At 67.2% G+C, this 57,671-nt stretch carries 45 protein-coding genes, 7 tRNA genes and 2 pseudogenes (1 of these 54 running past the window's edge); 36 read left to right on the top strand and 18 right to left on the bottom strand.

Annotated features, from left to right (window positions below):
• The 11 genes from ABD05_RS00280 to ABD05_RS00225 form a co-directional block, all read left to right on the top strand.
• On the top strand, positions 1–481 hold the final stretch of the coding sequence (locus ABD05_RS00280) for a complex I subunit 4 family protein (RefSeq protein ID WP_047898453.1). Its footprint begins 1,049 nt before the window's first position; only the last 481 of its 1,530 coding nucleotides appear in the window; the start codon falls outside the window, past its left edge; its stop codon occupies positions 479–481.
• A gap of 268 nt (positions 482–749) precedes the next feature.
• Positions 750–1,637 (top strand): ubiquinol oxidase subunit II, encoded by an 888-nt coding sequence (cyoA, locus tag ABD05_RS00270; RefSeq protein ID WP_047898451.1) that lies wholly within the window; start codon positions 750–752, stop codon positions 1,635–1,637.
• A gap of 3 nt (positions 1,638–1,640) precedes the next feature.
• Positions 1,641–3,647 (top strand): cytochrome o ubiquinol oxidase subunit I, encoded by a 2,007-nt coding sequence (gene cyoB, locus ABD05_RS00265; RefSeq protein WP_047898450.1) that lies wholly within the window; start codon positions 1,641–1,643, stop codon positions 3,645–3,647.
• Positions 3,647–4,255 (top strand): cytochrome o ubiquinol oxidase subunit III, encoded by a 609-nt coding sequence (gene cyoC / locus ABD05_RS00260; protein ID WP_047898449.1) that lies wholly within the window; start codon positions 3,647–3,649, stop codon positions 4,253–4,255. The genes cyoB and cyoC overlap by 1 nt, the downstream gene beginning before the upstream one ends.
• Complete coding sequence (cyoD, locus tag ABD05_RS00255) at positions 4,256–4,588, top strand: cytochrome o ubiquinol oxidase subunit IV (RefSeq protein ID WP_011352504.1); 333 nt, start codon at positions 4,256–4,258, stop codon at positions 4,586–4,588.
• A gap of 323 nt (positions 4,589–4,911) precedes the next feature.
• Positions 4,912–5,277, top strand: a complete 366-nt coding sequence (locus ABD05_RS00250; protein ID WP_047898448.1) for a hypothetical protein — start codon at positions 4,912–4,914, stop codon at positions 5,275–5,277.
• Positions 5,278–5,413: 136 nt separating this feature from the next.
• Positions 5,414–7,297: an extracellular solute-binding protein gene (locus ABD05_RS00245; RefSeq protein ID WP_047898447.1), complete on the top strand. Its 1,884-nt coding sequence runs from the start codon at positions 5,414–5,416 to the stop codon at positions 7,295–7,297.
• A gap of 52 nt (positions 7,298–7,349) precedes the next feature.
• Positions 7,350–8,393, top strand: coding sequence for a microcin C ABC transporter permease YejB (locus ABD05_RS00240; RefSeq protein ID WP_047898446.1), 1,044 nt, complete (start codon positions 7,350–7,352; stop codon positions 8,391–8,393).
• Between the two features lie 48 nt (positions 8,394–8,441).
• Positions 8,442–9,539, top strand: coding sequence for an ABC transporter permease (locus ABD05_RS00235; protein WP_047898445.1), 1,098 nt, complete (start codon positions 8,442–8,444; stop codon positions 9,537–9,539).
• Positions 9,536–11,158: an ABC transporter ATP-binding protein gene (locus ABD05_RS00230; protein ID WP_047898444.1), complete on the top strand. Its 1,623-nt coding sequence runs from the start codon at positions 9,536–9,538 to the stop codon at positions 11,156–11,158. The genes ABD05_RS00235 and ABD05_RS00230 overlap by 4 nt, the downstream gene beginning before the upstream one ends.
• A 128-nt stretch (positions 11,159–11,286) precedes the next feature.
• The gene (locus ABD05_RS00225) at positions 11,287–11,961 is read left to right on the top strand and encodes a C40 family peptidase (protein WP_047898443.1); all 675 of its coding nucleotides are present in this window, start codon (positions 11,287–11,289) and stop codon (positions 11,959–11,961) included.
• Between the two features lie 156 nt (positions 11,962–12,117).
• On the opposite strand, the gene ABD05_RS00220 is transcribed toward ABD05_RS00225, so the two are convergent.
• Positions 12,118–13,044 (bottom strand): patatin-like phospholipase family protein, encoded by a 927-nt coding sequence (locus tag ABD05_RS00220; RefSeq protein WP_047898442.1) that lies wholly within the window; start codon positions 13,042–13,044, stop codon positions 12,118–12,120.
• A gap of 280 nt (positions 13,045–13,324) precedes the next feature.
• Between ABD05_RS00220 and gltX the strand changes: the two genes are divergently transcribed.
• The 9 genes from gltX (at position 13,325) to ABD05_RS00175 (ending at position 16,673) form a co-directional block, all read left to right on the top strand.
• Entirely contained in the window at positions 13,325–14,734 is a 1,410-nt protein-coding gene (gene gltX, locus ABD05_RS00215; protein WP_047898441.1) for a glutamate--tRNA ligase, read from the top strand.
• Between the two features lie 127 nt (positions 14,735–14,861).
• Positions 14,862–14,937, top strand: a tRNA-Ala gene (locus tag ABD05_RS00210).
• A gap of 140 nt (positions 14,938–15,077) precedes the next feature.
• Positions 15,078–15,153 (top strand) — tRNA-Glu (locus tag ABD05_RS00205).
• 78 nt (positions 15,154–15,231) lie between these two features.
• Positions 15,232–15,308 (top strand) — tRNA-Asp (locus ABD05_RS00200).
• A 63-nt stretch (positions 15,309–15,371) separates the two neighbouring features.
• A tRNA-Glu gene (locus ABD05_RS00195) sits at positions 15,372–15,447 on the top strand.
• Between the two features lie 78 nt (positions 15,448–15,525).
• Positions 15,526–15,602 (top strand) — tRNA-Asp (locus ABD05_RS00190).
• 65 nt (positions 15,603–15,667) lie between these two features.
• Positions 15,668–15,743, top strand: a tRNA-Glu gene (locus ABD05_RS00185).
• 73 nt (positions 15,744–15,816) lie between these two features.
• Positions 15,817–15,893 (top strand) — tRNA-Asp (locus ABD05_RS00180).
• A gap of 315 nt (positions 15,894–16,208) precedes the next feature.
• Entirely contained in the window at positions 16,209–16,673 is a 465-nt protein-coding gene (locus ABD05_RS00175; protein ID WP_047898440.1) for a GNAT family N-acetyltransferase, read from the top strand.
• Positions 16,674–16,706: 33 nt separating this feature from the next.
• Here the strand turns inward: ABD05_RS00175 and ABD05_RS00170 are convergent, their stop codons facing one another.
• The gene (locus tag ABD05_RS00170; protein WP_047898439.1) at positions 16,707–17,585 is read right to left on the bottom strand and encodes an AraC family transcriptional regulator; all 879 of its coding nucleotides are present in this window, start codon (positions 17,583–17,585) and stop codon (positions 16,707–16,709) included.
• Positions 17,586–17,903: 318 nt separating this feature from the next.
• On the opposite strand from ABD05_RS00170, the gene ABD05_RS00165 reads away from it, so the two are divergent.
• Positions 17,904–18,317, top strand: coding sequence for a gamma-glutamylcyclotransferase family protein (locus ABD05_RS00165; RefSeq protein ID WP_047898438.1), 414 nt, complete (start codon positions 17,904–17,906; stop codon positions 18,315–18,317).
• A gap of 126 nt (positions 18,318–18,443) precedes the next feature.
• Here the strand turns inward: ABD05_RS00165 and aceB are convergent, their stop codons facing one another.
• The gene (gene aceB, locus ABD05_RS00160; protein ID WP_047901013.1) at positions 18,444–20,036 is read right to left on the bottom strand and encodes a malate synthase A; all 1,593 of its coding nucleotides are present in this window, start codon (positions 20,034–20,036) and stop codon (positions 18,444–18,446) included.
• A 67-nt stretch (positions 20,037–20,103) separates the two neighbouring features.
• On the bottom strand, positions 20,104–20,865 hold the full coding sequence (locus tag ABD05_RS00155; RefSeq protein WP_047898437.1) for a haloacid dehalogenase type II: 762 nt from the start codon (positions 20,863–20,865) through the stop codon (positions 20,104–20,106).
• A gap of 154 nt (positions 20,866–21,019) precedes the next feature.
• On the opposite strand from ABD05_RS00155, the gene ABD05_RS00150 reads away from it, so the two are divergent.
• Positions 21,020–21,925 (top strand): LysR family transcriptional regulator, encoded by a 906-nt coding sequence (locus tag ABD05_RS00150; protein ID WP_047898436.1) that lies wholly within the window; start codon positions 21,020–21,022, stop codon positions 21,923–21,925.
• Positions 21,926–22,093: 168 nt separating this feature from the next.
• Positions 22,094–22,528, top strand: coding sequence for a universal stress protein (locus ABD05_RS00145; RefSeq protein WP_047901012.1), 435 nt, complete (start codon positions 22,094–22,096; stop codon positions 22,526–22,528).
• Between the two features lie 224 nt (positions 22,529–22,752).
• Here the strand turns inward: ABD05_RS00145 and aceA are convergent, their stop codons facing one another.
• The 3 genes from aceA to ABD05_RS00130 all read right to left on the bottom strand — a co-directional run bounded on the left by aceA (position 22,753) and on the right by ABD05_RS00130 (position 26,629).
• On the bottom strand, positions 22,753–24,060 hold the full coding sequence (gene aceA / locus ABD05_RS00140) for an isocitrate lyase (RefSeq protein ID WP_047901011.1): 1,308 nt from the start codon (positions 24,058–24,060) through the stop codon (positions 22,753–22,755).
• A gap of 397 nt (positions 24,061–24,457) precedes the next feature.
• On the bottom strand, positions 24,458–25,999 hold the full coding sequence (locus tag ABD05_RS00135; RefSeq protein ID WP_047898435.1) for a DEAD/DEAH box helicase: 1,542 nt from the start codon (positions 25,997–25,999) through the stop codon (positions 24,458–24,460).
• Between the two features lie 360 nt (positions 26,000–26,359).
• Positions 26,360–26,629, bottom strand: a complete 270-nt coding sequence (locus ABD05_RS00130) for an acyl-CoA-binding protein (protein ID WP_011352486.1) — start codon at positions 26,627–26,629, stop codon at positions 26,360–26,362.
• Between the two features lie 147 nt (positions 26,630–26,776).
• Between ABD05_RS00130 and tsaB the strand changes: the two genes are divergently transcribed.
• From tsaB to ABD05_RS00110, 4 genes are read left to right on the top strand one after another with little or no spacing between them, the layout of a single operon-like run.
• Entirely contained in the window at positions 26,777–27,544 is a 768-nt protein-coding gene (gene tsaB, locus ABD05_RS00125) for a tRNA (adenosine(37)-N6)-threonylcarbamoyltransferase complex dimerization subunit type 1 TsaB (protein ID WP_047898434.1), read from the top strand.
• On the top strand, positions 27,541–28,041 hold the full coding sequence (gene rimI, locus ABD05_RS00120) for a ribosomal protein S18-alanine N-acetyltransferase (protein WP_047898433.1): 501 nt from the start codon (positions 27,541–27,543) through the stop codon (positions 28,039–28,041). Before tsaB ends, rimI begins: the two co-directional genes overlap by 4 nt.
• On the top strand, positions 28,028–29,044 hold the full coding sequence (locus tag ABD05_RS00115) for a uracil-DNA glycosylase (protein ID WP_047898432.1): 1,017 nt from the start codon (positions 28,028–28,030) through the stop codon (positions 29,042–29,044). Before rimI ends, ABD05_RS00115 begins: the two co-directional genes overlap by 14 nt.
• A complete protein-coding gene (locus ABD05_RS00110; protein WP_047898431.1) occupies positions 29,041–30,006 on the top strand; it encodes a DUF1853 family protein in 966 nt (321 codons plus the stop codon). The genes ABD05_RS00115 and ABD05_RS00110 overlap by 4 nt, the downstream gene beginning before the upstream one ends.
• Before the next feature lie 18 nt (positions 30,007–30,024).
• Here the strand turns inward: ABD05_RS00110 and thiD are convergent, their stop codons facing one another.
• Positions 30,025–30,834 (bottom strand): bifunctional hydroxymethylpyrimidine kinase/phosphomethylpyrimidine kinase, encoded by an 810-nt coding sequence (thiD, locus tag ABD05_RS00105; protein WP_047898430.1) that lies wholly within the window; start codon positions 30,832–30,834, stop codon positions 30,025–30,027.
• Between the two features lie 58 nt (positions 30,835–30,892).
• Positions 30,893–32,200, bottom strand: coding sequence for a lysophospholipid transporter LplT (gene lplT / locus ABD05_RS00100; protein ID WP_047898429.1), 1,308 nt, complete (start codon positions 32,198–32,200; stop codon positions 30,893–30,895).
• 218 nt (positions 32,201–32,418) lie between these two features.
• Here lplT and alr point away from each other — a divergent pair, with 218 nt between their 5' ends.
• The 3 genes from alr (at position 32,419) to ABD05_RS00085 (ending at position 35,290) form a co-directional block, all read left to right on the top strand.
• Positions 32,419–33,489: an alanine racemase gene (gene alr / locus ABD05_RS00095; RefSeq protein ID WP_047898428.1), complete on the top strand. Its 1,071-nt coding sequence runs from the start codon at positions 32,419–32,421 to the stop codon at positions 33,487–33,489.
• Between the two features lie 11 nt (positions 33,490–33,500).
• Positions 33,501–34,877, top strand: a complete 1,377-nt coding sequence (radA, locus tag ABD05_RS00090) for a DNA repair protein RadA (protein WP_047898427.1) — start codon at positions 33,501–33,503, stop codon at positions 34,875–34,877.
• A 146-nt stretch (positions 34,878–35,023) separates the two neighbouring features.
• Positions 35,024–35,290 (top strand): DUF2866 domain-containing protein, encoded by a 267-nt coding sequence (locus ABD05_RS00085; RefSeq protein ID WP_047898426.1) that lies wholly within the window; start codon positions 35,024–35,026, stop codon positions 35,288–35,290.
• Positions 35,291–35,461: 171 nt separating this feature from the next.
• Here the strand turns inward: ABD05_RS00085 and ABD05_RS00080 are convergent, their stop codons facing one another.
• Positions 35,462–37,393 (bottom strand): ATP-binding cassette domain-containing protein, encoded by a 1,932-nt coding sequence (locus ABD05_RS00080; protein WP_047898425.1) that lies wholly within the window; start codon positions 37,391–37,393, stop codon positions 35,462–35,464.
• Positions 37,394–37,529: 136 nt separating this feature from the next.
• Between ABD05_RS00080 and ABD05_RS00075 the strand changes: the two genes are divergently transcribed.
• The gene (locus tag ABD05_RS00075) at positions 37,530–38,009 is read left to right on the top strand and encodes a glutathione peroxidase (RefSeq protein ID WP_047898424.1); all 480 of its coding nucleotides are present in this window, start codon (positions 37,530–37,532) and stop codon (positions 38,007–38,009) included.
• Between the two features lie 63 nt (positions 38,010–38,072).
• Here ABD05_RS00075 and cls read toward each other — a convergent pair whose 3' ends face one another.
• The 6 genes from cls to dapC all read right to left on the bottom strand — a co-directional run bounded on the left by cls (position 38,073) and on the right by dapC (position 44,236).
• Positions 38,073–39,521 carry a cardiolipin synthase gene (gene cls / locus ABD05_RS00070; protein WP_047898423.1) on the bottom strand — a complete coding sequence of 483 codons (1,449 nt, stop codon included), beginning with the start codon at positions 39,519–39,521 and terminating at the stop codon, positions 38,073–38,075.
• 107 nt (positions 39,522–39,628) lie between these two features.
• Entirely contained in the window at positions 39,629–40,537 is a 909-nt protein-coding gene (gene prmB, locus ABD05_RS00065; RefSeq protein ID WP_047898422.1) for a 50S ribosomal protein L3 N(5)-glutamine methyltransferase, read from the bottom strand.
• Positions 40,538–40,548: 11 nt separating this feature from the next.
• Positions 40,549–41,688 carry a succinyl-diaminopimelate desuccinylase gene (gene dapE / locus ABD05_RS00060; protein ID WP_047898421.1) on the bottom strand — a complete coding sequence of 380 codons (1,140 nt, stop codon included), beginning with the start codon at positions 41,686–41,688 and terminating at the stop codon, positions 40,549–40,551.
• Positions 41,689–41,763: 75 nt separating this feature from the next.
• Positions 41,764–42,132, bottom strand: coding sequence for an ArsC family reductase (locus ABD05_RS00055; RefSeq protein ID WP_047898420.1), 369 nt, complete (start codon positions 42,130–42,132; stop codon positions 41,764–41,766).
• Positions 42,132–42,959 carry a 2,3,4,5-tetrahydropyridine-2,6-dicarboxylate N-succinyltransferase gene (gene dapD / locus ABD05_RS00050; RefSeq protein WP_047898419.1) on the bottom strand — a complete coding sequence of 276 codons (828 nt, stop codon included), beginning with the start codon at positions 42,957–42,959 and terminating at the stop codon, positions 42,132–42,134. Before dapD ends, ABD05_RS00055 begins: the two co-directional genes overlap by 1 nt.
• Positions 42,960–43,003: 44 nt before the next feature.
• Positions 43,004–44,236, bottom strand: coding sequence for a succinyldiaminopimelate transaminase (dapC, locus tag ABD05_RS00045; protein ID WP_047898418.1), 1,233 nt, complete (start codon positions 44,234–44,236; stop codon positions 43,004–43,006).
• Positions 44,237–44,395: 159 nt separating this feature from the next.
• On the opposite strand from dapC, the gene ABD05_RS00040 reads away from it, so the two are divergent.
• From ABD05_RS00040 to def, 5 genes are all read left to right on the top strand, one after another.
• The gene (locus tag ABD05_RS00040; protein ID WP_047898417.1) at positions 44,396–45,337 is read left to right on the top strand and encodes a DMT family transporter; all 942 of its coding nucleotides are present in this window, start codon (positions 44,396–44,398) and stop codon (positions 45,335–45,337) included.
• A gap of 139 nt (positions 45,338–45,476) precedes the next feature.
• Complete coding sequence (gene smc / locus ABD05_RS00035) at positions 45,477–48,989, top strand: chromosome segregation protein SMC (protein ID WP_047898416.1); 3,513 nt, start codon at positions 45,477–45,479, stop codon at positions 48,987–48,989.
• An 85-nt stretch (positions 48,990–49,074) separates the two neighbouring features.
• Positions 49,075–50,340: a cell division protein ZipA C-terminal FtsZ-binding domain-containing protein gene (locus ABD05_RS00030; RefSeq protein WP_047898415.1), complete on the top strand. Its 1,266-nt coding sequence runs from the start codon at positions 49,075–49,077 to the stop codon at positions 50,338–50,340.
• Positions 50,341–50,506: 166 nt separating this feature from the next.
• Complete coding sequence (gene ligA / locus ABD05_RS00025; RefSeq protein ID WP_047898414.1) at positions 50,507–52,582, top strand: NAD-dependent DNA ligase LigA; 2,076 nt, start codon at positions 50,507–50,509, stop codon at positions 52,580–52,582.
• Positions 52,579–53,112, top strand: a complete 534-nt coding sequence (gene def, locus ABD05_RS00020; protein ID WP_047898413.1) for a peptide deformylase — start codon at positions 52,579–52,581, stop codon at positions 53,110–53,112. The genes ligA and def overlap by 4 nt, the downstream gene beginning before the upstream one ends.
• A gap of 106 nt (positions 53,113–53,218) precedes the next feature.
• On the opposite strand, the pseudogene ABD05_RS38795 reads toward def, so the two are convergent.
• Together ABD05_RS38795 and ABD05_RS00005 are read right to left on the bottom strand one after the other, a co-directional pair.
• A pseudogene (locus ABD05_RS38795) lies at positions 53,219–55,203 on the bottom strand (pseudouridine synthase).
• Positions 55,188–57,650 (bottom strand): annotated as a pseudogene (locus ABD05_RS00005) ([protein-PII] uridylyltransferase); the annotation flags it as partial. The pseudogenes ABD05_RS38795 and ABD05_RS00005, both read right to left, overlap by 16 nt.
• Positions 57,651–57,671 lie beyond the last annotated feature (21 nt).

Here is a 57,671-nt window from a genome sequence, read left to right as displayed (position 1 = left end):
TCGCACGAAGCAGCGCGAGATTGCCGCGTACGGCGGGGTGGCGGGCGTGATGCCGCGTTTCGCGACCTTCACGCTGCTGTTCGCGATGGCCAACGTCGGCCTGCCGGGCACGTCGGGGTTCGTCGGCGAGTTCATGGTCATCATGGGCGCGATTCGTTTCAACTTCTGGATCGGCGCAATCGCCGCGCTGACGCTGATCCTCAGCGCGTCGTACACGCTGTGGATGCTCAAGCGCGTCGTGTTCGGCAAGGTTGAGAGCCAGCGGATCGCGAAGCTCGCCGACCTGAACCGTCGCGAGATCGTGATGTTCGCGTCGCTCGCGCTGATCGTGCTGGCGATCGGCATCGATCCGAAACCGTTCACCGACGCGATCGATCCGACCGTCGGCAAGCTGATCGACGAAGCCAGCCATTCGAAGGTGCCGGCAGCGGACGGCCCCGTGCACGCGCAACCGTCGTACATGGCGTCGACGCACGGCTGATCGCGGCACGCCGCGAGGGCGGGGCGCATCGCACGGCGGCGATCGTTGCGCACACATCGATTGCGGTCCGGCGCGTGCGGCGCCGGGCCCGCTTCCGGCTGCGTGAAATTGCCCCGCGACAATGTGACTCACGGCAGATTCTGCAATGATGATTTGCCGCATCCACCGGTTTTTCATCGCATTCGCGCGACGTATGATTCGGCCACTTTCGTGGATCGAATGCGCATCGGGCATACGCAAACGGATTCAATGACCCTCGGGCTGTGTGATGAAAACAAGAGCTTCAAGAGGCTGGTCGGCGCTGATGTCAATCGGCGCGGCGCTGAGCCTGTCAGGCTGTAATTTAGATGTACTAAATCCGAAAGGAAGCGTGGGTGCCGCCGAAAAGGCGCTGATCGCGACATCCACCTGGGCGATGCTGGTCGTCGTCGTGCCGGTGATCCTGCTTACGCTGTGGTTCGCGTGGCGTTACCGCGCATCGAACCGCAACGCAACCTACGCGCCGAACTGGTCGCACTCGACCGCGATCGAAGTCGTGATCTGGACCGTGCCGACGCTGATCATCCTGTTCCTCGGCGTGCTCACGTGGAAGACCACGCACGAGCTCGACCCGTACAAGCCGCTCGAGTCGTCGGTGAAGCCGATCGACGTCGAAGTCGTCGCGCTCGACTGGAAGTGGCTGTTCATCTATCCGGAACTCGGCATCGCGTCGGTGAACCAGCTCGCGATTCCCGTCGGCACGCCGGTGAACTTCCGCATCACGTCGGATTCGGTGATGAACTCGTTCTTCATCCCGCAGCTCGGCGGCCAGGTCTACGCGATGGCCGGCATGCAGACGCGCCTGCACCTGATCGCCGACGAGCCCGGCAACTACGCGGGCACGTCCGCCAACTTCAGCGGCCGCGGTTTCTCCGACATGAAGTTCCGCACGCTCGCCGAGCCGCGCGAACAGTTCGACGCATGGGTGCAGAAGGTGAAGGCGTCGCCGGACCGGCTCGACGCGACCGTGTACGGCACCGTCGCGCAGCCGAGCGAGAAGGCGCCCGTGCGCTACTTCTCGTCGGTCGATCCGCGGCTCTTCCACAACATCATCGCGAAATACAACGATGGCCACGTCCTCGACCTGAAGGACGCCGCCTGCGGCACGAAGGGGTAACGCATGTTCGGCAAACTCACACTATCGGCGATCCCGTTCGATCAGCCCATCATCATGGTGGCCGGTGCCTTCATGGGGCTGGCCGTGCTGGGCATTCTCGCCGCGCTGACGATCACCGGCCGGTGGAAATGGCTGTGGACGGAATGGCTTACGACGGTCGACCACAAGAAACTCGGCGTGATGTACATCATCGTCGCGCTGATCATGCTGCTGCGCGGCTTCGCCGACGCGATCATGATGCGCATGCAGCTCGCGCTCGCGTACAACGCGCCCGGTTACCTGCCGCCGCACCACTATGACCAGATCTTCACGGCACACGGCGTGATCATGATCTTCTTCATGGCGATGGTGTTCATGGTCGGCCTGATGAACCTGATCGTGCCGCTGCAGATCGGCGCGCGCGACGTCGCATTCCCGTTCATCAACTCGCTGAGCTTCTGGATGACGGCGGTCAGCGCGATCCTGATCAACATCTCGCTCGTGATCGGCGAATTCGCGCAGACCGGCTGGCTCGCCTACCCGCCGCTGTCGGAGCTGCAGTACAGCCCGGGGGTAGGAGTCGACTACTACCTGTGGGCGCTGCAGATCTCGGGCGTCGGCACGCTGCTGACCGGCGTGAACTTCTTCGTGACGATCATCAAGATGCGCGCGCCGGGCATGACGCTGATGAAGATGCCGGTGTTCACGTGGACCGCGCTCTGCACGAACGTGCTGATCATGGCGTCGTTCCCGATCCTGACCGCGACGCTCGCGCTGCTCGGCCTCGACCGTTACCTCGGCATGCACTTCTTCACGAACGAAGCCGGCGGCAACGCGATGCTGTACCTGAACCTGATCTGGGCGTGGGGCCATCCGGAGGTGTACATCCTGATCCTGCCGGCGTTCGGCATCTTCTCGGAAGTCATCGCGACGTTCGCGAAAAAGCCGCTGTTCGGCTACAAGACGATGGTGTACGCGACCTGCGCGATCATGGTGCTGTCGTTCCTCGTGTGGCTGCATCATTTCTTCACGATGGGCTCGGGCGCGAACGTGAACGCGTTCTTCGGCATCATGACGATGATCATCGCGATCCCGACCGGCGTGAAGGTGTTCAACTGGCTGTTCACGATGTATCGCGGCCGGATCGAATTCACGACGCCCGTGCTGTGGACGATCGGCTTCATGGTCACGTTCACGCTCGGCGGCATGACCGGCGTGATGATGGCGATTCCCGGCGCGGACTTCGTGCTGCACAACAGCCTGTTCCTGATCGCGCACTTCCATAACGTGATCATCGGCGGCGTGCTGTTCGGCTATCTCGCGGGCTTCAACTACTGGTTCCCGAAGGCGTTCGGCTTCAAGCTGAACGAGAAGCTCGGCAAGGCCGCGTTCTGGTTCTGGCAGGTCGGCTTCTACGTCGCGTTCGTGCCGCTCTACGTGCTCGGCTTCATGGGCATGACGCGCCGGCTCAACCACTACGACAACCCGGCATGGCATCCGTGGCTGCTGGTTGCCGCGTTCGGCGCCGTGCTGATCGCGATCGGCATTGCGTGCCAGTTGCTGCAACTGGTGGTCAGCATCCGCAACCGCAACCTGCCCGAATACCGCGACACGACGGGCGACCCGTGGGGCGGCCGCACGCTGGAGTGGGCGACCTCGTCGCCGCCGGCCGACTACAACTTCGCGGTGATCCCGCAGGTGCGCACGCTCGACGCGTATGCGGACATGAAGGCGCGCGGCGAAGGCCGGCCGAACCCGGCGTCGATTCGCGATATCCACATGCCGTCGAATACCTGCGCGGGCCTCGTGGTCGCGATTTTCAGCCTGGTACTCGGCTTCGCGCTGGTGTGGCACATCTGGTGGCTCGCGATTGCCGGGCTCGTCGGGATCGTCGCGACGCTGGTGATCTACAGCTCGCGCGATAACGACGGCTACTACATCCCCGCGTCGACGGTGCGGAAGATCGAAGACAAGCAGCCGACCAAGCGCGTGGCCGCGCGTGTCGACGACGTGGAACTGGAGGCCAACTGATGTTGCAGAAAACCTTGAGCGCAACCCTGCTCGAACACGACGACCATCCGCCGTCGCATTCGGTGTTCGGTTTCTGGCTGTACCTGATGACCGACTGCGTGATCTTCGCGGCGCTGTTCGCGACGTTCGCGGTGCTCGGCCACCAGTATGCGGGCGGGCCGACCGCGAAAGACCTGTTCGACATTCCGGGCGTCGCGGTGGAAACCGCTGCGCTGCTGCTGTCGAGCATCACGTACGGTTTCGCGATGCTCGCTGCGTACAAGCAGCGGCGCGGCGCGCTGCTCGCGTGGCTCGCCGTGACGTTCGTGCTCGGCGCGGCGTTTCTCGCGATGGAACTGCGCGAGTTCTCGCACCTGATCGCGGAAGGCGCCGGCCCGCAGCGCAGCGCGTTCCTGTCAGCGTTCTTCACGCTGGTCGGCACGCACGGTCTGCACGTGACGGCCGGCCTGCTGTGGATGATCGTGCTCGCCGGGCAGATCGCGTTGCGCGGCGGCGACCTGACCGATCGCGACCTGCGGCGCCTGACGTGCCTGAGCCTCTTCTGGCACTTCCTCGACATCGTGTGGATCTGCGTGTTTTCCTTTGTCTATCTCGCGAGCGTGATCTAAATGGCCCATTCGCATTCGTCTCAACTCGAAGAAGGGCACGGCAGTGTCGGCGGCTACGTCGCCGGTTTCATCCTGTCGGTGCTGCTCACGGCCGCGTCGTTCGGCCTCGTGATGGGCGGCGTGCTGTCGCCGCATGCGTCGCTGATCGCGCTCGCCGTGCTCGCGTTCGTGCAGATCGTCGTGCACCTCGTGTACTTCCTGCACATGAACGGTTCGTCGGGCCAGCGCTGGAACGTGATGGCATTCAGCTACACGGTGCTGACCGCGGCGATCCTGATCGTCGGCACGCTGTGGGTGATGCACAACGTCAGCATGAACATGATGTCGCGCTGAGCGGCGTCGCGGCGCCGGGTTCGATATCTGCGCGCGTTGATGAACAAAAGGCGGCGCGCAAGTGCCGCCTTTTTGTTTTGTCGCAGTGCGCGCCGCGCAAGGCGGTCGACGGCGAGACGACGGTGAGCGCATCGGGGCGCACGAGCGCGAGCCGGACGGGTTTCGGCAGCCGGCGAGGGCAGGGCCGGCGCCGATTGTTACAAGACGTTAGCGCACCCTTCCCGTTGCGATGCCGCGCATCAGTTCTTACAAACGTGAAATATGCGGAGACCACGCTTGCCGCTATAGTCGAATCACACATGACACAACCAGAAGAGGAATCCATGAAGACCTTGCGTGTTGCCTCGCTCTTGACCGGTATGGCGGCCTTGCTCGTGTCGGGCGCAGCAATGGCGGGAGTCAATGTCGGGATCAACGTCGGCGTGCCGGCACCGGTTTACGTCGCGCCCGCGCCCGTGTATGTGCCGCCGCCTCCGCCGCCGGTTATCTATCAGCCGGCGCCCGTGTATGCACCTGCACCCGTCTATATGCCGGGGCCGGCGATCGTGATCGGCTGGCATGGCGACCGCTACTGGGACGGCCGTCGCTATTGGGGCCGCGACGAGTGGTATCGCCATCATGGCCGCGGCTGGGGCGGCGATCGCGATCGTGGTCACTGGGATAACGGCCGCCACAACGGCTGGCGCTGATCGACACGCGGCGCACGTGTGATACGTGCGTCCGCTCATGAAGAAACCGCCCGCGTGGCGGTTTTCTTTCGGCTCGAAGGATTGAATGGGTAGAATCGTCCCACGTTACACCCCTCATTCAACCGACAGGGCCTCTATGACGAAGGGTTCGCCCCGGGCCGCCGCCGCGCGCGTCCGCTTCGCCGCGCTGCGTGCCGTACGGGCCGCCGGCCGCGTTGCCGCGGTGTTTGCGATGCAGGCTGCGCTGGCCGTGCCAGCCGCGCATGCGGCCTACGCCATTGCGCAGTACGGCGAGCCGAAATATCCGCCGGGCTTCAAGCATTTCGACTACGTCAACCCCGACGCGCCGAAGGGCGGCACGCTCGTGCTCGCGAACCCGAACCGGCTGACGTCGTTCGACAAGTTCAATCCGTTCACGATGCGCGGCAACCCCGCGCCGGGCATCGACATGCTGTTCGAGAGCCTGGCGACCGGTAGTTCGGACGAACCGGCATCCGCGTACGGGCTGCTTGCCGACGATATCGACATCGCGCCCGACCGCCGTTCGGTCACGTTCCACCTGAATCCGCGCGCACGGTTCTCGAATGGCGATCGCGTCACGGCCGACGACGTCAAGTTTTCGTTCGACACGCTGAAGAGCAAGCTGGCCGCGCCGCAGTTCGGCGCGTATTTCGCGGAGATCGCGAAGGCCGTGGTCGTCGACCCGGCCACCGTGCGCTTCGAGTTCCGCAGCGCGAATCGCGAGCTGCCGCTGATCGCCGGCGGCGTACCCGTGTTCTCGCGCAAGTGGGGATTGCGCGCGGACGGTTCGCGCATCCCGTTCGACCAGCTCGCGTTCGAGCAGCCGATCGGCAGCGGCCCGTACCTGATCGAGCGTTACGACAACGGCCGCACGATCACCTACCGGCGCAACTCCGCGTACTGGGGCGCCGACCTGCCGGTGCGGATCGGCACCCACAACTTCGAGCGGATCGTCTACAAGCTGTACGGCGACGGCGTCGCGCGGCTCGAGGCGTTCAAGGCCGGCGAATACGATGTGCTCGTCGAATACATCGCGCGCAACTGGGCGCGACGCGACGTCGGCAAGCGTTTCGACAGCGGCGAGCTCGTCAAGCGCGAATTCCGCCAGCACAACGGCGCGGGCATGCAGGGCTTCTTCATGAACCTGCGCCGGCCGCTGTTCCGCGACGTGCGGGTGCGCCAGGCGCTCGATCTCGCCTTTGACTTCGAATGGCTGAACCGGCAACTGTTCTACAGCGCCTACACGCGTCTCGACAGCTATTTCGCCGACACCGACCTGCAGGCGACCGGCACGCCGGGCGCAGGCGAGCTGAAGCTGCTGGAGCCGCTGCGCGCGCAGCTCGACCCGGCCGTGTTCGGTCCGATGGTCACGCAGCCGGACACGAACCCGCCGGGCTCGCTGCGCGCGAACCTGCTGAAGGCGCGCGCGCTGCTTGCGCAGGCCGGCTGGACCTATCGCGATGGCGCACTGCGCAATGCGAACGGCGAGCCGTTCACGTTCGAGATCCTCGACGATGCGGGCGGCGCGATGGAAGGTGTCGTGACCGCGTACCAGCGCAATCTGGCGAAGCTCGGTATCGAAGCACGCTTTCGCACGGCCGATTTCGCGCTGTTGCAAAAGCGACTCGATGCGTTCGACTACGACATGACGACGGTCCGCTTGCCGGGCGTGCAGGTGCCGGGCGCCGAGCAGTTCTCGCGTTACGGCAGCAAGTTCGCCGACGAACCGGGCTCCGACAACATCGTCGGGCTGAAGTCGCCGGCCGTCGACGCGCTGCTGCACGCGCTCGGCACCGCGCAGACGCGCGACGAGCTGCTCGACGCGACGCACGCGCTCGACCGCGTGCTGATGCACGGCTACTACGCGGTCCCGCAGTGGTACAGCACGACGCACCGGATCGCGTACAAGCGCACGCTCGCCTATCCGCAGACGCTGCCGCTGTACTATTCGGCCGAGGGCTGGGTCGTGTCGACCTGGTGGGCGACGCCCGCTCACTGACCCGCGCCGGCCCTTCGTCCAACCCAGCCTACCGATCACGAGTCGACGCCCTATGTGGAGCTACATCCTCAAACGCCTGCTGCTGATGATCCCGACGCTCGTCGGCGTGCTGACCCTCACGTTCGCGGTGATCCAGTTCGTGCCGGGCGGCCCGGTCGAGCAGGCCGTGCAGGAATTGCGCAAGGGCGCGACGGAGCAGGGCGCGGTGCCGTTCGGGATGCGTGCGCACACCGGCGTCGACGCGCAGCAGCTCGCGCAACTCAAGGCGCTGTACGGTTTCGACAAGCCACCGCTCGAGCGCTACTGGCTGATGCTGAAGCGCTTTGCGCGCTTCGATCTCGGTGACAGCTACTTCCGCCACCAGAGCGTGTGGTCGCTGGTCGTGCAGAAGCTGCCCGTGTCGATCAGCATCGGGCTCTGGACGTTCTTTCTCACGTACCTCATATCGGTGCCGCTCGGCATCGCGAAGGCGGTGCGCAACGGCTCGCCGTTCGATGTCGCGACGAGCCTCGTCGTGCTCGTCGGTTATGCGATCCCGGGCTTCGTGCTCGGCGTGCTGCTGCTCGTGCTGTTCGGCGGCGGCTCGTTCTGGCAGCTCTTTCCGCTGCGTGGGCTCACGTCGGACAACTTCGCCGGGCTGTCGCTCGTCGGCAAGGTGCTCGACTATCTGTGGCACATCGCGCTGCCGATCACGGCGTCGGTCGTCGGCAGCTTCGCGGTCATCACGATGCTCACGAAGAATGCGTTCCTCGACCAGATCCGCCGGCAATACGTGCTGACCGCGCGTGCGAAGGGGCTCTCCGAGCGCAGCGTGCTGTGGAAGCACGTGTTCCGCAACGCGATGTTGCCGCTGATCGTCGGCTTCCCGGCCGCGTTCATCGGCGCGTTCTTCACCGGCAGCCTGCTGATCGAGACGCTGTTCTCGCTCGACGGCCTCGGGCTGCTGTCGTACGAGTCGGTCGTGCGGCGCGACTATCCGGTCGTGCTCGGTACGCTGTACCTGTTCACGCTGATCGGGCTCGCGACCAAGCTGATTTCCGACCTCTGCTATGTGTGGGTCGACCCGCGCATTCAATTCGACAACCTGGAGCGCTGACATGAAACAGTCCGTCCGCATGCCCGGCGTCATCGGGCGAGGGTCGCGATGAACCGGGCCGTCGTGTCGTCCCGCATCGACGCCGCGCGCGCGCGCGTGTCGCCGTCGCCCGCGCGCCGCGTGTGGCAGCGCTTCACGCGGCAGCGCCTCGGCTACTGGAGCTTCGTGATCTTCGTCGTCGCCTTTGCCGCGAGCCTCGCGGCGCCGCTGTGGTCGAACGACAAGCCGCTCGTCGTGCGCTACGACGGCCAAACCTATTTCCCGCTGTTCCAGACGTACCCGGAGACGACCTTCGGCGGCGATTTTCCGACGCCGGCCGACTATCTCGATCCGTATGTGCGCAAGCGGCTCGAGGCGCCCGGCAACTTCGTCGTCTATCCGCCGAACCGCTATTACTACGACACGCTGAACTATTTCTCGAACGTGCCGAACCCGGCGCCGCCGTCGCGCGCGAACTGGCTCGGCACCGACGCACATGGGCGCGACCTGCTCGCGCGGCTCGTGTACGGGTTCCGCATCTCGGTCGAGTTCGGGCTGATCCTGACCGTGATCGGCACGCTGCTCGGGATCGCCGCCGGCGCGGTGCAGGGTTTCTTCGGCGGACGCATCGACATCGTCGGGCAGCGGCTGATCGAGATCTGGAGCTCGCTGCCCGAGCTGTACCTGCTGATCATCTTCGCGTCGATCTTCGAGCCGAGCTTCCTGCTGCTGATCGTGCTGTTGTCGCTGTTCGGCTGGATCGGGCTGGCCGACTACGTGCGCGCGGAATTCCTGCGCAACCGCACGCAGGACTACGTACGCGCGGCACGCGCGATGGGGCTCACGAACTGGCAGATCATCTGGCGCCACGTGCTGCCGAACAGTCTCACGCCGGTAATCACGTTCCTGCCGTTCCGGATGAGCGGCGCGATTCTCGCGCTGACGAGCCTCGATTTCCTCGGGCTCGGCGTGCCGCCGCCGACGCCGAGCCTCGGCGAGCTGCTCGCGCAGGGCAAGGGCAACCTCGACGCGTGGTGGATCTCGCTGTCGACGTTCGGCGTGCTGGTCGCGACGCTGCTGCTGCTGACCTTCATGGGTGACGCGTTGCGCAACGCGCTCGACACGCGGATCGCCGATTCGGTGCGCGCGGCGGGAGGCCAGCGATGAGCGAAACGGTCGTATCGAAGCACGACGAGCCGCTGCTGTCGCTCGAACGTCTGCATGTGCGCTTCGGCGACACGGTCGCGGTGGAGGACGTGACGCTCGCGATCGGCCGCGGCGAGCGCGTTGCGCTGGTCGGCGAGTCGGGGTCGGGCAAGAGCGTGACCGCGCTGTCGATCCTGCGGCTGCTGCGCGATGCCGACGTGAGCGGCGCGATCCGCTTCGCGGGGCAGGACCTGTCGGCCAAGAGCGAACGCGAGATGCGCGGGCTGCGCGGCTCGGACATCGCGATGATCTTCCAGGAGCCGATGACGGCGCTCAACCCGCTGTATACGATCGGCGAGCAGATCGGCGAGACGATCGTGCTGCACGACGGTGTATCAGCGGTCGAGGCGCGCAAGCGCGCGATCGCGCTGCTCGCGCGCACGGGCATCGCGGAACCCGACAGGCGTGTCGACAGCTACCCGCACCAGTTGTCGGGCGGCCAGCGGCAGCGCGCGATGATCGCGATGGCGCTCGCGTGCCGGCCGCGCCTGTTGCTGGCCGACGAGCCGACCACCGCGCTCGACGTGACGATCCGAGCGCAGATCGTCGACCTGCTGCTGGAACTGCAGCGCGAGGAAGCCGAAAAGCGCGGGATGGCGATCCTGCTGATCACGCACGACCTGAATCTGGTGCGGCACTTCGCCGATCGCGTCGCGGTGATGGAGAACGGCCGGCTCGTCGAGAGCGGGCCGGTCGAGCGGATCTTCGCGGAACCCGAGCATCCGTATACGCAGCGGCTGCTGAACAGCCGGCCGCAACGCGCGGTCGCGCCGGTGATGCCGATCGCGCCCGTCGTGCTCGACGCGCGCCACGTGAGCGTGCAGTTCGCGCGCAAGCGGCCGGGTTTCGCGGGCTGGTTCGGCACGGTGCCCGTGACGGCCGTCGCGGACGTGTCGGTGTCGGTGCGGCAGGGCGAGACGCTCGGCATCGTCGGCGAATCGGGTTCCGGGAAGTCGACGCTCGCGATGGCGCTGCTCGGGCTGCAGAAGACGGTCGGCGGCGAGATCGAATTCCAGGGGCGCGCGCTGTCGACCTATCGCGGCCGCGAACAGACGGCGCTGCGTTCGAACATGCAGGTCGTCTTTCAGGATCCGTTCAGTTCGCTTTCGCCGCGTCACACGATCGAGCGGATCGTCGGCGAGGGGCTCGAACTGCATCGCCCGGAGATGACGCCCGACGCGCGCCGCACGAAATCGCTCGCGGTGCTGCGCGAAGTCGGCCTCGACCGCACGGTGCTGCACCGTTATCCGCACGAATTCTCGGGCGGGCAGCGTCAGCGGATCGCAATCGCGCGCGCGCTGGTGCTGGAGCCGCGCATCCTGATCCTCGACGAGCCGACTTCCGCGCTCGACGTGTCGATCCAGCAGCAGGTGCTGAAACTGCTCGCGAATTTGCAACAGAAATACAACCTCGGCTACGTGTTCATCAGCCACGACCTCGAGGTGATCGGCGCGATGGCGCACCGCGTCGCGGTGATGCAGGACGGCGCCGTCGTCGAGTCGGGAGACGTGACCGACATCTTCACCAGGCCGTCACATCCTTACACACAAAAGCTGTTGAAAGCGGTCTGGAAAGCGTGATAGACGTCCAATGGTCTGACCATCTCGATTGTATTTTTTAATTTGTTTTGACAAACGATTACGCGCTGGCTAGTATCGACCGAAATTTTCCGCCAATCAGCTGATTTTTAAGCACATTCCATCGACCAATGCAGCATCGATCCCTGACCCAGGCATGCGCGCGCACCATCGCCGGGCTGTTCATCGGCGCCCTGTTCGCAGCAGCTCCCGGCGCGTTCGCCGACGAAGTCAGCAGTTTTAACCAGAATGTCACGAATTCGACTCAAAACGGGTCGGGTTCTTCCCTCCAGCAGACCAGTGCCCAGCCGTCGAGCGGCGGCGCGAAGTCGTTCCTCGCCGGCATGGCGGGCAAGGCGGGCGACGTCGTCGTCGGCGCGCTGAACATGATCGGCGTGCGCTATCGCTGGGGCGGCAACTCGCCGGATTCGGGCCTCGACTGCAGCGGCTTCGTCCGCTATGTGTTCCAGGACACGCTCGGCATGTCGCTGCCGCGTCGCGCGGAAGAGATGAGCCGGGTCGGCGAGAAGGTGAGCATGAGTAACCTCAAGCCGGGCGATCTCGTGTTCTTCAACACGATGCGCCGCACGTTCTCGCACGTCGGCATCTATATCGGCGACAACAAGTTCGTGCACTCGCCGTCGACGGGCAGCACCGTTCGCGTCGACGATCTCGATAGCGGCTACTGGGAAAAGCGTTTCACCGGTGCGCGCCGGATCGAATCGCAGTTCCCGATGAAGCCCGAAGACTTGCGCCAGCGCGTGCGCGCGACGCTCGGCGACGATTCGGCGAACGGCAACAACTGACGTTCGCCGGTCCGTCAGGCCGGATCGAAAAAACCCTGTCACCGAAAGGCGGCAGGGTTTTTTGCTTTGGGGCCTGCGCAGGCGACGACGCGGAAGCCGTTCCGCCGGTCGCGGGGCGGCGGCGCGTGCCGTCCCGTCCCGCGAATGGCGTGCTTCTTATGCGGCAGCCGTGCCGCGCGCCGCCGCGAGCTTGCGCTGCAGTTCCGGCATGATGCGCGCGACCGCTTCCTCTCCCGCGAGGATCGCCGCGTTGCGCTGGTTGAAGTCGCTGCCGCCCATGGCCGCGAGGTTCGGGCGAATCACGACGTCCGCGTATTTGTCGAGTTCGTAGGTCTTGATCGTCTGGCCCATGATCGTGAAGGTCTGCAGCAGCATCTCGATCGGGTTGTTGGTCGCCGCGCCGTCCGGCCGGGCCGAGATGTCGACCGCGATCACGAAGCTCGCGCCCATCTTGCGCGCGTACGACGCGGGCACCGGGCTCACGAGGCCGCCGTCGACGTATTCGCGATTGCCGATCTTCACCGGTTCGAACACCGACGGCACGCTGCACGACGCGCGCACCGCGAGCCCCGTGTTGCCTTGCTGGAACAGGATCGGCTGGCCGCTCTGCAGATCCGTCGCGACGATGCCGAGCGGCTTCGCCATCTTCTCGATCGGCCGGTTGTTGAGCGTCTTGTTCAGGAAGTTCTGCAGCGCGACGCCCTGCAAGAGGCCGCGCGAGCGGAACGGCAGCGCCCAGTCGCTGATCGCCGCCTGGTCCATGTCGAGCGCGATCTTGTTGATCTGCAGCGCGCTCATGCCCGACGCATAGAGTGCGCCGACCACCGAGCCCGCGCTGGTGCCCGCGACGATCTCGATCGGGATGCCGCGCGCCTCGAGCGCCTTCAGCACGCCAATGTGCGAGAAGCCGCGCGCGGCGCCGCCGCCGAGCGCGATGCCGATCTTCACGGGCTTCTCGTTCGGCTGCGCGGGGTTGGATGCGTTGTCGGGACGGGACTTGCCGCCGAACGACGTACAGGCGGCGAGGCTGGCGGACGCGCACGCGATCGTGAAATGGCGGCGCGACAGGCGAGGGGACGACATCGAATGGTTCTCCGGCGGCTTGGCGGCGGGTTACACGGCCCGCGGCGGCGATAGGTTCCGAGCGGCCGCGCGGCGGGTTCCGGGCGGCCGGCGCCGCGCCGGCTGGCGGCCGCGGCGCGCACATCATAAAGCAAGCGGTGCGCTTGGCGCGATGTCCGGCGCGAGTATAATTCCGGCTTCTTTCCCGTTCCGGGCGTCGCCGGCCCCGTTGCTGTCCGGGCTGCCGCCGTCGATCCCGCGTCGAATCATTCATGCGCCCCAGGCGTTCGAGTTACCGTTTATGACCCGTCCTGTCCGTACCCGCTTCGCGCCGAGTCCCACCGGCTTCATCCACCTCGGCAACATCCGCTCCGCACTCTATCCGTGGGCGTTCGCCCGCAAGATGAAGGGCACGTTCGTGCTGCGCATCGAGGATACCGACGTCGAGCGCTCGTCGCAGGAAGCGGTCGATGCGATCCTCGAAGGGATGCAGTGGCTCGGCCTGGATTTCGATGAAGGCCCGATCTACCAGATGCAGCGGATGGACCGCTATCGCGAGGTGCTCGCGCAGATGCTCGAGAAGGGCCTCGCGTACCCGTGCTACATGTCGGCCGAGGAACTCGACGCGCTGCGCGAACGCCAGCGCGAGGCCGGCCTGAAGCCGCGCTACGACGGCACGTGGCGTCCGGAGCCCGGCAAGGTGCTGCCCGAGCCGCCGGCTGGCGTGAAGCCCGTGCTGCGCTTCCGCAATCCGCTGACCGGCACGGTCGTGTGGGACGACGCGGTGAAGGGGCGCGTCGAGATCTCGAACGAGGAACTCGACGACCTCGTGATCGCGCGCCCGGACGGTACGCCGATCTACAACTTCTGCGTGGTGGTGGACGACATGGACATGAGCATCACGCACGTGATCCGCGGCGACGACCACGTGAACAACACGCCGCGCCAGATCAACATCCTGAATGCGCTCGGCGGCGAAGCGCCCGTCTATGCGCACCTGCCGACCGTGCTGAACGAGCAGGGCGAGAAGATGAGCAAGCGGCATGGCGCGATGAGCGTGATGGCGTATCGCGACGCGGGCTTCCTGCCTGAAGCCGTCGTCAACTATCTCGCGCGCCTCGGCTGGTCGCACGGCGACGCGGAGATCTTCTCGCGCGAGCAGTTCGTCGAATGGTTCGATCTCGAGCATCTCGGCAAGTCGCCCGCGCAGTACGACCACAGCAAGCTGAGCTGGCTGAACGCGCATTACATCAAGGAAGCCGACAATGCGCGCCTCGCCGCGCTCGCGAAGCCGTTCCTCGACGCGCTCGGCATCGACGACGCGGCGATCGCGACGGGCCCGGCGCTCGACGCCGTGGTCGGCCTGATGAAGGATCGCGCGACGACGGTCAAGGAGATCGCGGAAGGCGCCGCGATGTTCTACCGCGTGCCGGCACCGGAAGCCGACGCGCTCGCGCAGCACGTGACCGAAGCGGTGCGGCCGGCGCTGGCCGATCTCGTCGTTGCGCTGAAGGCAGCCGACTGGACGAAGGAAGCGGTGTCCGCTGCGCTGAAGGCGACGCTCGGCACGCACAAGCTGAAGATGCCGCAACTCGCGATGCCGGTGCGCCTGCTGGTGGCGGGCACCACGCATACGCCGTCGATCGATGCGGTGCTCGTGCTGTTCGGTCGCGACGTCGTGGTGTCGCGCATCGAGGCCGCGCTGGCCTGAGTTCGTGCGTGAGCGAGGCTGTCTGCGCGTGAGATCGCGGCAGCTTCGCAAAAAATTTCGCTCGAATCGCAAAAAGGGTATTTACAAGTTCAAAGTCGGTCCATATAATCTCATTTCTGTTCTGCAAGGGGGTATAGCTCAGCTGGGAGAGCGCTTGCATGGCATGCAAGAGGTCAGCGGTTCGATCCCGCTTACCTCCACCAACAGAACAAATTGGATTGGTTTGCGAAGCAGCAGTGGTAGTAATAAATGCTTCACAGAATGATCTAAAGCAGTTAGAATTCCGGCCTTCGCTGTTGATGAGAAGTGAATAGCGAAAGTCAGACAGATCTGAAAAGATTTTGTCCCCTTCGTCTAGAGGCCTAGGACATCACCCTTTCACGGTGAGTACAGGGGTTCGAATCCCCTAGGGGACGCCAGATTCAGCGGCGTTTTATAGAAGTGTCGCGAGGCTTGCAGGAACGTAACCGACGTCCTGCGGGTTGGGTAAGAAAGCTGGAGCGGTAGTTCAGTCGGTTAGAATACCGGCCTGTCACGCCGGGGGTCGCGGGTTCGAGTCCCGTCCGCTCCGCCAGAACGAAGCCCGTTCAAGACGTTTTTGAGCGGGCTTTTGTATTAAGGATGTAAGCAGTACGTTGTCCCCTTCGTCTAGAGGCCTAGGACATCACCCTTTCACGGTGAGTACAGGGGTTCGAATCCCCTAGGGGACGCCAGATTCAGCGGCGTTTCGTAGAAGTGTCGCAACGCTTGCAGGGCGTGAACGATGTCCTGCAAGTGGGGTAAGGAAAGCTGGAGCGGTAGTTCAGTTGGTTAGAATACCGGCCTGTCACGCCGGGGGTCGCGGGTTCGAGCCCCGTCCGCTCCGCCAGAACGAAGCCCGTTCAAAGAACGTTTTTGAACGGGCTTTTGCATTAAGGATGTAAGCAGTACGTTGTCCCCTTCGTCTAGAGGCCTAGGACATCACCCTTTCACGGTGAGTACAGGGGTTCGAATCCCCTAGGGGACGCCAGATTTCGGCGTCGTTCGAACAAACGATGCGCCGGCAGGAAGCAACCGACGCCTGCCAGGCAAGCAGCAAGACTGGAGCGGTAGTTCAGTCGGTTAGAATACCGGCCTGTCACGCCGGGGGTCGCGGGTTCGAGTCCCGTCCGCTCCGCCAGAAAATGAAGAAGCCCGCCGTGTGCGGGCTTTTTCATTTGCGTTTCCGGTTGCGCCCGCTGGCGGGCGCGTGACTGCGGAGCGGAGGAAGCCGCCTGCGCGGCTTCCGGCGGGACTCGAAGGGCTGCGCTTGCAAGCGCAGCCGCGGCCTGCGGGATGTAGGCGAGTCCCGTCCGCTCCGCCAGAAAATGAAGAAGCCCGCCGTGTGCGGGCTTTTTCATTTCCGCATCCTGGGCCGCCCTGCTACGAGAAATTCGCGATTGCATCCGCACGCGACTGCGCTATCGTGGCGGGATGCGTTCTTGACCCCTGCGCGATGCTCGATCCGACCGACCTGCGACTCCTGTATCAGCTCCGGCCCGCGGAGCCCGGCGATTTCCCGTTTGCCGAAGCGCTGACGCACGGCAACATGGGCAGCTACTACAAGCGCCATGGGCTCGTATGGCGCAGTGACCTGTTCTATGCGAGCTGGCGCGAATCCGAAAACTTCATCCTCGAAGCCGACGGCGAGCGCATCGGCGTGCTGCGCGTGACCGAGGAGGGCGACTCGCTGCATATCCGCGACGTCCAGATCGCGGCCGGCCATCGCGGGCAGGGCGCCGGTACCTACATGCTCGACATGTCGCACCGCTGGGCGCGCGCGCGCGGGCTGCACGAACTGCAGTTGCGTGTGTTCGTCGACAATCCGGCCGCGCGTCTCTACCTGCGCATGGGCTACCGGATAGCCGGGTCGCGGCTCGCGCAACTCGGCTCGATCCGCCACATGGTGCGGCCGGTCTGAAGGGCCGACGATCCGGAGCGCAGTGCTTAGCGCTTAGCGGTTAGCGTCGATCGCGTCGTCGTCCGGCATTTCGTCGTCCACAATGCGACCTTCCGCGCCGCGATGCTCGTAGCCGCGCAGCATGAACGCGCGCGGGCTTTCGCCGAATGCGCGGCGGAACATCGCCGAGAACGCGCTCTGGCTCTGGTAGCCGAGTTCGCGCGCGATATGCGACAGCGGGCGCCCCTGGTTCAGCAGCGGGATGGCCCGCGCCAGCAGCGCCTGCTGGCGCCACTGCGAAAAGCTCACGCCCAGTTCCTGCTTGAAGAGCCGCGAAATCGTGCGCGTGCTCGCGCCGACCTCGCTCGCCCAGTGTTCGAGCGATTCCGCATGCGCCGGTTGCGCGAGTACCGATTCGCACAGCATGCGCAGCCGTTTCTCGTCGGGCATCGGCACCGCGAGCGGCAACGGCTCGGCGTGGCTCAGTTCGTCGAGCACGAGTCCGCACAGCAGGTGCTCGCGCACGGCGCTCAGGTCGCGCGCATCGAGTGCGACGATCAGCTCGCGCAGCAATCCCGTCACTTCGACCACGCGGCATGCGTCGAGCCCGTCCGGCACGATCGACTCGTCGATATACAGCGTGCGCAAATACGCTTCCTCGACGATCACGACCTCGTGGGTCACGCGCGGTGGCACCCAGATCGCGCGGGACGGCGGCACCATCCACGTCGTGCCGGTCGTCGCGACGCGCAGCACGCCGCGCGACGCGTACGCGAGCTGCGCCCACGCATGCGTGTGCAGCGGGATGCGGTGGCCGGCGTCGACCTGCCGCGCACGTACGCGCATCGGGTGGACGGCGGTCGGCGCGAATTCGGGCGGGATGTCGATGACGTCGTACGGGTTCGATGCGTCGGCTTGGACGGGCGGATTCATGGACGGTTCGGGCGGCGCGGCGGCGATGCCGTTATTTTAGAAGGCGCCGCGCAAGCGCATGCGGCGGTTTTTCGGGCGATCATGCCGTGGTCAAATGAACTTTGTATGGGGCCGGGCGAATTCGGCGCGACTGCCCGGGGCCGCGCGCTTGCCGGTCAGAACCATCGGGCCGCTCCCGTGGTCTATCTGTGCATGCGCAATTTCGCATGCATCGCATACGAGGTGCGTACGCATCGCGCGCACGCACTGGCGGCGTGCTCGTCAGCGCGGTCATGCTGACCTGACACGGCAACACACGAATCAAAGAGGAGAACCACGATGCGCCACGTATTCGTCTACGGCACCCTGAGAGCCGGACAGACCAACGACATCAGCCATGCGGCCGCACGGCACGGAATCGCCGCGCCGACGCTGCTTGGTGCGGTCGCGCTGCCGGGCGAACTGTACGATTTCGGCACGTATCCGGGGATGATCGTCGGGGCGGCCGGCAAGTCGCTGGTCTGGGGCGACGTCTACGAGGTCGACGAGCGGCTCGTTCCCGTGCTCGACGAGATCGAGCGCGTCTATCCGGGCGTCGACACGCTGTTCCAGCCGGAAGAGGTGACCGTCGAGCTCGGCGGACGCCAGTACGCATGCCTGTATTATCCGGTCGCCGCCCATGCGGCAGACGGGCGTCCGCGCATCGCGTCGGGCGACTGGGTCCAGCACCGTCGCGAGCGGGCAACTGCCTGAGCGTCCACGCGACAGCGGGTCGTGCCGCAAAAGAAGAAGCGCCCCGCGGGGCGCTTTTTTCATGCGGTTGCCGCGTACGACCGGCGACGGCACGTGGCCGGACGCCGATCGCAGCGGGCAGCTTCGTCAGATTTCCTCGTACAGCGGCAGCGTCAGGAATTCGGTGAAACCTTCCGACGTCGACATCTTCTCGAAGATCGCCGCGGCGCGCTCGTACGGCTGCGTGTTGCCGCCGACCGACCGCTTCACGTTGTCGAGCTCGACCTTCGCGTACTCGCGCACGAGTTCGGCCGTGACCTTGCGGCCGTCGTCGAGCACACCCTTCGGCGAGCGGATCCACTGCCACACCTGCGAACGGGAAATCTCGGCGGTCGCCGCGTCTTCCATCAGGTTGTGAATCGGCACGCAGCCGTTGCCGTCGAGCCACGCGCCAAGGTAGTGAATGCCGACGTTGATGTTGTTGCGCAGGCCGGCTTCGGTGATCGGCGCTTCAGGCTGGAAGTCGAGCAGGTTCTTGCCTTCGACCTGCACGTCGTCGCGCTGCTTCGCGATCTGGTTCGGCCGGTCGCCGAGCACCTTGACGAACTCGTCCATCGCGATCGGCACGAGGCCCGGGTGCGCAACCCAGCCGCCGTCGTAGCCGTCGGTCGCGTCGCGCTGCTTGTCCGAGCGCACGCCGCCCATGGCCTTGTCGTTCGCTTCCGGATCGTTCTTGATCGGGATCAGCGCGCTCATCCCGCCGATCGCCGGCGCGTTGCGCTTGTGGCAGGTCTTCAGCAGCAGCAGCGCGTACGCGCGCATGAACGGCACCGTCATCGTGATCTTCGAACGGTCGGCGAGGCAGAAATCGCGGTCGTTCTTGAACTTCTTGATCGCCGAGAAGATGTAGTCCCAGCGGCCGGCGTTCAGGCCCGAGCTGTGCTCGCGCAGTTCATACAGGATTTCATCCATCTCGAACGCGGCGAGGATCGTCTCGATCAGCACCGTCGCGCGGATCGTGCCGCGCGGCACGCCGACCGCTTCCTGCGCGGCGACGAAGATGTCGTTCCACAGGCGCGCCTCGAGATGGCTCTCCATCTTCGGCAGGTAGAAGTACGGGCCCGAGCCGCGTGCGATCAGTTCCTTCGCGTTGTGGAACAGGAACAGCGCGAAATCGAAGATGCCGCCGGACACGCGCTGGCCGTCGACCGTCACGTGCTTCTCGTCGAGATGCCAGCCGCGCGGACGCACGATCAGCGTCGCGACCTTGTCGTTGAGCTGGTACGACTTGCCGTTCTGCTCGAGCGAGATCGTGCGGCGCACCGCGTCCTTCAGGTTGATCTGGCCGTCGATCTGGTTCGTCCAGCTCGGCGCATTCGAATCCTCGAAGTCCGTCATGTACGAATCGGCGCCCGAGTTCAGCGCGTTGATGATCATCTTGCGCTCGACGGGGCCCGTGATCTCGACGCGGCGGCATTGCAGGTCGGCCGGCAGCGGCGCGACCTTCCAGTCGCCTTCGCGGATCGCCTTGGTATCGGCCAGGAAGTCCGGGCGCTCGCCCGCGTCGAGGCGTTGCGTGCGCTCGACGCGCGCCTGCAGCAGCGCCTGGCGGCGCGGTTCGAACGTGCGGTGCAGCGCTGCGACGAGTGCGAGCGCTTCGGGCGTCAGGATCGCTTCGTAACCCGGCTTGATTTCGCCGGTGATCGTCATGCCTTGCGGCAGCGTGATCGGGGTGCTCATGAGTCTCATCTCCTTGGTCGGTCAGTTGCGGTTTCGGTGAAGGGGGAAGGCGGCAGCGCTGCGAGCGTCATGCACCCGGGCCGGGGCGCGTGCGGTTTGCGTGTCTGCCGGACGGAGCCGGGGTGGCGAGGAATGCGAGCAGGTCGGCCATGCCGGTGCCCGTGCCGTCGGGCGGCGCGCCGAGTTCCTCGGCGGGCGCACCCGTGCGGTTGAGCCAGAACGTCGTATAGCCGAACCACGCGGCACCGGCGACGTCCCAGGCGTTCGACGACACGAACACGATGCCGCGCGGGTTCGGCCCGAACGCGGCGGTGCCGAGCGCGTAGACGGCCGGACTCGGCTTGTATGCGCGCACGGTGTCGGCCGACAGCACGCGATCGAACAGCCCGGACATGCCGGCGCTCTTGATCGCGATGTCGAGCATCTGCGGGTTGCCGTTCGACAGGATCGCGAGCGGCGGGCGCGGCTCGAGCGCATGCAGCCTGCGCAGCGCGGGCACCGTATCGGGATAGGTGGACAGGCACGCGTATTCGTCCATCAGCCGCTTCTCGGCCGCGCTGTTCAGCGCGAGGCCGAGCGCGCGCGCGGCGAACCGCAGCGCGTCGAGCGTGATGTCCCGGAACGGGCGATAGCGGGCGCCGGCCGGATCGGCGAGCGTGCGCAGCTGCGAGTATTCGATTTGCTTGCGTCGCCACAGCTGCGATAACCGTTCCCCGTGACCGGGGAACATCTGCTCTGCCGCGGCCACGACCGCATGCACGTCAAACAACGTGCCGAATGCGTCGAAGAGGATTGCGTCGGGAGAGGAGAGTGTCGTTGTGGCCGACATAGCCTTGCGCTCCAGTTTCAGAGGTCGAGTCGATTCTATTCGTGATCGTAGGGTCTAAAAAAGACGCTAATCATCACTTGATCTTTTACTTTCATATACCTAATCTTGAGCGGCTTAAGCTATTTGAAGGACGGCAGCGCCGTCCCTGCGAGTCATGGACCGGTTCAAACAGATCGAAACGTTCGCCGCGGTCGCGGCGAAAGGCAGCCTGTCGGCGGCCGCGCACGCGGAAGGCGTCGCGCCGGCGATCATCGGCCGCCGCCTCGACGCGCTCGAGGAGCGGCTCGGCGTCAAGCTGCTGGTGCGCACGACGCGCAAGCTCACGCTGACGTTCGAGGGGTCGGCATTCCTCGAGGATTGCCAGCGGATCATCAACGACATGCAGAATGCGGAGGCGAGCGTGTCCGCCGGCGGCGTCAAGGCGAGCGGCCACCTGCGCATTTCCGCGCCGGCCGGTTTCGGCCGGCGGCACGTCGCGCCGCTCGTGCCCGAATTCAGCGTCGGGCATCCGGACGTGTCGGTCACGCTCGACCTGTCCGACCGGATGGTCGACCTCGTCAACGAGGGGTTCGATTGCGCGGTGCGGCTCGGCGAGCTGCCCGACTCGTCGCTGGTGTCGCTGAAGCTCGGCGAGAATCGCCGCGTGTGCGTCGCGTCTCCCGCGTATCTCGCGCGGCGCGGCATGCCGCTCACGCTCGCGGAGCTGGCGCGGCACAACTGCCTCGCGCTCGCGGCGAACGCGAACCAGCAACGCGGCTGGGCGTTCCAGGAGGACGACAAGGTCGTGTCGATTCGCGTGAACGGCACGATGGAGTGCTCGGACGGCGCGGTGCTGCACGAATGGTGTCTCGCCGGCCACGGTCTGGCATGGCGCTCGTGGTGGGAAGTCGGCGAGGACATCGCGGCCGGCCGGCTCGTCAGCGTGCTCGACGCATTCGCCGCGCCGCCGATCGGCATCCATGCGGTATTTCCCCAGCGCCGGCACCTGCCGTTGCGCGTCCGCCTGTTTCTCGATTACCTGAAGCACACGTACGAGCGGCCCGGTTATTGGGGCGAGTAGTAAGCGTAGGCCGCGCGTGCCCGCGCGTTTCCGATATGAGGGCGAACCCGCTGCCGGTGCCGGTTGCGCGGTTTCGCACACTACAATCGTAAGAGGCACGCGCGACGCATCGCGGTCGGCCCGGATGGGATCGCGGCGCGCGGAGTGCGATTGACGAAGGAGGGCGCGATGTTCCGGCACATCCTCGTTCCAACCGACGGTTCCGAACTGTCGCAGAAAGCGATCGACGGCGCGATCGACCTGGCTCGCGCGGTCGGCGCGCGCGTGACGGCCTACGCGTGCCTGCCGCAGTATCCGTACTCGCCGTTTTCCGAAGTGATCATCGAGCCGCCCGCCGATTTCCGGGCGCGCAGCGAGCGCGAGGCGCGCGCGCATCTCGACGAGGTCGAATCGGCCGCGACGGCGGCCGGCGTCGTCTGCGACACGTGGACCAGCGTGCATCCGTCGCCGTATCTCGGCATCATCGAGGCGGCCGAACGCGGCGGTTGCGACGTGATCTTCATGGCGTCCCACGGACGTCGCGGGCTCGGCAGCCTGCTGATCGGCAGCGAGACGCAGCGCGTGCTGACCCATACGAAAATTCCGGTGATCGTGTATCGGTAGGGCGGTGCCGGTTGCGGCCGCGCAGGTGGCAGCAGGATCGGCATTGCAGAAAAAGGGCGCGCCGGACGAAAGCCGGCGCGCGTCGTTGCTGGCGGCCCGCGGGCCGCGCGGCCGGTCGCGCGATCTGCATCGCGCGCCTGCCGTCTTCCTCCCTGATTGTTGTTCGGTGGCCGATGCCGCGCCGTCGCGAGACGGGGCGGGCATCGGCATGACGCCTGCGCGCGTTACGCGACCTTCTTGCCGTCGAAGAACTGTTCGTCTTCGGTCGAGCCGTGCAGCGCGGTCGTCGATGCTTCGCGCTCGACCGTCTGCGTCACCGCGTCGAAGTAGCCGGTGCCGACTTCGCGCTGGTGCTTGACGGCCGTGAAGCCCTTGTCGGCTGCCGCGAACTCGGCCTGCTGCAGTTCGACGAACGCGCTCATCTGCGTGCGGGCATAGCCGTGCGCGAGGTTGAACATCGAGTAGTTCAGCGCATGGAAGCCGGCCAGCGTGATGAACTGGAACTTGTAGCCCATCGCACCGAGTTCCTTCTGGAACTTCGCGATCGTCGCGTCGTCGAGGTTCTTCTTCCAGTTGAACGACGGCGAGCAGTTGTACGACAGCAGCTTGCCCGGGAACTGCTTGTGGATCGCTTCCGCGAACTTCTTCGCGTACTCGAGATCCGGCTTGCCGGTTTCGCACCAGATCAGGTCGGCATACGGCGCGTACGCGAGACCGCGCGAGATCGCCTGCTCGAGGCCCGGCTTCGTGCGGAAGAAGCCTTCCACCGTGCGCTCGCCAGTCAGGAACGGCTTGTCGTTGTCGTCGACGTCGGACGTGATCAGGTCGGCCGCTTCCGCGTCGGTCCGTGCGACCAGCACGGTCGGCGTGCCCATCACGTCAGCCGCGAGACGCGCAGCCGACAGCTTCGCGACGGCTTCGCGCGTCGGCACGAGCACCTTGCCGCCCATGTGGCCGCACTTCTTCACCGACGCGAGCTGGTCTTCGAAGTGGACGCCCGAGGCGCCTGCCTCGATCATCGCCTTCATCAGTTCGAACGCGTTCAGCACGCCGCCGAAACCGGCTTCCGCGTCGGCCACGATCGGCGCGAAGAAATCGACATAGCCTTCGTCGCCCGGGTTCTTGCCTTCCGACCACTGGATCTGGTCGGCGCGCGTCAGCGTGTTGTTGATGCGCTTCACGACCAGCGGCACCGAGTTGGCGGGGTACAGCGACTGGTCCGGGTACATTTCGCCCGCGACGTTCGCGTCGCCGGCAACTTGCCAGCCGGACAGGTAGATGGCCTTCAGGCCGGCCTTCACCTGCTGCATCGCCTGGTTGCCGGTCAACGCGCCGAGTGCGTTGACGAACGGCTCGTTGTTGATGAGGCTCCACAGCTTTTCCGCGCCGTGCTTGGCCAGCGTGTGCTCGATGGGGATCGAGCCGCGCAGGCGGACCACGTCCTCGGCCGAGTAGCCGCGCTTGATGCCCTTCCAGCGCGGATCGGTTTCCCATTGCCTTTGCAGTTCCTGTGCCTGTTGCTGACGCGACATGATGAGCTCCTTGATGCTGTGTGTTGCCAAATGGTTCGAATCTGACGGTGGTGATGCCGTTCTCGAAGCGGGGGAGCGATGCGTTCCGTTTCGCGAAGTCTTGTATAAGAGTTTAGGCAAATCGACTGACGCGAAACAGCGGCTGTCTCAGGAAGTGCGTAAATTTTTAGTTGTTTTTAATCAATATCTTGAATGTGCAATTTCGGGATAAGAAATGATTTTTCCCATCCCGCAATCGCACGGGTTGTGCCACGCAACATGATTTTTTACGACGCAAAAAAATTTTCCGCATCGTGAAATGTGCCGCGGGGCGAAAAAAAACCGGCGCAAGTGCGCCGGTTGGCTGGATTGGCGGGGGACGCCATCCGTGGGGCGGCCAGCGGCCGCCCGTGCGTGCTTACGACGCGGAATTGCCGCGGCGCGGGCCGCTGCTGCGCTGGCCGTCGCGACGCGGGCCGCCGTCACGGCTGCCGCCCGGCTTGCCGCTCCAGCCGCCGCCATTGCCGCCGCCGTAGCTGCGGCCGTTGCCGCCATGACCGCCGCCCGGCTTGCCGCCGAAACGACGGCCGCCGCCGTTACCGCCGCCCGGACGGCCACGGCCGCCGGTGCCGCCGTTGCGCGGGGGAGCCTTGCGCGGCTCGAAGCCTTCGATCACGTTGACCGGCAGCGGCGCGCGCACGAAGCGCTCGATGCGCTTGAGCGCGCCCTGTTCGGCGTGGTGCACGAGGCTCACCGCGGTGCCCGAACGGCCTGCACGGCCCGTACGGCCGATACGGTGCACGTAGTCTTCCGCGAACTTCGGCAGGTCGTAGTTGAACACGTGCGTGATGCCCGGGATGTCGATGCCGCGTGCCGCGACGTCGGTCGCGACCAGCACGCGCACGCGGCGCTCGCGCAGCGCACGGATCGTGCGGTTACGCGCGCCCTGCGGCAGGTCGCCGTGCAGCGCCGCCGACTCGAAGCCAGCGTCGGCAAGACGGCCGGCGAGCTGGTCGGCGTCGATCTTGGTCGCCGTGAAGATGATCGCCTGGTCGAGCGCGTCGTCGCGCAGCAGGTGATCGAGCAGGCGATCCTTGTGGTCGCGGTCGTCGACGTAGTGCACGGTCTGCGCGATGTTCGCGCGCGACTCGAGGCGCTGCTGGATCTCGATGCGCTCGGGATCCTTCAGCAGGCGGCTCGTCAGCGAACCGATCTTGCCGTCGAGCGTGGCCGAGAACAGCATCGTCTGGCGCGTCGCGGGCGTCGCGGCGACGATCGTTTCGATATCGTCGATGAAGCCCATGTCGAGCATGCGGTCGGCTTCGTCGAGCACGAGCATCTTCAGCTCGGACAGGTCGATACGGCCGCGCTCGAGGTGGTCGAGCAGGCGGCCCGGCGTGGCAACCAGGATTTCGGGGTTCTTCGCGAGCAGCATCAGCTGCTGGCCGTAGGCGACGCCGCCGAGGATGCTGACCGTGCGCAGGCGCTTCAGGTGCTTGCCGTAGGTCGATGCGGCCGTGGTGACCTGCATCGCGAGTTCGCGGGTCGGCGTCAGCACGAGCAGGCCCGGGCGCGCGACGGGTTGCGGGCGGCGCACGCGGCGGTCACCCTGGTTCGGCTCACGCGGTGCGCGCGGTTGCTGCGCCAGCGTCTTCTGGAGCTGCGCGAAACGTTCGATCGCGGGCAGCATGAATGCGGCCGTCTTGCCCGAACCGGTCGGGCTCGACACCAGCAGGTCGCGGCCGGCGATGCCGGCCGGAATCGCGCGCTGCTGGACCGGCGTCGGCTTCACATAGCCGGCGGCCTCCAGCGCGGAGACGATCTCCGGCGACAACCCGAGCGACGCGAAGCTCGGCTCGTCCGACGCCGGTTCGACCGCGGCCGGTACGGCGGCGTCGTCGAGACCGAGCGCCTGGTCGGCGATCGCGTTGAGCGGGCTGGAGTTGATGCTCGAAGTCATAACAATCCTTGAAACACAGTGGGTGAAACGTCGGCGCCAATCGCGCATACCCAAGTCGTCGGATTCAGCGAGCAAATCGGGAAACGGGTGCAATCCGCCGAACAGTCGGCGGATGAGGCATTAGAAGCTGTTTTGGGTGCGGCGCGCTTCAGGAGCGGGGCCGCCAGCCTGATAAGTGACGACCGCGAGGGTCGAAGCAGGAGGGGACAGGTTCTAAACCGGATTGGAGCTTAACGCTACGAGGCGTCTGGCCGGAACGGCTTGCGAGCCGAGCGCGGGAGGTGACGCAGGCCGCATTATAAAGAGATTTGCTGCGCTGCGCCACTGATTTGATTGCCTATTGCGAAGGGCGTGGTTCGGTCAGGAAGCCGTGCCGTTTTTCAGCGATTCGACGAGTTCGATGTACTGCTGCTTCGCCGCATCCTGCGACGTGCCCTTCAGCGCATCCCATGCGTCGTACTTGTATTTGCCGACGATGTCGGTGAAGCCGGGCTTGTCGCCGTGCGCATCGCCGTCGGTCGCCTGCTTGAAGAGCGCGTACAGGCGCAGCAGGGTCAGGTTGCCTGGCCGTTCCGTCAGTTGCTTGACGTCGATCTGGGCCTGGTCGAATTGGGCGGTGAGTTCGCTCATCGGGTGTCTCCGTAAGGGTTTCAGGTCGGGCGATCTTAACAAGCGGGCCGCCGCGCGGGGTCGAGCGATCCTTCCAAACCGCCGCCGGCGCCGAGCGCGCGCACAGATCGGGCCCGATCGCCCGTGGGAGCGGGGCGCCGCATTACAATGTCGGCCATGACGCAAACAGTGCTCCTCGCCATCGATACGTCGACCGAATACTGCTCGGTCGCGCTGCTGCGCTCGGCCCATGCCGACGACGCCGTTTCCACCCCGCAAACCTGGGTCCGCCACGAACTGACGGGCGCCGTGTCGAGCACGCGCGTGCTGCCGGCGATCCAGGCGCTTTTCGCCGAATCCGGGCTGACGCTCGCCGATTGCGACGCGATCGCATTCGGCGCGGGCCCCGGTTCGTTCACGGGCCTGCGCACCGCGACCGGCATTACCCAGGGCCTCGCATTCGGGCGCGGGCTGCCGGTCGTGCCGATCGGCACGCTGCTCGCGTGCGCGGAGCACGCGCGGCTGCGCGCGCCCGGCACGACCCGCGTGCTTGCCGCGCTGGACGCGCGGATGGACGAAGCCTACTGGGCGGACTTCGCGTGGGACGACAGCGCCGGCGACTGGCGCACGGTGCATCCGGCGTCGCTCGACGCGCCGGGCGCCGTCGGCGTGCCCGACGCGCCGTTCACGCTCGCGGGCAATGCGGCTGCCGCGTTCGGCGCGCAGTTGCCGGCCGCGGCGCGCGCGGCCGTGATCGACGGCGAAGCATTGCCGCATGCGCTGGCGGTCGCGCATGCCGCGCTGCGCGCGTTCCGCGCCGGGCGCACGGTGCCGGCCGATCAGGCGGCGCCCGAATACGTGCGCGACAAGGTCGCGCAGACGACTGCCGAGCGGGTTGCGGCACGGGCCGCGCAGACGGGCGGGGCGAAGGGATGACGGGTGTACTGCTGAGCGACCGCTATCTGGCGCCGATGACGGATGCCGATCTCGACGAGGTCGTCGCGATCGAGCAGGTCGCGTACGAATTCCCGTGGAGCCGCGGCAACTTCGAGGATTCGTTGCGCAACGGCTATCTGGGCGTGTGCATGCGGCACGTGACCGGTTCGCTGATCGGCTATTGCGTGCTGATGCCCGTGGTCGACGAGATGCATCTGCTGAACCTGTGCGTCGCGCCGGACGCGCAGCGTGCGGGCGCGGGCCTCGCACTGCTGCGCGAGGCCGTGCGCATATCGCGCGCGGAGCGGCTCGACGGCGTGCTGCTCGAGGTGCGGCCGTCCAATCCGCGCGCGATCCATCTGTACGAGCGGTTCGGCTTCGTGACGATCGGCCGGCGCAAGAATTACTATCCGGCGAAGCATCGTAGCCGCGAGGACGCGATCGTGATGCGTCTGACGCTGAACAAGGACGAAGGGGGCGCGCATGGCGTGGGCTGAAGCATCGCTCGAGGAAATGGGCCTCGCGCAGATCTGGGTGCGGCGCGGGCAGCGCGCGGCAGCCGACGCGCCCGCCGTGGCGCAAACCGCTGCGGCGGACGACGTTTCCGCTGGCGCATCCGATCCGCCGGTGCGCGCGCTGCGTGCACCGGTGAAAGACGATGCGCCGCCGGCCGTCGTGCGTGCCGCCGAGGCTTCGCCGGCTCGCGAGTCGGGCATACCGGCTTCGGGCATACCGGCGCGCCGTGTCGTCGATGGCGATCGCGCGCTCGCGCCGGTGGGTTCCGCCGATGCAATGCCGCCGATGGACGACGCGCCGCCTGCCGGAGAAGACGATTTCGCGTGGTTCGACGCGGCGCCGCCGGGCGAGCCCGCGCCGGCCGCCGAATCGCGTCCCGCCGCAACGTCGGTTGCGATGCTCGACTGGGATGCGCTGGCCGCGCGCGTGCGCGACTGCACGCACTGCCGGCTGTGCGAGAAGCGGACCAACACCGTGTTCGGCGTCGGCGATCGTGAAGCGGACTGGATGCTGATCGGCGAAGCGCCGGGCGAGAACGAGGACAAGCAGGGCGAGCCGTTCGTCGGCCAGGCCGGCAAGTTGCTCGACAACATGCTGCAGTCGCTGGCGCTCAAGCGCGGCGACAACGTGTACATCGCGAACGTGATCAAGTGCCGGCCGCCCGGCAACCGCAACCCGGAACCGGACGAGGTCGCAAGTTGCGAGCCTTATCTGCAGCGCCAGGTCGCGCTGGTGAAGCCGAAGCTGATCGTCGCGCTCGGGCGCTTCGCCGCGCAGACGTTGCTGAAGACCGACGCCAGCATCGCGTCGCTGCGCGGCCGCGTGCATGCGTACGAAGGTGTGCCGGTGATCGTCACCTACCACCCGGCGTATCTGCTGCGCAGCCTGCAGGACAAGTCGAAGGCGTGGGCCGACCTGTGCCTCGCGCGCGACACGTTCCAGCGCGCAGAGGGTAGCGACGCGAACGGGCCGGCCGGGCAATGACGACCGGCGCGGCGTTCGCATTCGTCGATACGCTGCGTGACGCCGCGGTTCGCGATCTCGGCTGGCTGCTCGCGAGCCCGAGCCTGCTGACCGCGGCACCCGGTGCGCCGCTCGCGCATCCGTGGGCGGATGCGGCCGGACAGTCGGCCGTCGAGGCCTGGCTCGCCGCGCTCGATGCGGAGCCCGAGCCGCTGCACCGCGCGCTCGCCGGGTTGCGGCCCACACGGCTCGGCCGCTACGCCGAATGCCTGCTCGAGTATTTCCTCACGCACGGACCGTCGCTGCGGCTCGTCGCGGCCAATCTCCCGCTGCGCAGCAACGGCCTGACGCTCGGCGAAGTCGATTTTCTCGTCGATGCGCCTGACGGGCAGCGCCTGCACTGGGAACTCGCGGTGAAGTGCTATCTGTGCGCGCCGGTGCGCGACGGCGCGTCGCTCGCCGACTTCGTCGGGCCCAATCTCGTCGACCGGTTCGACCGCAAGCGCCGCCGGCTGCTCGACCACCAGCTTCGGCTCGGTGATCGCGCCGGGTTTGCGCTGCTCGGTTACGGTGCGCCGTCCGACGCGCAGATGTTCATCAGGGGCTGGCTGTTCTATCCGCACGGCGTGCCGTTGCCGCCGGTATCCGCCGAAATCACGCCGGATCATCCGCGCGGTTTCTGGCTGACGCACGCGCAGTGGCCGGCGTGGGTGGCCGCGCAGCGTGCCGGTGTTGCGTGGAGCGTGTTGCCGCGGCTTGCGTGGCTCGCGCCGCGGCGCGTTGCCGCCGGCGCGGGCTTCGAACCCGAACCGCTCGCGGCCGCACTCGAGCTGCCGCCCGTGCTGGCGACGCGTCGGGCTCCCGACCTGATCGGCATCCATGAGAAGGGCGGCGATGGCACGTGGCGCGAGACGGCACGCGGCTTCGTCGTGCCGGACGACTGGCCGGCGCGCGCGCAGGCGTTCGCGGCGCAGGACGACTGACGCCGCGTCAGGCGCCGCTTACCACCAGCGATGGAAGTGATGGACAGGGCCGACGCCGTGGCCGACGTCGAGGCGGCCGCTCGCGGCGATCGCGCCGGTCAGGTAGGCCTTCGCTTCGCGCACCGCGCTTTCGAGGTCGGGCTGCTGCGGCAGCAGCGCGGCGATTGCCGACGACAGCGTGCAGCCCGTGCCGTGCGTGTTGCTGACCGGCACGCGCGGCCCGTCGAGCCGCACGGTGCGCGCCGCATCGACGAGCCAGTCGGGGCTCGCGGACGCGTCGGGCAGGTGGCCGCCTTTCATCAGCACGGCACGCGCGCCCATCTGCAGCAGCGCACGGCCTTGCCGGACCATGTCGTCTTCGGTGGTCGCGGGTGCGTCGCCGAGCAGCGCGGCCGCTTCGGGCAGGTTCGGCGTGACGACGGTCGCCAGCGGCAGCAGCGCGTCGCGCAGCGCGTCGACCGCGTCGGGTGCGAGCAGCGCGTGCGAACTCTTCGAGATCATCACCGTGTCGAGCACGACGAAACGCGGCGCGTAACGGCGCAGCGCGTCGGCCACCGCGTGCACGATCGCCGCGTTCGCGAGCATCCCGATCTTGACCGCGTCGATGCGGATGTCGTCGAACACCGCGTCGAGCTGCGCGGTCACGAACGCGGCGTCCGGCGCGTGCACGCCCGTCACGCCGCGCGTGTTCTGCGCGGTCAGCGCGGTGATCACGCTGGCGCCATACGCGCCGAGTGCCGAAAACGTCTTCAGGTCGGCCTGGATGCCTGCGCCGCCGCCCGAATCGGAGCCGGCGATCGTCAGGATGTTGGGTATCGGGTGCGTCATGATGGCAACGCGCCGGTTCGAAGACCGGCGCTGGCGGACGGAAACGGGAAGTGTAGCGTCAGTGCCGCGATTCGCCGATCAGCGCGACCGAGTCGAACTGACGCTGGTTCGCCTGGTGGCGACGCATCACGAGCCACATCGTCAGGCAGACGAACGTGCCGAACAGCACGATCACGACGCCGACCGGCACGTCGAGCCACACGAGCACCGCATACAGGCACAGCATCACGAGCACCGACAGGTTCTCGTTGAAGTTCTGCACCGCGATCGAATGGCCGGCCGACAGCAGCACGTGGCCGCGATGCTGCAGCAGCGCGTTCATCGGCACGACGAAGTAGCCCGACAGCGCGCCGACGCAGATCAGGAAGATGTACGCGACGATCAGGTAGAACGGCATGCGCAGGTGGCCGAAGTGCACGGCCCAGTTCGACGGGAACAGGTCGCGCGTGTAGAACGCCATCAGCATCACCGCGATGCCCATGATGATGCCGACGGGCAGCACGGTCAGCGACTTCTTCAGCGGGATCCGGGCGGCGGCGGCGATCGCGCCGGCCGCGACGCCGACCGCGACCACGGCCTGCAGGATCGCGCCTTCCGACAGCGACATGCCGAGCGACACCTCGGCCCATTTCAGCACGATGAACTGCAGCGTCGCGCCCGCGCCCCAGAACAGCGTCGTGACCGCCAGCGAGATCTGGCCGAGCTTGTCGCGCCACAGCACCATGAAGCAGTCGGCGAAATCCGTGAGGAGCTTGACCGGGCCGCGTTCCTGCTTCGGATAGCGGGCGCCCGTATCGGGAATGCGCAGGTTGAACAGCGCGGCGATCACGTAGATCGCCATGATGATCGCCATCGCCGCTTCTGCAGGCGTGCCGATCCAGGCGGGCGTGTGCGCGATCACGTGCGATGCGATGTGCGGGCTGATCAGCGCGCCGCCCAGCACGGTGCCGAGGATGATCGAGCTGACGGTCGTGCCTTCGATCCAGCCGTTCGCGGCGACCAGCCGGTCGGCCGGCAGCAGCTCGGTGAGAATCCCGTATTTTGCGGGCGAGTAGGCCGCCGCGCCAAACCCGACGATCCCGTACGCGATCAGCGGGTGGGCGCCGAACAGCATGATCAGGCAGCCGACCACCTTGATCGAGTTGGTGATGAACATCACGCGCCCCTTCGGGCGCGAATCCGCGAACGCACCGACATACGCCGCCAACACCACATAGGACAACACGAAGAACAGCTTCAGCAGCGGTGTCATCCAGTTGGGGGCGTGGAGGTCTTTCAGCAGGGCGATGGCGGCGATGAGGAGCGCATTGTCGGCCAGCGACGAGAAAAACTGCGCGGCCATGATGGTGTAAAAACCTTTTTTCATCTGATGCGATGCTTTCGTCGCTGCGGCAGGGCCGCGTAGGCCGCCTGATATGCGATCGGCTTATTCCGTTCGAAATGGGTTGTGCGCACGGCTTTATAACATGAAAATACGCCAATTCGGACTAGCAAGATTCCCCGATCGTTCCGCAAGTTGTCGGCTTCAGTGCTCAAAAGGCGCGGTAAGCTGATGATTCGCAAGCGTCTTTACGTAAATTTCCCATGCCGCGCCCGATCTCCGCCACCATCCACACCGCCGCTCTCGCGAACAATCTCTCCGTCGTCCGCCGCTTTGCCGGCCCGTCCAAGGTCTGGGCGGTCGTCAAGGCCAACGCGTACGGCCACGGTCTCGCCCGTGCGTTTCCCGGCCTGCGCGGCACCGACGGCTTCGGCCTGCTCGACCTCGACGAGGCCGTGAAGCTGCGCGAGCTCGGCTGGGCCGGCCCGATCCTGCTGCTCGAAGGGTTCTTCCGGTCGACCGACATCGACGTGATCGACCGCTACAGCCTGACGACGACCGTCCACAACGACGAGCAGATGCGGATGCTGGAAACGGCGCGGCTGTCGAAGCCCGTCAACGTGCAGCTCAAGATGAACAGCGGGATGAACCGGCTCGGCTACGTGCCGGAAAAATACCGCGCGGCCTGGGAGCGCGCCCGCGCGTGCCCCGGTATCGGCCAGATCACGTTGATGACCCATTTTTCGGACGCGGACAACGAGCGCGGCGTCGCCGAGCAGCTCGCGACGTTCGAGCGCGGCGCGGAAAACATCGCCGGTGCACGAAGTCTCGCGAACTCGGCCGCCGTACTGTGGCATCCGGATACGCACTTCGACTGGGTGCGGCCGGGGATCGTGCTGTACGGCGCGTCGCCGTCCGGGCTGTCGTCCGATATCGCCGACACGGGGCTGAAGCCCGCGATGACGCTCGCGTCCGAGTTGATCGCGGTGCAAACGATCGCGAAGGGCCAGGCCATCGGCTATGGCTCGACGTTCTCCGCGCAGGCGCAGATGCGGATCGGCGTCGTCGCGTGCGGCTACGCGGACGGCTATCCGCGCGTCGCGGCCGAAGGCACGCCCGTGATCGTCGACGGCATCCGTACGCGGATCGTCGGCCGCGTGTCGATGGACATGATTACCGTCGACCTGACCCCGTGCCCGCAGGCCGGCGTCGGTGCGCGCGTCGAGCTGTGGGGCAACGCACTGCCGATCGACGACGTCGCCCGTCATTGCGGCACGATCGGCTACGAGCTGATGTGCGCGGTCGCCGGCCGCGTGCCGGTGCGCGCGGAATAAGGGCGTCGCGCGTGGCCAAACAGAAAACCGTCTACGTCTGCAGCGAGTGCGGCGGGCAGAGCCCGAAGTGGCAGGGGCAGTGTCCGTCGTGCCAGGCCTGGAACACGCTGGTCGAATCGGTCCCCGAGACGCCGTCGGCCCACCGTTTCCAGTCGCTCGCGAAGCGGGCGCCGGTACAGCGGCTCGTCGACATCGAGGCGGCCGACGTGCCGCGCTTCTCGACCGGCATCGGCGAATTCGACCGCGTGCTCGGCGGCGGGCTGGTCCCCGGCGGCGTCGTGCTGATTGGCGGCGACCCGGGCATCGGCAAGTCGACGCTGCTGCTGCAGTCGCTCGCGGACATCGCGAGCGAACGGCGCGCGCTCTATATCAGCGGCGAGGAATCGGCCGCGCAGATCGCGTTGCGCGCGCAACGGCTTGCGCTGCTCGACGGCGGCACGCCGGCGGCCGAGCTGCAGCTGCTCGCCGAGATCCAGCTCGAAAAGATCCAGGCCGCGATCGACGCGGAGCGGCCGGACGTGGCCGTGATCGACTCGATCCAGACCGTCTATTCGGAGGCGCTCACGTCGGCGCCGGGCTCGGTCGCGCAGGTGCGCGAATGCGCGGCGCAGCTCACGCGTATCGCGAAACAGTCGGGCACCGCGATCATCATGGTCGGGCACGTGACGAAGGAGGGCAACCTCGCCGGCCCGCGCGTGCTCGAGCACATCGTCGACACGGTGCTGTATTTCGAGGGCGACACGCATTCGTCGTTCCGGCTCGTGCGGGCGTTCAAGAACCGCTTCGGCGCGGTCAACGAACTCGGCGTGTTCGCGATGACCGAGCGCGGGCTGCGCGGCGTCGCGAATCCGTCCGCGCTGTTCCTGTCGCAGCACGAGCAGGTCGTGCCCGGCTCGTGCGTGCTCGTCACGCAGGAAGGCACGCGCCCGCTGCTCGTCGAAATCCAGGCGCTCGTCGATACCGCGCACGTGCCGAATCCGCGCCGGCTCGCGGTCGGCCTCGAGCAGAACCGGCTCGCGATGCTGCTCGCGGTGCTGCACCGGCACGCGGGGATCGCGTGCTTCGACCAGGACGTGTTCCTCAATGCAGTGGGCGGCGTGAAGATCACCGAGCCGGCCGCCGACCTCGCGGTGCTGCTCGCGATTCACTCGTCGATGCGCAACAAGGCGTTGCCGAAGGGGTTGTTCGTGTTCGGTGAAGTGGGGCTGGCTGGCGAAATCCGGCCGTCCCCGCGCGGGCAGGAGCGGTTGCGCGAGGCGGCGAAGCTCGGCTTCACGTCCGCGCTGATCCCGAAGGCGAATGCGCCGAAACAGCCGATCGAAGGGCTGAACGTGATGGCCGTCGAGAGGATCGAGCAGGCGATCGACCGCGTGCGCGATCTCGAATGATCGGCCCGACAGCCGCGCGGGCTGTGCCTGTCGACGATCTGTCGCGTAATTCTATGTAAAGAATATGTAGGCTGCTGTAACCCGCCGGACATTGCTTTTCCCTATCCTTTGCCGGATTGTCGAACCGCGCAATGCGAAGGGAACCTATGTTGAAATCGTATGGGGAAGCGCCTGGCGGACGCCTTTACAACCTGCGCGGCTGTCGCGTGTCGGAGCCGATTCGCCAGCCCTGGGGCGGCGGATGCCGGATCGTCGAATGGATCGACGACGAAGGGCGCCTGGCGCGCAAGGTCGTGTCCGAGGACGTGACCGAGGCGGAGGTCGCCGCAGCGATCAGGCGGCCGACCGAAGGGCGCCGGTATCTGATGGGTGACGACGAGCAGATGCCGCGCGACACGCTGCCGCGGCGCTGAGCCGGCAGGCGGCGAGCGGCCCGCGAACCGACGAGCGACGGCAATAAACAGGCCGGGCCAGTGTGCCCGGCCTTGTTGCATCCGGGCCCTGTGCGGGCTCGATGGTTTGTCGACGAACCCGTTCGCCGGCGTGCCGGGCTGGCGCACCGGCCGGCGGTACAGCAGCCGCGTTCAGCCGATCTGCTCGAGTTCTTCGTGCGCGGCGAGCCAGTCGGCCTCGACCGTTTCGAGACGCGTGTTGACATCGCCGAGCTTGCGGATCGCATCGGTCAGCTCCGCCTTGCGCGCGGCCTCGTAGCTCGCCGGATCGGCGACGAACGCGTCGAGGCGCGCCTTCTCCGCATGCAGCGTCTCCATTTCCTTTTCGAGCTTCGTGATGCGCGACTGCAGCGGCTTTTTCAACACCGACAGGCGCTGCCGCTCCTCGGCGGCCTGACGCTTCTGGTCCTTGCGGTTCGCCGCGGCACCCGCGCCCGACGCAGCCGCGCTGTCGGCCTTCGCGGCCGCGCGCTGCTCGGCCGCGTGCTGCAGCAGCCAGTCGCGGTAGTCGTCGAGGTCGCCGTCGAACGGCTGCAGCCGGTGCTTCGCGACCAGCATGAACTGGTCGGTCGTCGCGCGCAGCAGGTGGCGATCGTGCGATACGAGGATCAGCGTGCCCTCGAACTGCGCGAGCGCCATCGTCAGCGCGTGGCGCGTTTCGAGGTCGAGGTGGTTCGTCGGTTCGTCGAGCAGCAGCAGGTTCGGCTTCTGCCAGATGATCAGCGCGAGCGCGAGGCGCGCTTTCTCGCCGCCCGAGAACGGGCCGACGGCGCTTGTCGCCATGTCGCCCGAAAAATTGAAGCCGCCCAGGAAATCGCGCAGCTCCTGCTCGCGTGTGTCGGGCGCGAGCCGCGCGAGATGCGCGAGCGGCGAATCGTCCTCGCGCAGCGTTTCGAGCTGGTGCTGTGCGAAATAGCCGATCGTCAGCCCCTTGCCCTCGCGGACGTCGCCCGACAGCGGCGCGAGCGTGCCGGCGAGCGTCTTGATCAGCGTCGACTTGCCCTGGCCGTTCGCGCCGAGCAGGCCGATGCGCTGCCCGTTCTGGATCGACAGCGCCACGCGTTCGACGATCGGGATGTCCGCGCCGTTGTCGCCATGGTAGCCACAGCGGACGTCTTCCATCACCATCATCGGGTTCGGCGCGGCGTCGGGCGTGCGGAATTCGAACGTGAACGGCGATGCGATGTGCGCGGGCGCGATCAGCTCCATCTTCTCGAGCGCCTTCATCCGGCTTTGCGCCTGCTTGGCCTTGGTGGCCTTGGCCTTGAAGCGGTCGACGAAGCTCTGCAGGTGCTCGATCGTCTTCTGCTGCTTTTCGTATGCGTTTTGCTGCAGCGCCAGTTGCTGCGCGCGCAGCACTTCGAATTGCGAGTAGTTGCCGCCGTAGCGCTTCACCTGGCGGTTTTCCAGATGCAGCGTGACGTTGCAGATCGAATCGAGGAATTCGCGGTCGTGCGAGATCACGACGAGCGTGCCGGGGTAGCGGTGCAGCCAGTCTTCGAGCCAGACGATCGCGTCGAGGTCGAGGTGGTTGGTCGGTTCGTCGAGCAGCAGCAGGTCGGAGCGGCACATCAGCGCCTGCGCGAGGTTCAGGCGCATGCGCCAGCCGCCGGAGAAGCTGGCGACGGGTTCGCGTGTCTGGGCGAGCGAGAAGCCGAGGCCGAGCAGCAGCGCTTCGGCGCGGGCGGGCGCGGTGTAGCCGTCGGCGTCGGCGAAGGCCGCGTGCGCGTCGGCTTCGGCGGCGCCGTCATGCGCGGCGGAAGCGGCGGCGATGCGCGCGTCGATCTCGCGCAGCGCGGCGTCGCCGTCGAGCGTGTAATCGAGCGCCGAGCGGTCGACCGCAGGCGTTTCCTGCGACACATGGGCGATTCGCCACGACGGCGGCATCGCGAAATCGCCGGCATCCGAGTGCAGCTCGCCGCGCAGGACCGCGAACAGCGTCGACTTGCCGGCGCCGTTCGCGCCGATCAGGCCGGCTTTCTCGCCGGGATTGAGCACGAACGAGGTCGACTCGAACAGCGGCTTGGTGCCGCGCGCTAGGCTGAACTGATTGAAACGGATCACGGCGGAAATGACTGGCGAAAACCGCTATTCTAGACTGCGCGCCGCTCGTGCCGGGCATCGGCCGCTCGGCGGATGCCGCAACGGCGCGATTTCGCCTAGACTCCACGTCGATCCGGTTTCGTAAAAGGAGTGCCCGATGTCCACCCTGTATTCGTTCAACGCTGAGACGCTCGCCGGTGCGCCGGTTTCGCTCGACGCGTATCGCGGCAAGGTGCTGCTGATCGTCAACACCGCGAGCGAGTGCGGTTTCACGCCGCAATACGCGGGCCTGCAGAAGCTGTACGACCAGTACGCGGCGCGCGGCTTCTTCGTGCTCGGCTTCCCGTGCAACCAGTTCGGCAAGCAGGAGCCCGGCGACGCCGCGCAGATCGGCGCGTTCTGCGAGCGCAATTACGGCGTCACGTTCCCGATGTTCGCGAAGATCGACGTGAAGGGCGATCATGCGCATCCGCTGTATCGCTACCTGACCGACGAGGCGCCCGGCATTCTCGGCCTCAAGGCGATCAAGTGGAATTTCACGAAATTCCTGATCGACCGCGAAGGGCGCATCGTCAAGCGCTATGCGCCGTCGACCAAGCCCGACGAAATCGCCGCGGATATCGACAAGCTGCTGTGACGGCGGGCGGCGGCGTGTGCGGCGCCGGTGCGAATCGCACGGGCGCTGCCGGCCTCCGGGCGGTTACAGGATCGGCGCGAACAGCCGCGCGACGTGCATCGCGATCCGCCGCCATGCGGGCGACCGGCGGTATTCGTTCGCATCGACCTCGTACGCCTGCGCGAAATCGGCATCGAGCATCGTCTCGACCTCGTCGGCGAATGCGCGGTCGACGGTCAGCACCATGATCTCGAAGTTGAGGCGGAACGAGCGGTTGTCGAGATTCGCGCTGCCGATCGCCGCCGCGATGCGGTCGATCAGCACGACCTTCTGGTGCAGGAAGCCGGGCCGGTAGCGGAACACCTTGACGCCCGCATCGACCAGGTCGCGCGCGTACAGCTTCGACGCCTCGAACACCACGTAGTGATCGCGCCGGCTCGGGATCAGGATGCGCACGTCGACGCCGCGCATCACGGCGAGCTTCAGCGCGGCGATCACGGCTTCGTCGGGGACGAGATACGGCGTGGTGATCCAGACCCGCTCGCGCGCGGCATTGATCGCCTCGACGAAGAACAGCGAGCCGGTTTCCTGCTTGTCGGCCGGCCCCATCGGCACCGCGAGGCAATGCATGTCGTCGCCGGGCTGTGCGGGCGGCGGCAGCGCGAGCGGCGGTAGCTTCTGCGTCGCCCAGTGCCAGTCTTCGGCGAACACGTACTGGATGCTCGCGACCACCGGGCCGCGAATCTCGATGTGCGTGTCGCGCCAGGGCGACAGGCGCGGCTTCGCGCCGAGATATTCGACGCCGACGTTGTGGCCGCCGACGAACGCGCGATTGCCGTCGACGACGACGATCTTGCGATGATTGCGGAAGTTGAGCTGGAAGCGGTTCACGAACTTGCGATTGGTCGCGAACGGATGGACCTCGACGCCGCCCCGGCGCAGCGCGTCGACGTAGCTGTGCGGCAGGTCGAAACTGCCGATGCTGTCGTACAGCAGGCAGCAGCGCACGCCGGCCGCCGCGCGCGCCAGCAGCGAGTCGCGCAGCATCTGGCCGAGCGCATCGTCGCGCACGATGAAGAACTGGACGACCACGTAGTCGCGCGCGGCGTCGATCGCCGACAGGATCGCCGAGAACGTCGCGTCGCCGTTCACGAGCGTGCGCACCGAATTGCCGCCGAGGAACGGCATGCCGCCGAGCCGCGTGAGCGCGAGCACGGCGGCCTGGCCGAGCGCGTCGGCGGCCGGCCCGTCTGTCGCGTCCGTTGCGTCGGTGCTGAGCCACGGTGAGCGCGGTGTGTGCGTGCGCAACAGTTCGAGCTCGTGGCGCCGTGCGTCGACGTAGCCGGAGAACTTGCTGCGGCCGAGGAACAGGTACGGAACGAGCGTCAGGTACGGCATCGCGGCGAGCGAGACGGCCCACGCGATCGCGCCCTGCGACGTGCGCGTGTTCATGATCGCGTGGCACGCCGCGACGATCCCGAGCACGTGGATGGTCAGGATCAGGGTGCCGAGATGTAGCCAGTCGAGGGTCATGGGCGCGTGACGGACTCCTGAGGTCGTGCGGCGCGGCGGCCGCTTACGCGCATCTTACCCAACCGTGCGGCGCAGCGGTGCGCCGCACGGTTGGGGAGCCGGGAAGCTCAGGCCTTGCGCGGCAGGTCCGACGCCTGGATCAGGAACACGGTGTCGTCGCCCGCGCTGGTGGGCAGCCACGTGAGTTCGAGGCCGCCGAACGCAGCTTCGACGTGCTCGCGCTCGTTGCCGATCTCGACGACGAGCACGCCGTCGTCGTGCAGCCAGCGGTGCGCTTCGGCGACGATGCGTCGCACGATGTCCATCCCGTCCTCGCCGCCCGCGAGCGCCATCTCCGGCTCGTGCCGGTATTCGGGCGGCAGCGCGGCCATCGACGACGCGTTCACGTACGGCGGGTTCGTCAGGATCACGTCATAACGTGCGCCGGGGTCGGTACGGAACGCGGGCAGCGGCGCGTAGAGGTCGCCGCGGTGCAGCGCGATGCGGTCTTCAAGGCCGTAGTCGCGCACGTTGATCTCCGCGACTTCGAGTGCCTTGTCGGACAGGTCGACCGCATCGATCTCGGCGTTCGGGAACGCGCTCGCCGCGAGGATCGCGAGGCAGCCGGAGCCCGTGCACAGTTCGAGCACCGCGCCGACCTGCTCGGGATCGGCCACATACGGCTGCAGCCCGTCGTCGAGCAGTTCGCCGATGAACGAGCGCGGCACGATCACGCGTTCGTCGACGTAGAAGCGGTGGCCATGCATCCACGCTTCATGCGTGAGATACGCGGCCGGCACACGATCGGTCGCGCGCCGTTCGATCACGGCGAGCACGGCCGCGATTTCGTCGGGCAGCAGCCGCGCGTCGAGGAACGGCTCGAGCGTGTCGAGCGGCAGGTCGAGCGTACGCAGCACGAGGTAGGCCGCTTCGTCGTACGCATTGTCGGAGCCGTGGCCGAATGCGAGCTTCGCCTTCGAGAAGCGCGTGACCGCATAGCGCAGCAGGTCGCGAACAGTGGCAAAAGGTGTCGTCATGCGAGGCTCCATCAGGCGATCAGTTGTTCGAGCACGCGGCGGTACACGTTCTTGAGCGGGTCGACGAAGCGCACTTCGATGTGCTCGTCGATCTTGTGGATGCTGCCGTTCGGCGGGCCGAACTCGATCACCTGCGGGCAGATGCGCGCGATGAAACGGCCGTCCGACGTGCCGCCGGTGGTCGACAGCTCGGTCGTGATGCCGGTCTCGGTGCGGATTGCGTTTTCCAGCGCATTCGACAGTTCGCCGCGCGGCGTCAGGAACGGCAGGCCGCTCACCGACCACTTCAGCGTGTATTCGAGGCCGTGCTTGTCGAGGATCGCGTGCACGCGTGCCTGCAGGCCCTCGACCGTGCTCGCGGTCGAGAACCGGAAGTTGAACAGCAGGTCGGCGTGGCCGGGGATCACGTTGGTCGCGCCGGTGCCGGCGTGCAGGTTCGACACCTGCCAGGTGGTCGGCGGGAAATATTCGTTGCCTTCGTCCCACTGCTCGGCGGCGAGCTCGGCGAGCGCCGGTGCGAGCAGGTGGATCGGGTTCTTCGCGAGGTGCGGATACGCGATATGGCCCTGCACGCCCTTGACGACCAGTTCGCCCGACATCGACCCGCGGCGGCCGTTCTTGACGACGTCGCCGAGCTCGGCGGTCGACGTCGGCTCGCCGACGATGCAGTAGTCGAGGCGCTCGCCGCGTGCCTGCAGCAGTTCGACGACCTTCACGGTGCCGTCGGTGGCCGGGCCTTCCTCGTCGCTCGTGATCAGGAACGCGATCGCGCCGCGGTGGCCGGGATGGGCCGCGACGAATTCCTCGGACGCGACGACGAACGCCGCGAGCGACGTCTTCATGTCGGCCGCGCCGCGGCCGTACAGCTTGCCGTCGCGATGGGCGGGGATGAACGGCGGCGAGGTCCACTGCTCGAGCGGGCCGGTCGGCACGACGTCGGTGTGGCCCGCGAATGCGAGCAGCTTGCCGTCGCGGCCGTCGGTGCCGCGCTTGACGGCCCACAGGTTGGTCACGCCGTGCGACGCGATGGTCTCGCATTCGAAGCCGAGCGCGGTGAGGCGCCCGGTCATGATCTGCTGGCAATGCTGGTCGTCGGGCGTCACGGACGCGCGGGCGATCAACTGTTCGGTAAGGGCTAGGGTGGCGGACATGGTTCGGACCACTTTCGATAAAAAATGCCGGCACGGTGGCCGGCAGCGACAAGACGAGGCGCAGCGCGGGCAGCCCTATGCGGCAAACAGCGCCGCGTATTGATCGGATGCGAAGCCGAGCGATTTCACGCGGCCGTTGACGACGAGCACGGGGCGCTTGATGACCGACGGCTTGTGGATCATCAGCGCGACCGCACCGGTCTTCGTTTCGGCGGCCGCCTTCATCGCGTCGTCCAGGCCGCGCCACGTGGTGCCGCGCTTGTTCACGAGCGCGTCGAGCGACACGTCCTTCAGCCAGTCTTCAAGCAGCGGCGCGCTGACGCCGAGCTTCTTGAAATCGTGGAACTCGAATTCGACGCCGTGATCGTCGAGCCACACGCGGGCCTTCTTCACGGTGTCGCAGTTCGGAATGCCGTAGACGACCACGGTGTGCGGCTTTGCCATCAGTCGCCTCGCAGCAGCTCGTTCAGGCCGACCTTCGCGCGGGTCTTCGCGTCGACCTTCTTGACGATCACCGCGCAGTACAGGCTGTGCGAACCATCCTTCGACGGCAGGTTGCCGGCGACGACGACCGAGCCGGCCGGGATGCGGCCGTAGCTGACCTCGCCCGTCTCGCGGTCGTAGATCTTCGTGCTCTGGCCGAGGTACACGCCCATCGAGATCACCGAGTTTTCCTCGACGATCACGCCTTCGACGACTTCCGAGCGCGCGCCGATGAAGCAGTTGTCTTCGATGATGACCGGGTTCGCCTGCAGCGGTTCGAGCACGCCGCCGATGCCGACGCCGCCCGACAGGTGCACGTTCTTGCCGATCTGCGCGCACGAACCGACCGTTGCCCACGTGTCGACCATCGTGCCTTCGTCGACGTAGGCGCCGATGTTGGTGTACGACGGCATCAGCACGACGTTCTTCGCGATGAACGAGCCGCGGCGCGCGATGGCCGGCGGGACGACGCGGAAGCCGCCCGCGGCGAAGTCTTCAGCCGTGTAGTTCGCGAACTTCGACGGCACCTTGTCGTAGAACTGCGAGTAGCCGCCGGCCGGCATCGGCGTGTTGTCCTCCAGGCGGAACGACAGCAGCACGGCCTTCTTCAGCCACTGGTGCACGGTCCAGTTGCCGTCGATTTTCTCGGCGACGCGCAGTGCGCCACGGTCGAGCTGCTCGATCGCGTGAGCGACGGCCTCGCGGACGTCGGCGGGCGCGGCCTTCGGCGACAGCTCGGCGCGGTTTTCCCAGGCGGTATCGATGATTTGCTGAAGTTGTTGCGACATGTTCGTTTTCGCAGGAGATGGATGGAATTGATCGGGATGGACGATTACCGCGCGAGAGAACGGCAGAAATCGACGATGCGTTGCGCGCCCTCGACGCATTCGGGGGTGCCCGCGACGAGCGCGATCCGGATGAAATCGCGGCCCGGGTTGGTACCGTGCGCATCGCGCGCCAGGTACGAGCCGGGCAGAACCGTCACATTATAGTCGGCGTACAGGCGGCGGGCGAACTCGGTGTCCGACAGCCCGGTACGCGACACGTTGGCCCACAGGTAGAACGCGGCGTCGGGCAGCTTCACGTCGATCACGTCGGCGAGCATCGGCGTGACCGTATTGAACTTCTGCAGGTACAGCGCGCGGTTCTCGCGCACGTGCGCCTCGTCGTTCCACGCGGCGATGCTCGCGTGCTGCCAGACCGGCGACAGCGCGGCGCCATGGTACGTGCGGTACAGCAGGAATTTCTTCAGCAGCGCCGCGTCGCCGGCGACGAAGCCCGAGCGCATGCCTGGCACGTTCGAGCGCTTCGACAGGCTCGACAGCATCACGAGGCGCTCGAAGCCGCGGCCGAGGCGGTGCGCGGCCTCGAGGCCGCCGAGCGGCGGCGCCGCTTCGTCGAAATAGATCTCCGAATAGCACTCGTCGGACGCGATCACGAAACCGTGGCGGTCGGACAGCGCGAACAGCTCGCGCCAGTCGTCGAGCGTCAGTACGGCGCCCGTCGGGTTGCCCGGCGAGCACACGTACAGCAGTTGCGTACGCGCCCAGACGTCGTCGGGCACGGCTGCGTAGTCGCACGCGAAATTGCGGGCCGGGTCGCTGTTCGCGAAATAGGGTTCGGCACCGGCCAGCAGCGCCGCGCCTTCGTAAATTTGATAGAAGGGATTCGGACAGAGTACGATCGCCTTCTCGCCGTGCCCGGACGGGTGCGCGTCGATGACGGTTTGCGCGAGCGAGAACAGCGCCTCGCGCGACCCCGACACGGGCAGCACCTGCGTGGCCGGATCGATCGCCGGCAGCCCGTAGCGGCGCTCGAGCCAGTGCGCGATCGACGTGCGCAGCGCGTCCGAGCCGGCGGTGGCCGGGTACGACGCGAGGCCGTCGAGTGCGGCCACCACGGCGTCGCGGATCAGCGCCGGGGTCGGATGCTTGGGCTCGCCGATGCCGAAGCTGATCGGTTTGAGGTCGCCGGAGGGCGTCACGTCCTTGAACAGGGCGCGCAGCTTTTCGAAGGGATAGGGCTGGAGCGAGTCGAGTCGAGGGTTCACGGGCGAAGCGGCCATCGCGGCCGGTTGGAGCGAAAGAAGCGGCGGACGTGCCGCGCGGCTGCGAACGGGCGCCGACGGCGCGCGGGTCGCAACGAATGATTATAGCGTGACGGAATGCGGTCACGGCCCGCCGGAACGGCGGCCGGGCCGGTGGAATAAAGGGTATCGAACCAAATGAATAACGCGGTACGCGGCAGCCTGCCGACGCTGGCCATCCTGATCGGCGCATCGGTATGGGGCCTGATCTGGTATCCGCTGCGGATCCTCGCGTCGCTCGGCGTGACGGGCACGCTGGCGAGCGCGCTGACGAGCGTCGTCGCGTTCCTGTTCGTGATCGTCACGCGGCACCGCACGATCGCGACGCTGCGCTGGCACTGGGTGCTGCCGGGCATCGCGGTCACGGCCGGCGTGACGAACCTCGGTTTCGTATGGGGCACGATCCACGGCGAGGTGCTGCGCGTGATGCTGCTGTTCTACCTGACCCCTGCATGGACCGCGATCTACGCGCACTTCCTGCTGCGCGAACGGCTGACCTGGGCCGGCGCGGGGCTGGCGGCGCTGTCGATCGGCGGCGCGATGCTGATGCTGTGGTCGCCGAAGCTCGGCTTGCCGCTGCCGGCCAACCCGGCCGAATGGGCCGGCCTCGCGGCCGGGCTGAGCTTCGCGATGAGCAACGTGCTCGTGATCAAGGCGAGCCGCGAGCTGCCCGGGATGCGCGCGGAGATGCGCACCGCGACGCTGTTCGGCGGCGCGGCGGTGTTCGGCGCGATCGCGTCGCTGTTCGAAGGGCTGCCGGCCGCGCCGGCGGGCGGCCAGCTCGGCGTCGCCGCGTTGATCATCGCCGCGATCGGCGTGACGATGGCGGCCAACAACCTGCTCGTGCAATACGGTCTTGCGCGCGTGCCCGCGAACCGCGCGTCGATCATCATGCTGTTCGAGATCGTGATCACCGCGCTGTCGGCGTGGGTGTTCGCGAGCGAGCTGCCGACCGCGCGCGAGTGGGCGGGCGGCGTGTGCATCGTGCTGGCGACGCTGCTGTCCAGCCGGGTCCATCGTGCCGCACCGGCACCGGGCAAACCCGGCGACGGTCGGGACGGCGCACGCGCGATGGTATGATGGAAGCCGTTTGCGGGGCCCAACGCTGTATGCGCGCGGCCCCGCTTTTGAATTCCGGGGCGCGTCGCGCGCATGGGTCGTCCGGCCCCGCGCAGCGCGGCCCCGTCCGTTTCACACCTTCTTCACATCCGATACCGCCGTGCGTCTGAGCTCGATCAAACTCGCTGGCTTCAAATCCTTCGTCGATCCCACGCATTTCCAGGTTCCGGGCCAGCTTGTCGGCGTGGTGGGCCCGAACGGGTGCGGCAAGTCCAACATCATCGACGCCGTGCGCTGGGTGCTCGGCGAGTCGCGCGCCTCCGAGCTGCGCGGCGAATCGATGCAGGACGTGATCTTCAACGGCTCGACCGCACGCAAGCCCGGCAGCCGGGCAAGCGTCGAGCTGATCTTCGACAACTCCGACGGCCGCGCGGCCGGGCAGTGGGGCCAGTACGGCGAAATCGCCGTGAAGCGCGTGCTGACGCGCGACGGCACGTCGAGCTACTACATCAACAACCTGCCGGCACGCCGCCGCGACATCCAGGACATCTTCCTCGGCACCGGCCTCGGGCCGCGTGCGTACGCGATCATCGGGCAGGGCATGATCGCGCGGATCATCGAGGCGAAGCCGGAAGAGCTGCGCGTGTTCCTCGAGGAAGCCGCGGGCGTGTCGAAGTACAAGGAACGCCGCCGCGAAACCGAGAACCGCCTGCACGACACGCGCGAGAACCTGACGCGCGTCGAGGACATCGTCCGCGAACTCGGCGCGAACCTCGAGAAGCTCGAGGCGCAGGCCGTCGTCGCGAACAAGTACAAGGAACTCGTCGCCGACGGCGAGGAGAAGCAGCGCCTGTTGTGGCTGCTGCGCAAGAACGAGGCCGCCGGCGAGCAGCAGAAGCAGCAGCGCGCGATCGAGCAGGCGCAGATCGACCTCGAGGCGCAGACGGCGAAGCTGCGCGAGGTCGAGTCGCAGCTCGAGACGCTGCGCGTCGCGCATTACGCCGCGAGCGACGCGATGCAGGGCGCGCAGGGTTCGCTTTACGAGGCGAATGCCGAGGTGAGCCGCCTCGAAGCCGAGATCAAGTTCATCGTCGAATCGCGCAATCGCGTGCAGGCGCAGATCGCCGCGCTGAACGCGCAGCGCGAGCAATGGCGCGCGCAGGCCGAGAAGTCGCAGGACGAGCTCGAGGAAGCCGAAGAGGCACGCGCGATGGCCGACGAGAAGGCCGCGCTCGCCGAGGACAACGCAGCCGCGAAGCACGACGCGCTGCCGGCGCTCGAGGCGAAGTGGCGCGACGCGCAGGCGCAGCTCAACGACGAGCGCGCGCGGATCGCGCAGACCGAACAGTCGCTGAAGCTCGAAGCCGCGCACCAGCGCAACGCCGACCAGCAGCTCCAGCAGCTTCAGCAGCGCCATGAGCGCCTGAAGAGCGAAGCGGGCGGGCTCGACGCACCGGACGAGGCGCAGCTCGAGGAGTTGCGCATGCAGCTTGCCGAGCAGGAAGAAATCCTCGCCGAAGCGCAGGCGCGTCTCGCCGACGCGCAGGAAACGGTGCCGCGCCTCGACGGCGAACGCCGTGCCGCGCAGGAGCGCGTGCAGGCCGAAGGCGCGCAGATTCACCAGCTCGAGGCGCGCCTCGCCGCACTGAAGCAGCTTCAGGAAAACGTGCAGACCGAGGGCAAGGTGCAGCCCTGGCTCGACAAGCACGAGCTCGGCGCGCTGCCGCGCCTGTGGAAGAAGCTGCACGTCGAGGCGGGCTGGGAAGCGGCGCTCGAAGCCGTGCTGCGCGAGCGCCTCGCTGCGCTCGAAGTGTCGAATCTCGACTGGGTGAAGGCGTTTGCGACCGATGCACCGCCCGCGAAGCTCGCGTTCTACGCGCCGCCCGCGGCCGGCGAACCGCCTGCGGCGGTGGCCGGGCTGCGTCCGGTGCTGTCGCTCGTGCGCATCGACGACGCGGGCATTCGCGCGGTGCTGAACGACTGGCTCGGCAACGTGTATGTCGCCGACGACGTCGCGCAGGCGCTTGCGACCCGCACGCAACTGCCGGCAGGCGGTGCGTTCGTCGTCAAGGCCGGCCATATCGTTACGCGCGTCGGCGTGCAGTTGTACGCGGCGGATTCGGAGCAGTCCGGGATGCTGGCCCGCCAGCAGGAAATCGAAAACCTGACGCGCCAGGTGCGTGCGCAGGCGCTGCTCGCCGACGAGGCGCGCACGGCCGCGGTACGCGCGGAAGCCGCGCACACGCAGGCCACGCAGGCGCTCGGCGACGTGCGCGCGCAGGCCGAGCGTGCGACGCAGCGTGTGCACGCGCTGCAGATGGATGTGCTGAAGCTTGCGCAGGCACACGAGCGTTATACGCAGCGCAGCACGCAGATCCGCGAGGAACTCGAGGAAATCGGCGCGCAGATCGAAGAACAGCGCGCGCTGCGTGCCGAGTCGGAAGCGAATTTCGAGCGCTTCGACGGCGAACTCGCGGAGCTGCAGGCGCGCTTCGAAGACAACCAGCTCGCGTTCGAATCGCTCGACGAATCGCTGACGCAGGCGCGTCAGGAGGCACGTGACCTGGAGCGCGGCGCGAACGACGCGCGCTTCGCCGCACGCAACGCGGTGACCCGGATCGACGAGCTCAAGCGCAGCATCCAGGTCGCGCACGAGCAGAGCGAGCGCGTCGCCGCATCGCTGGAAGACGCGCGTGCCGAGCTCGAGACGATCAACGAACAGACCGCGCACACGGGCCTGCAGGACGCGCTCGAGATTCGCGCGGTGAAGGAAGAGGCGCTGCAGGCCGCGCGGATCGAGCTCGACGACCTGACCGCGAAGCTGCGCGCGTCGGACGAGCAGCGTCTCGTCGCTGAGCGTTCGCTGCAGCCGCTGCGCGACCGCATCACCGAACTGCAGCTGAAAGAGCAGGCTGCGCGCCTGGCCGTCGAGCAGTTCGCCGAGCAGCTCGCGACGGCCGAGGTCGACGAGGCCGCGCTGAGCGAGAAGCTGACGCCGGATCTGAAACCGTCGTACCTGCAGGGCGAGGTCACGCGGCTCAACAACGCGATCAACGCGCTCGGCCCGGTGAACATGGCCGCGCTCGACGAGCTGAAGGCCGCGAGCGAGCGCAAGGTGTTCCTCGACGCGCAGTCGGCCGACCTGATCGATGCGATCACGACGCTCGAGGACGCGATCCACAAGATCGACCAGGAAACCCGCACGCTGCTGCAGGGTACCTTCGACGAGGTCAACCGCCACTTCAGCGACCTGTTCCCGCGCCTGTTCGGCGGCGGCCAGGCGAAGCTGATCATGACGGGCGACGAGATCCTCGATGCCGGCGTGCAGGTGATGGCGCAGCCGCCCGGCAAGAAGAACGCGACGATTCACCTGCTGTCCGGCGGCGAGAAGGCGCTGACCGCGACCGCGCTGGTGTTCGCGATGTTCCAGTTGAACCCGGCGCCGTTCTGTCTGCTCGACGAGGTCGACGCGCCGCTCGACGACGCGAACACCGAACGTTTCGCGAATCTCGTGCGCGCGATGTCCGACAAGACGCAGTTCCTGTTCATCTCGCACAACAAGATCGCGATGGAGATGGCGCAGCAGCTGATCGGCGTGACGATGCAGGAGCAGGGCGTGTCGCGGATCGTTGCGGTGGACATGGAAACCGCAGCGGGTTTTGCCCAGAATTGATGTTTGACGAAACCGGACCGCGTTCGCGCGGCGCATGGGCGCCCGTTCGCGGTTCCGATGAAAAAGAATTGCTGATGGAGCGTGCATGGACGAGTTGACACTCGGTTTGATCGGCGCGGGCGCCGTCGTGGTGGGCGGCGTCGTGGTCTACAACGCATGGCAGGGCGCGAAGGTGCGGCGCAGGATGCCGCGGCCGATGCCGGAAGAAGCGGCCGAGGCGATGAGCCGCCCCGAGCGCGACGAAGAGTTGCCGTTCATCGAACCGGTGCGTCAGCCGGTGCGCCGCGAGCCCGCGGCACCGGTCGCGGCGTCCGCCGCGCCGGCCGAGGCCGCGCGCGTCGAGCCGACGTTCGGCGGGGCCGCGCCTGCGGACATGCCGGCCGATCTGCAGGCCGAGGCGACCGGCGTCGACCTGTCGTCCGAATCGACCGAACCGGCCGCCGGTGAAGAAGCAGTGCCTGCCGTCGTGCACGAAGCGGCCGCCGAACCTGCCGAGCCCGTGCTGCCGGCCGCGACGACGATCTCGTCGGCGCCGCCCGCGATCGTCGATCGCCGGATCGACTGCATCGTGCCGATCCGCCTCGCTGGGCCGCTGCCGGGCGACAAGATCCTGCCGGCCGCGCAGCGGCTGCGCCGCGCGGGCAGCAAGCCCGTGCACATCGAAGGCAAGCCGGAAGGCGGCCAGTGGGAACTGCTGCAGAACGGCGTGCGCTACGAAGAACTGCGCGCGGCCGCGCAGCTCGCGAACCGCAGCGGCGCGCTGAACGAGCTCGAATTCTCCGAATTCGTGACGGGCGTCCAGCAGTTCGCCGACACGATCGACGGCGCGCCGGAATTCCCGGACATGATGGAGACGGTGGCGATGGCGCGCGAACTCGATGCCTTTGCCGCGCAGTGCGATGCGCAGCTGTCGATCAACGTGATGTCGGACGGCGCGCCGTGGTCGGCGAACTACATTCAGGCTGTCGCGTCGCAGGACGGGCTGCTGCTGTCGCGCGACGGCACGCGTTTCGTGAAGCTCGACGCGAAGCAGAACCCCGTGTTCATGCTGCAGTTCGGCGACACGAATTTCCTGCGCGACGACCTCACGTACAAGGGCGGCAACATGATCACGCTGGTGCTCGACGTGCCGGTCGCCGAAGAGGACATCCTGCCGTTCCGGCTGATGTGCGACTACGCGAAGTCGCTGTCCGAGCGGATCGGTGCACGGGTCGTCGACGATTCGCGCCGGCCGCTGCCGGAGTCGACGCTGCTCGCGATCGAGCAGCAGTTGATGAAGCTGTACGCGAAGCTCGAGGAAGCCGGCATTCCGGCTGGTTCGCCGGTCACGCGCCGCCTCTTCAGCCAGTAACGCGATGGCGTGGACGGCGGGCCTGGGCACCGTCGTTCGCCGCTGCCGCGCACGCCTTTTCGTGTGCGCTGCAGCACGGTCATCCGGCGTGCATTGCACGCCCCGCCGCGGCGTCAAACTGAGATAATCGGGCATCCGATTTTCACAGAACGAATCTGCCGCCAGCATGGCCCGAACCCAAGCCGAACCGCCAGCCAGCCAGCCCGACGCGCGCGCCGCGTGGCTGCGCGACCAACTCGAGCGGGCGAACTACGCCTACTACGTGCTCGACCAGCCGGATCTGCCCGACGCCGAATACGACCGGCTGTTTCGCGAACTGCAGCAGCTCGAAACCGACCATCCCGATCTCGTGACGCCCGATTCGCCGACGCAGCGCGTCGGCGGCGAAGCGGCCGGCGGCTTCACGCCGGTCGTCCACGACGCGCCGATGCTGTCGCTGAACAACGGTTTCGCCGACGAGGACATCGCCGCGTTCGACAAGCGCGTCGCCGATGCGCTCGACAAGACGACCGATCTCGCCGGCTCGGTGACGGAGCCCGTCGAATACGCGTGCGAGCTCAAGTTCGACGGCCTCGCGATCTCGCTGCGCTACGAGCGCGGCGTGTTCGTGCAGGCGTCGACGCGCGGCGACGGCACGACGGGCGAGGACGTGACCGCGAACGTGCGCACGATCCGGTCGATCCCGCTGAAGCTGAAGGGCGAGAACGTGCCGGCCGTGCTCGACGTGCGCGGCGAGGTGCTGATGTTCAAGCGCGATTTCGCACGCCTGAACGAACGCCAGCGCGCGGCCGAGCAGCGCGAATTCGCGAACCCGCGCAACGCGGCGGCCGGCAGCCTGCGCCAGCTCGACTCGAAGATCACCGCGCAGCGTCCGCTGTCGTTCTTCGCATACGGAATCGGCGTGCTCGACGGGATGCCGATGCCCGACACGCACAGCGCGCTGCTCGACTGGTACGAAGCGCTCGGCCTGCCGGTGAACCGCGAGCGCGCGGTCGTGCACGGCGCCGGCGGATTGCTCGGCTTCTTCGGCAAGATCGGCGAGAAGCGCGAGTCGCTGCCGTACGACATCGACGGCGTCGTCTACAAGGTCAATCGGCGCGACGAGCAGGAGCGCCTCGGCTTCGTGTCGCGCGCGCCGCGCTTCGCGCTCGCGCACAAGTTCCCCGCGCAGGAAGCGCTGACGAAGCTCGTCGCGATCGACGTGCAGGTCGGCCGCACCGGCGCGATCACGCCGGTCGCGCGCCTCGATCCCGTGTTCGTCGGCGGCGCGACCGTGACCAACGCGACGCTGCACAACGAGGACGAGGTGCGCCGCAAGGACATCCGGATCGGCGATACCGTGATCGTGCGACGCGCGGGCGACGTGATCCCCGAGGTGGTCGGCGCGCTGCTCGACCGGCGTCCGGACGATGCAGCCGAATTCGTGATGCCGACCGAATGCCCGGTGTGCGGCTCGAAGATCGAGCGCCTGCCGGACGAGGCGATCGCGCGCTGCACCGGCGGCCTGTTCTGCCCGGCGCAGCGCAAGCAGGCGCTGTGGCACTTCGCGCAGCGCCGCGCGCTCGACATCGACGGGCTCGGCGAGAAGATCATCGACCAGCTCGTCGACCTGAATCTCGTGCGCACGCCGGCCGACCTGTTCAATCTCGGGTTCGCGACGCTTGCCGAGCTCGACCGGTTCGCCGAGAAGTCCGCACAGAATTTGCTCGACTCGCTCGAGAAGGCGAAGCACACGACGCTCGCGCGCTTCATCTACGGGCTCGGCATCCGCCATGTCGGCGAATCGACCGCGAAGGATCTCGCGAAGCACTTCGGCTCGCTGACGCCGATCATGGACGCGTCGATCGACGAGCTGCTCGAAGTCAACGACGTCGGGCCGATCGTCGCCGAGTCGCTTCACCAGTTCTTCGCGGAAGAGCACAACCGGACCGTGATCGAGCAGTTGCGCGCGCCGGGCAAGGTGACGTGGCCCGAAGGGCCGCCCGCGCCGAAGGCGCCGCAGGGCGTGCTGGCCGGCAAGACCGTCGTGCTGACGGGCACGCTGCCGACGCTCACGCGCGATGCGGCAAAGGAGATGCTCGAAGCGGCGGGCGCGAAGGTCGCCGGCTCGGTATCGAAGAAGACGGATTACGTGGTCGCGGGCGCCGAAGCCGGCAGCAAGCTCGTGAAGGCCGAGGAACTCGGCATCCCCGTGCTGGACGAAGACGGTCTGCACCAACTCCTGGAGGGCAATACGCCATGATTCGCGAGATCCTGAGGATGGGCGATCCGCGCCTGCTCGAAGTCGCCAAACCGGTCGAGCGGTTCGACACACCCGAACTGCACGAGATGGTCGCGGACATGTTCGAGACGATGCACCACGCGAACGGCGCCGGGCTGGCCGCGCCGCAGATCGGCATCGGGCTGCAGATCATCATTTTCGGCTTCGGCAACAACAACCGCTACCCGGATGCGCCGCCGGTGCCCGAGACCGTGCTGATCAACCCGAAGATCGAATTCGTGCCGCCGGACATGGAAGAGGGCTGGGAAGGCTGCCTGTCGGTGCCGGGCATGCGTGGCGTCGTCAGCCGCTACGCGAAGGTGCGCTACAGCGGCTTCGACCAGTTCGGCGCGAAGATCGATCGCGTCGCCGACGGTTTTCACGCGCGCGTGGTCCAGCATGAATACGATCACCTGATCGGCAAGCTGTATCCGATGCGGATCACCGACTTCACGCGCTTCGGCTTCACCGAGGTGCTGTTCCCGGGGCTCGATCCGGCGGGAGACGACTGACCGGCACGCGGGGCGGCAGGCGTCCGGTTTCGCGCCGCCCGCCGGAAACAAAAAAGCCCGCTTGCGCGGGCTTTTTCATTGCGGGGCACATAGGGCGTGCCCGCGGTCAGAACGTCTCGTCGGCCGACAGGTAGCGCCATTGCCCCTGCCGGCAGCGCGCCGAGCATCACGCGGCCCATCCGCACGCGCTTGAGGCCGATCACGTCGAGACCGACCAGTTCGCACATGCGGCGGATCTGGCGCTTCTTGCCTTCGCGCAGCACGAAGCGCAGTTGCTCGCCGTTCTGCCAGCTCACCATCGCGGGCTTCAGCGCGACGCCGTCGAGTTCGAGGCCGTGGCGCAGCTTAGCGAGCGATTCCGCGGGGAAGTGCTGGTCGATGTCGAGGAGCCGTTCGCCGAAGCGCACGCGCACCAGGTACTCCTTGTCGATGTCCGATTGCTCGCCGATCAACTGCTTCGCGATCACGCCGTTCTGCGTCAGCACGAGCAGGCCGGGTCGAATCGATGTCGAGCCGGCCGGCCGGCGCGAGCGCGTGCAGGTGCTGCGGCGAGAAGCGCAGCGGCGAATGGTCGCCGCTCCAGTGGTTCCCGCGCGTGATCAGCACGGCAGCGGGCTCGTAGCCGTCTTCCGCCTGACCCGACACATAGCCGACCGGCTTGTGCAGCAGGATCGTCACCTGCGCGGCCTGCGCGGCGCTCGCTCGCTCGTCGATCTCGATCTTCTGGTCGGCGCGCACCTTGGTGCCGAGCGTGTCGATGCGTTCGCCGTCGACGAGCACCCAGCCCTTTTCGATCCATTCGTCGGCTTCGCGGCGCGAGCACATGCCGAGCTCGGACATCCGCTTCGACAGGCGCATCAGGCCCGTTTCGTCACCGTAATCGGTGTCCGCAGCCTGGCGCTTGGACGGGTTGCGCGGTCTTCAGGCCCGCGCCGGGCGAGCGGCGTTCGCCGTCGCGTGCGGGGGCGAGCCGGGCGGTCGCCGAAGCTGCGCTTCGCGCCTTCGCTTGCAGCCTTGTCGCGGATAGGGCGTGCGCTTGACGTCGTCAGCGCCTGCGCGGCGCGGACGTGCATCGTCGTCCGTTGCGGCGGGGCCGGGCGATCGGACGACGGACGGCGGTCGCCGAAGCTGCGCTTCGCGCCTTCGCCGGCGGCTTTGTCGCGATAGGGTGCGCGCTTGCCGTCGTCAGCGCCTGCGCGGCGCGGACGTGCATCGTCGTCGCTGCGGCGGGCCGGGCGGTCGGACGGCGGACGGCGGTCGCCGAAGCTGCGCTTCGCGCCTTCGCTTGCAGCCTTGTCGCGATAGGGCGTGCGCTTGACGTCGTCAGCGCCTGCGCGGCGCGGACGTGCATCGTCGTCGCTGCGACGGGCCGGGCGGTCGGACGACGGACGGCGGTCATCGAAGCTGCGTTTCGCCCCTTCGCCGGCTGCCTTGTCGCGATAGGGTGCGCGTGCGCCGCCTTCGGCACCTGCGCGGCGCGGCCGTGCGTCGTCATCGCTGCGACGGGGCGGGCGGTCGGACGACGTGCGGCGATCGCCGAAGCTGCGTTTCGCCCCTTCGCCCGTTGCGTTGTCGCGATAAGGCGCGCGCGTGCCGCCTTCGGCACCTGCACGACGGGGCCGTGCGTCGTCATCGCTGCGACGGGGCGGGCGGTCGGACGACGGACGGCGGTCGCCGAAGCTGCGCTTCGCGCCTTCGCCGGCGGTCTTGTCGCGATAGGGCGCACGCGCGCCGCCTTCGGCACCCGCGCGGCGCGGCCGCGCATCGGCGTCGCTGCGACGGGGCGGGCGCGGAGTCGGGCTTGCCGTCAGCGCCGCGATAGCCGCGTTCGGCCACCGCCGTCACGTGGCGCGCGCTTGGCCGTTGCGCGATCCGCGCCCGGGCGCTCGGCGCCCGCGGCGCCGCGCGGCTTGAACGTGCGTTCGCCGCCGGCAGCCGGGGACGCCTTCTTCGGGCGGGCCGGCTTGTCTCCCGCGGGCGGCGCCAGCGGGGCGCACCGCCTTGCGGGCAACGTGGCTGCCGGAGCGGACGGCCGGGTGCGCGGGTCGGCGACGCCGGCCGCGGATTCTTGACGGTCAATTTGGTGCGCATAAACGCTGGGATTCATTCAGACTGCGATCGCCGCGCAGCAATTCGGTTTCGAGCTGGATCTGCAGGCGGTTGTCGGACAAGCCGGCGCCCGCGAGCAGGAAGATGTCCTCGACGCGTTCGCCGAGCGTATTGATCCGCGCCGCATGGACGCCGATCCGATGCTCGGCGAGTACGCGCGCGATCGAATAGAGAAGGCCCGGCCGGTCGTTGGCGGACACGGACAGGATGTAGTACTGGCCGCGCTCGTCGGCCCGCAGGTCGACGCGCGGCGTGATCGGAAACGTCCGCGACAGCCTCGACAGGCGGCCCTTGGACGGCTCCGGCAGCGGTGCGGTTTCGGCGAGCCGCGTCGCGAGCTGCCTGTTCGACGAGATTCGCCGATGTCGCGGTACCGCACGTCGCGTTCGGTCTGCGTGACGATGAAGTTGTCGAGCGCATAACCGTGCCGCGTCGTGCTGACGCGCGCGTCGAGCACCGACAGCCCGTTGCGGTCGAAATACGCGCAGATGCCCCGCGAACAGGTCGGGGCGATCCTTCACGTACACGAGCACCTGCAGCGCGTCGCCGATCGGCGACGGCCGCGCGCGGACGATCGCGGTTTCGGCGTTCACGTGCCGGTACAGCACACGTGTCTGCCATGCGATGTCGGGCCGCATCGTGACGCAGGAAGAAGCCCGACGTCGAGTTGATCCCACAGCGCGCGCGGTGCGCGTCGTCGGGCACGGTCTCGAGGCGCAGCAGCGCGAGCGCCTGTTCCTGCCGCGACTTCAACTCGGAGTGTGCATCGGGGTTCGCGCCGCCGAGCACCGCGAGCGTGATGCGGTACAGATCCTCGAGCAGCTTGCCCTTCCACGTGTTTCCACACCTTCGGGCTCGTGCCGCGGATATCGGCGACGGTCAGAAGGTAGAGCGCTGGTTGAGGCGCCGTTCGTTGCCGACGAGTTCGGCGAAGCGCTTTGATGACTTCGGGTCGCTCGTGTCCTGCTTCTGCGCGACCTGGCTCATCGTCAGGTGATGCTGGACGAGGCCACACGATCAGCGCCGCGTCGTCGCCGGCGATTCCGTGTTCGCGCAGAAGCGTCGCGCGTCGGCCATCCGAGCGTCGAGTGGTCGCCGCCGCGGCCCTTCGCGATGTCGTGGGACAGCGCCGCGACATACAGCACCCACGGGCGCTCGAAGTTGCCGATCAACTGGCTGCAGAACGGGTATTCGTGCGCATGCTCGGCGACCGCGAAGCGGCGGATGTTGCGCGCAACACCATCAGGATGTGCTGGTCGACCGTGTACACGTGGTACAGGTCGTGCCTGCATCTGGCCGACGATGCGGCGGAAGTTCAGCAGGTAGCGGCCGAGCACGCTCGTCTGGTTCATCAGCCGGAACGCGTGCGTGATTCCTTCGGGCTGCTGCAGGATCCGCATGAACGTGTCGCGGTTCTGCGGATCGCGGCGCCACGCGTTGTTCATGATTTCGCGCGAGTTGTACAGCGCGCGCAGCGTGCGTGCGGACAGGCCCTTCACGCCGCGGGTCGTTTCGTACAGCAAGAACGCTTCGAGGATCGCATCGGGATGGCGTTCGAACACGCCGTCGTCGACGATCTCGAGCATCCCCTGCTTCTCGACGAAGCGATTGGGCGACAGCACGCGCGTGATGCCGCTCGTCGCGGGGAAGAGCTGTGCCTCGATGTTCTGGATCAGGATCGTCGCGAGCTGCGTGACGGCTTTCGCGCGGCCAGTAATAGCGGCGCATCAGCTGCTCGCTCGCGCGCTTGGCCTGCGTCGGCTGGTAGCCGAAGCTCTCGGCGGCCTGCGTCTGCAGGTCGAAGACGAGCATGTCCTGGCGGCGGCCGGCGATCACGTGCAGCCGCGCGCGCAGCGTCTTCAGGAAGCCTTCGTTGCGGCGCAGCTCGCGCGCTTCGCGATCGGTGATGAGGGCGCGCGTGTCGAGCTCGCGCCAGCTGCTGCCGAAGCCTGCCGCACGCGCGATCCACAGGATCGTCTGCAGGTCGCGCAGCCCGCCGGGGCTTTCCTTCACGTTCGGTTCGAGGCTGTACGGCGTGTCCTGGAACTTCGCGTGGCGCTGGCGCATCTCGAGCACCTTCGCGTGTGAAGAACGCGCGGGCGTCGAGCGCCTCGTGGTAGCGCACCGTGAAGCGCTCGAACAGCGCGGTGCTGCCGACGATGCGGCGCGCTTCCAGCAGCGAGGTTTGCACCGTGACGTCCTGCGACGCCTCCTCGATGCACTGCGCGACCGTGCGCACGCTGCTGCCGATCTCGAGGCCGAGATCCACGCCATCCCGATGAAGCGTTCGATGCGCGGATCGAGCGCCGGGTCGTGCGCATCGGCAGCAGCACGAGGATGTCGACGTCGGAATAGGGGGCGAGCTCGCCGCGCCCGTAGCCGCCGACGGCGACGAGCGCGAGCGTCGCCGGCAGCCCGCAATCGTCCCACGCGCTTCAGTGCGTCGTCGG

This window comes from Burkholderia pyrrocinia, from assembly GCF_001028665.1.
Classification (GTDB): Bacteria; Pseudomonadota; Gammaproteobacteria; order Burkholderiales; family Burkholderiaceae; genus Burkholderia; species Burkholderia pyrrocinia.
This window is presented reverse-complemented; position numbering and strand designations above follow the sequence as displayed.

Coding starts and splice junctions, on each gene's coding strand:
- cyoA (WP_047898451.1), top strand. CDS start 750: ATGAAAACAAGAGCTTCAAGAGGCTGGTCGGCGCTGATGTCAATCGGC.
- cyoB (WP_047898450.1), top strand. CDS start 1,641: ATGTTCGGCAAACTCACACTATCGGCGATCCCGTTCGATCAGCCCATC.
- cyoC (WP_047898449.1), top strand. CDS start 3,647: ATGTTGCAGAAAACCTTGAGCGCAACCCTGCTCGAACACGACGACCAT.
- cyoD (WP_011352504.1), top strand. CDS start 4,256: ATGGCCCATTCGCATTCGTCTCAACTCGAAGAAGGGCACGGCAGTGTC.
- ABD05_RS00250 (WP_047898448.1), top strand. CDS start 4,912: ATGAAGACCTTGCGTGTTGCCTCGCTCTTGACCGGTATGGCGGCCTTG.
- ABD05_RS00245 (WP_047898447.1), top strand. CDS start 5,414: ATGACGAAGGGTTCGCCCCGGGCCGCCGCCGCGCGCGTCCGCTTCGCC.
- ABD05_RS00240 (WP_047898446.1), top strand. CDS start 7,350: ATGTGGAGCTACATCCTCAAACGCCTGCTGCTGATGATCCCGACGCTC.
- ABD05_RS00235 (WP_047898445.1), top strand. CDS start 8,442: ATGAACCGGGCCGTCGTGTCGTCCCGCATCGACGCCGCGCGCGCGCGC.
- ABD05_RS00230 (WP_047898444.1), top strand. CDS start 9,536: ATGAGCGAAACGGTCGTATCGAAGCACGACGAGCCGCTGCTGTCGCTC.
- ABD05_RS00225 (WP_047898443.1), top strand. CDS start 11,287: ATGCAGCATCGATCCCTGACCCAGGCATGCGCGCGCACCATCGCCGGG.
- ABD05_RS00220 (WP_047898442.1), bottom strand. CDS start 13,044: ATGTCGTCCCCTCGCCTGTCGCGCCGCCATTTCACGATCGCGTGCGCG.
- gltX (WP_047898441.1), top strand. CDS start 13,325: ATGACCCGTCCTGTCCGTACCCGCTTCGCGCCGAGTCCCACCGGCTTC.
- ABD05_RS00175 (WP_047898440.1), top strand. CDS start 16,209: ATGCTCGATCCGACCGACCTGCGACTCCTGTATCAGCTCCGGCCCGCG.
- ABD05_RS00170 (WP_047898439.1), bottom strand. CDS start 17,585: ATGAATCCGCCCGTCCAAGCCGACGCATCGAACCCGTACGACGTCATC.
- ABD05_RS00165 (WP_047898438.1), top strand. CDS start 17,904: ATGCGCCACGTATTCGTCTACGGCACCCTGAGAGCCGGACAGACCAAC.
- aceB (WP_047901013.1), bottom strand. CDS start 20,036: ATGAGCACCCCGATCACGCTGCCGCAAGGCATGACGATCACCGGCGAA.
- ABD05_RS00155 (WP_047898437.1), bottom strand. CDS start 20,865: ATGTCGGCCACAACGACACTCTCCTCTCCCGACGCAATCCTCTTCGAC.
- ABD05_RS00150 (WP_047898436.1), top strand. CDS start 21,020: ATGGACCGGTTCAAACAGATCGAAACGTTCGCCGCGGTCGCGGCGAAA.
- ABD05_RS00145 (WP_047901012.1), top strand. CDS start 22,094: ATGTTCCGGCACATCCTCGTTCCAACCGACGGTTCCGAACTGTCGCAG.
- aceA (WP_047901011.1), bottom strand. CDS start 24,060: ATGTCGCGTCAGCAACAGGCACAGGAACTGCAAAGGCAATGGGAAACC.
- ABD05_RS00135 (WP_047898435.1), bottom strand. CDS start 25,999: ATGACTTCGAGCATCAACTCCAGCCCGCTCAACGCGATCGCCGACCAG.
- ABD05_RS00130 (WP_011352486.1), bottom strand. CDS start 26,629: ATGAGCGAACTCACCGCCCAATTCGACCAGGCCCAGATCGACGTCAAG.
- tsaB (WP_047898434.1), top strand. CDS start 26,777: ATGTCGGCCATGACGCAAACAGTGCTCCTCGCCATCGATACGTCGACC.
- rimI (WP_047898433.1), top strand. CDS start 27,541: ATGACGGGTGTACTGCTGAGCGACCGCTATCTGGCGCCGATGACGGAT.
- ABD05_RS00115 (WP_047898432.1), top strand. CDS start 28,028: ATGGCGTGGGCTGAAGCATCGCTCGAGGAAATGGGCCTCGCGCAGATC.
- ABD05_RS00110 (WP_047898431.1), top strand. CDS start 29,041: ATGACGACCGGCGCGGCGTTCGCATTCGTCGATACGCTGCGTGACGCC.
- thiD (WP_047898430.1), bottom strand. CDS start 30,834: ATGACGCACCCGATACCCAACATCCTGACGATCGCCGGCTCCGATTCG.
- lplT (WP_047898429.1), bottom strand. CDS start 32,200: ATGAAAAAAGGTTTTTACACCATCATGGCCGCGCAGTTTTTCTCGTCG.
- alr (WP_047898428.1), top strand. CDS start 32,419: ATGCCGCGCCCGATCTCCGCCACCATCCACACCGCCGCTCTCGCGAAC.
- ABD05_RS00085 (WP_047898426.1), top strand. CDS start 35,024: ATGTTGAAATCGTATGGGGAAGCGCCTGGCGGACGCCTTTACAACCTG.
- ABD05_RS00075 (WP_047898424.1), top strand. CDS start 37,530: ATGTCCACCCTGTATTCGTTCAACGCTGAGACGCTCGCCGGTGCGCCG.
- cls (WP_047898423.1), bottom strand. CDS start 39,521: ATGACCCTCGACTGGCTACATCTCGGCACCCTGATCCTGACCATCCAC.
- prmB (WP_047898422.1), bottom strand. CDS start 40,537: ATGACGACACCTTTTGCCACTGTTCGCGACCTGCTGCGCTATGCGGTC.
- dapE (WP_047898421.1), bottom strand. CDS start 41,688: ATGTCCGCCACCCTAGCCCTTACCGAACAGTTGATCGCCCGCGCGTCC.
- ABD05_RS00055 (WP_047898420.1), bottom strand. CDS start 42,132: ATGGCAAAGCCGCACACCGTGGTCGTCTACGGCATTCCGAACTGCGAC.
- dapD (WP_047898419.1), bottom strand. CDS start 42,959: ATGTCGCAACAACTTCAGCAAATCATCGATACCGCCTGGGAAAACCGC.
- dapC (WP_047898418.1), bottom strand. CDS start 44,236: ATGGCCGCTTCGCCCGTGAACCCTCGACTCGACTCGCTCCAGCCCTAT.
- ABD05_RS00040 (WP_047898417.1), top strand. CDS start 44,396: ATGAATAACGCGGTACGCGGCAGCCTGCCGACGCTGGCCATCCTGATC.
- ABD05_RS00030 (WP_047898415.1), top strand. CDS start 49,075: ATGGACGAGTTGACACTCGGTTTGATCGGCGCGGGCGCCGTCGTGGTG.
- ligA (WP_047898414.1), top strand. CDS start 50,507: ATGGCCCGAACCCAAGCCGAACCGCCAGCCAGCCAGCCCGACGCGCGC.
- def (WP_047898413.1), top strand. CDS start 52,579: ATGATTCGCGAGATCCTGAGGATGGGCGATCCGCGCCTGCTCGAAGTC.